Here is a 57,671-nt window from a genome sequence, read left to right as displayed (position 1 = left end):
GCTGCATCCGGACCTCACCGCCGAAGCCGGGGGTGTTGTCCGGGTCCGGCATCTGGTCGGACTTCATCGAGTACGTCATGCCCTTGCCCTTGCCGAGCCCGCCGACGTAACGGAGTTCGAGGGTGGTGAAGTCGACGCCGCCCGGACCGCCCCTGGGAAGGGTGCCGCGCGGGTCGAGACGGTTGGCGTCCCGCTGGAAGCGCTTCGCTTCTTCCAGGGTCTTGCCGGAGGACAGGGCTCGCTCGTTGGCGGGGCCCCGGGTGCCGCACGTGTTGGCGCCGGCCGCCATCGTGCGGGGGCCGGTCTGGCAGGCGGGGGCGAACCAGCGCTGGTGGTCGGAGTAGCCGCGGATCGGGGTGGTCCTGGGCACCGGGTTGTACATCCGCTGGTTTCCCCGGACCTGGCCGGTCTTACCGCCGCGCATGTTCCGTACGTCGCGCTCCAGGTCGGCGATGTGCTTGGCCTGGCCCGCGGTGAACTTCTTCGCGCCGGTGTAGCGGAAGGTGTGGTCCGGCATCGACCTGGCGACGACGCGGTCGTTCGCGAGCTGCTTCGCCGTCAGCTTCGAGTTCGACTTGAACTCGTTGAACTCCTTCTTCGCCTTGTTGTAGGCGTCGTACCGGCGTTCGCCGACCTTCTCACCGTTCTGGTCGAACAGTTCGACGGTGACCTCGCACAGCCAGTCCGGGCCGACCAGCTTGTAGTCGCGGACCAGTTGCCGCTCGAAGCCGGATCCCTTGTGGTTGTTGACCTGGTTGCGGATGTACCGCTTGTCGAACCAGTGCTTGAAGCTCAGGCCCTCTTTGTTCGCGAGATACCGGGCGTAGATCTCCATCGCACGGTCGGCGGGCTTCCCCGAGGCGTCGGCGATCTTCTTCCAGGCGGCGACGTTCTTCTCCGGGTTCCCGGGGACCTGGGACTGGGCCTTCTTCTTCTCGGCGGCCGTCGGGGCGTTCAGCCCGTCGTACGCCTGGCCGGGAAGGTCGAACTCGAAGTTCTTCGGGAGGGCGCGGTCCTTGTAGATCGGGCCGGTGAGGTTGTCGGGGAACCCGGAGTCCGCCGGAGTCTTCGCGGCGGGAGGCATTCCGTTCCTGGTGTCGCAGCGCTTCCCCGAGCCGGGCTTCAGCTTCGCCGTGACGGGCGGGCCGGCCGCCTGGGCGGTCTCGATGGCGGGCAGACCGGTCACGGTGACAGCGGCGGCGAGGCCGAAAGCAGCGGTGAAGCGGGCGGCGAACCGCCACCTGGACGGTATTCGGAGCGTGTGGTTCAAGGCTTCGTCTTCCCTCTCGTGGGGCCTTGAGGGGTTGAGGCGGCACGCCAGACCCCCGTGACATGTACGCGCCGCCCGACCACCATAGGGCCCCCGACACCCGCGAGAGGAGGAGTTTCAGGGCGTGTTGGAAGGCGTCAACCTCACTACGGCGCACGCCGGTTCACACAAAGTACAAGCCCTCCATATTCCGCACCGCATCCTCGGAATGCCTCACCCGAAATGCCGTCGCTTCCATCTCCTCCCACCCCCACGGGTCCGACGGCCCCAACGCCAATCCCGCGAGCCGCGCCCATTCGATCTCGTTCGCGGGCTCGCGCAGGTCGACGCCGACGTTGTCGAGCTGCCACCCCTTCAACTCCAGTGAGACGATCACCGCGTGCGGGTCGCCGCTGACGACGAACGGCTCGTCATCGGGCCAGCCGGAGGCGTGGAACATCGCGCCGTCCGGCAGCCACACGACGTCCTCCGTGTGCTCCATGCCGCCCCGGTAGGCGACCCGGCCCACGATCCGCGCATCGGGGAACCGCTCGCGCAGCTCCGTGGCCGCCGACCTCAACGGCTCGTCGTTGCCGTCCGTCGCGAACGCGGGACTGACGAGGCTCAGCATGCCGCCCCACGCGGCGGCGTGGACGACGTCCAGATCGGCGCGCACCGACGACGGCAACGGCGTCAGAACCGAGCGCGGCCCGAGGTCCTCCAGAACCTCCTCGATCCCCTCGGACGACCCGGCGAAAGCACGGGCCCGCGCCGGGTCCTGGGGCGGCAGACTGCGCGCGTCGACGGTGAACGGGGGCTGGAACACGGTCAGATGACACAGACCCATCGAGCCGCGCACGGTCCGGTCCGGTGCCGAGGTCCAGTATTCGGTGTTGGTCATGCGGGCCACCGTAGTGGCCCTCCACGAGACGCTGTGCTGCAGGGAAGGCACTCATCGGTGCCCGGACGAGCGGGTAGCCCGGCAGCTTTGCCCCTGCCAACTCAGAGATCGGTTACGGGACAGCTCCTGGGAGATGCTCGGCCTCGCATGGGGCGGCCGGGACATCAGTCCTCCTGGTCCGGGGTGGTGGAGCGCACCAGGGATACGGGCTCCGTCTGCTGGTCGGAGGCGGAGACGCGGGTGGTGTGACGGGTGAGGCGCAGCCCCATGGCGGTGAGGACGTCCGTGTCGTAGAGCGCGCACAGGAGCGCGGCAGCCGCCGGGAGCGGCAGCGGGCCCGCCGGGCTGAGCCCGAGCAGAGCGGCCGCGTCGGGGTCGTCGAGAACCGCCTGTCCGGCGTGGGCGAGCACCTGACGGGGGTCGTCGACGACGAGTTCGTCGATCTGGATCCGCTGGGCGCGGACACGCAGGTCGAGAGGGCGGGCCGGGGCCGGGGCGGTCCTCGGGGCGGTGACGACGGACCGGAGGTTCGGGCGGGTCAGGTGGGTCACGTGGTTCATGGGGTGGGCTCCAGAGAACGGGCCGCCGGAACGACGGTGCGTGGAACGGCAGTGCACGGAACGGCTGGGGCGGGGGGGCGGGGAAGGCGGCAGGGAGGGGAAGGGGCAAGATCGGTCCGGTCTGACCGAGTTGGCGTGCGATGGGGTCGGACATGCTTACCTTGGGAGCGCCGTGCGACCGTCGCAAGGTGCGCTGTGTGCACTGTGCGCAGACTGCGCGGAATGTCGGATAGATCGAGCCGGAACAGGGGCCGGGCACAGGGCCGGAAACGGGGGAGGGGGAGTCGTGGCGCGCGAGAGGTCGGGGCGGACGGCACAGCACCTGGTCCTGGTGGCCCGCCTGCGTAACCTGCGCGAGGGCGCCGGCCTGTCCGTCCCGCAGGCCGCCACCCGGCTCGGATGGCATCCCACGACGCTGCGGCGGCTGGAGCAGGCGCAGACCTCCCTCGACGTGGGGCAGGTGTCCGCCCTCCTCGACGTCTACGGGGCGGGCGCGACGGAGGCCGACGACATCATGGGCCGGCTGAACGCCGCGAACATGCCCGGCTGGTGGCATCCGTGGCGGGACGCGATGGCCCCCTGGCTGATGGACCTGATGAGCGTGGAGTCCGCGGCGAGCGTCGTACGCACCTGGCACCCGGCGCTGGTGCCGCTGCTGCTGCGTACCCCGGCGTACGCCATGGCCGTGGACGAGATCATGTGCCCCGACCGGGACGCGGCCTCGCGGCAGCGCCGGGCGGACCTCCTGGTCGAGCGTCAGAAGCGGCTCCAGGAGCAGCAGACCCGGCTCTGGGCGGTGCTGCCCGTCACCGCGCTGCGCTGCCGGGTGGGCGGCGACGAGGTGATGCGCGAGCAGGTCATGACGCTCCAACAGGTCGCGGAGCGAGGCGATGTGACGGTGCAGCTGCACCCGGAGTACGCGCCGCCCCACCCGCTGACCGGTGTCCCGGCGCTGACCCTGTACCGGGTGGAGATCCGGGAGATCGCGGACCATGTGGTGCGGGAGGGCGGGCTGCCCGGAACCGCGGAGGTGTGGGACAGCCCCCACCCCGTACAGACGTATCAGGGAATGCTGGACGTGTCGTGCGTGATGGCGATGCGGCCGGCCCGAACCGGAGAGGTGTTACAGGATGAGTACGACCGGAAATGGGCCTGAACTGCCCGCGCAGATCGACACGAGCGTCGCGCACTCCGCACGTGTCTGGAACTACTGGCTCGGCGGCAAGGACAACTTCCCCGCGGACCGTGCGGCGGGCGACGCCTACCGGGAGAAGTACCCGCTGATCGAGACGTTCGCGAAGGAGTCCCGGGACTTCCTGCGCCGTACGGTCACCCATCTCGCCCGGGACGCCGGAATACGGCAGTTCCTTGACGTCGGCGCGGGGCTGCCGACCGCGAACAACACGCACGAGGTCGCCCAGCGGATCGCCCCGGAGTCCCGGATCGTCTACGTCGACCACGACCCCCTGGTGCTCCTGCACGTCCACGCGCTGCTGACCAGCGCCCCCGAGGGCGCGACCGCCTACGTCGAGGCGGACATGCGCGACACCGAGACCGTGCTCACCGGGGCGGCCAGGACCCTGGACCTGACGCAGCCCGTCGCCCTCGTGATCAGTGACGTCCTGGGGCACATCGTGGACTGGGACGACGCGCTGTCCCTGGTGCGGCGGCTGGTGGAGCGCCTGCCCTCGGGCAGCTACCTCTCGCTCAGCCACTCCACCGCGTCCGACGACGCCCACCGCGCCGTCCAGGACGAGTACAACGCGAGCGGCGCGATTCCGTACATCTTCCGGGAGCCGGAGACCACGATCGCGTTCTTCGACGGGCTGGAGATGGTGGAGCCGGGCATGGTGTCCTGGCCGAACTGGCGGCCCGACGCGAACACCGGCACCACCACGGCCCGGGCCGGGTGGGGTGCGGTAGCCCGCATCCCCTGAGCCGTGTCCAGCCCCGATCCGCCGGACATGCCCTGACCACGTCCGCAACCGCCGCGCCGCGCAGGGGAGTTCCCCTGCGCGGCGCGCACGGCCCGCAGAGGCTTGCGCATGAGCACCACAGGCACGACCGCATGAGCACCACAGGCACGACCGACCGCGATGCCGCCGGCCCGTGCGGCGCCCGGGACGGGCAGGACCCGGCGGGCCGGCTGCTGCGGGCGGCGACCCGCTCCGGCGCGCATCTGATCGCCGAGGCCGCGTCCCTGGTCCAGGGGTGGGCGGTGCTCGCCGACCCGATCGCCGGGGCCGTCTACAGCACCCCCGCCGCCGCGGCCGCCGACGGCGTACACGCGGCCGCCGCCCCGCAGGACCACCCGCACAGCGTCCAGCTCCCGGCGGCCGGGGCCGTCCTCGTCCTGGCCCCGGCGCCCACCGTGCCCCCGGAGCACACCGGCCACGTCGCCACGACCACCGCGGCTCTCCTGGAGGTGCGCGGGCAGCGGGCGGTGGAGCTGCGGGGCGAGCAGATGCGGCTGCACACCACCCTCGTCCGGCTGCTGCTGGCCGGCCACACCACCACCGTCACCGAGACGCTGGGCGGAAGCAGGCTCACCCATGTCACCGTCTACCGGCTCACCGGCGACGACGTCCCCGCCGCCCACGAGGTCCTCTGGCGGGCGGCACGCCCCTCCCTCGCCCCGCACACCGACGCCTGCACCCTGATGGGCCGGCTGGACGACGAGCTCGTCGTCGCCGAGCTCCACCACGGCGGTGACGACGGGCGGATCCTGCGCCTGGTCTCCCGGGTGAGCGAACGGCACCGGCTGCTCGCGGGCATGGCCGGACCGCTGCCCCTGGCCGAGATGACCACCGCCCACAGCGACGCCGCCGCCGCACGGCACAGCGCCACCCCCGCCCGCCGCATCGTGCCCGCCGACGCCGTCGGCACCTCCCGGCTCGCGCCCCTCCTGCCGGCCGTCCCGTACACCCGGTGGGCGGGATCCGTGTTGCGTCCGCTGACCCCGGCGCACCAGCACCTGCTCCTGGTGTGGCTCCGTACCGGCAGCAAACCCCGCGCCGCCACCGCGCTCGGCCTGTCCGCCGGCACGGTACGGGCCCGGATACGCGACCTCTCCCGGCTGCTCGGCGCGGACCTGGAGGACGCCACCGTGCAGGCGCATCTGCTGCTCGCCCTCCGCGCCCCGGCCCCCGCCCCCGCCCCCGACGACGGCAGCGGCAGCACCCCCGCACCGTCCGGGCCGGCCCGGCTGGAGAGCCTGCCCGACGGCCTCCTGGACACCGAGGCGGCCCGGGCCTGGGCGAGCGGCCTGGTCGGCGGACTGGAGCCGCACCTGCGGATCGCCCTGACCTGCTGGCTGCGCCACCACGCCCGAACCGCCCCCGCGGCGGCCGAACTGCACGTCCACCGCACCACCCTGGCGATCTGGCTCAGCCAGTGCGCCGACCACCTCGGGCAGAACCTCGCCGACGCCACCGTGCGCGCCGAACTCCACCTCGCGCTGAAGGCCACACGAACCGGTCCGGACGACCCGGCGGCCCTCCCCCGGCGCGGCGGCCGCACCTACCGCCGCCTGTGACCGGAGCCGGAGGCCGGCGGGTGTGGCTCCCGATCATCCCGACCGCATCGCGACATGCGGCGTTCGTCGCGGTTTCCGCTGTCCACGCTGGGAGCGGCCCCCGCCACGGGGAGACACGAAGATCGCGTCAGCCCACCAGGAAGACGGGTCACCGCAGGTCAGCGCGGGCGCACGGGTGCCGTCCGCGTGACCGGAAAGGCCATTGACGTACGCGTACGGGTCACGAAGGATCACCGCGTGACGACCACCGGACAGCCTTCGCCCACCCCCGGCACGACCCGCCCCATCGCCCTGATCACCGGCGTCGGCCGCAGCATCGGCATCGGCGCGGGCATCGCGCGTCGGCTGGCGGCCTCCGGCTGGGACGTCGCCTTCACCTACTGGACGCCGTACGACCGCCGCATGGACTGGGGCGCCGAGCCGGGGGCCGCCGAGTCCATCGCGAAGGAGCTGGCGGAGGCCGGTGCCCGCACGGCGGCGATCGAGGCGGACCTGTCCGGCCCCGACGCGCCGACGCGCGTCTTCGACGAGGCGGAGCAGCGCCTCGGCGGACCGGTGACCGCGCTCGTCCTCTCGCACGCGGAGTCGGTGGACTCGGGGCTGCTGGACACCACCGTGGAGGCGTTCGACCGGCACTTCGCGGTGAACTCGCGGGCCAGCTGGCTGCTGATCCGCGAGTACGGGCTGCGCTTCCGCAGCGCACCCGGCACCGCGACGGGCCGGATCGTCGCGCTCACCAGTGACCACACCGTGGGCAACCTCCCCTACGGCGCGAGCAAGGGCGCCCTGGACCGCATCACGCTGGCCGCCGCGCACGAGCTGGCCCACCTCGGGGTGACGGCGAACGTCGTCAACCCCGGCCCGGTGGGCACCGGCTGGATGACCGAAGACCTGCGGGAGGCCCTGGTCGGGGGCACCCCGCTCGGCCGCCTCGGCACCCCGCAGGACACCGCCCACCTGGTGGACTTCCTGTGCTCGCCCGAAGGGCAGTGGGTCAACGGCCAGTTGCTGAAGAGCAACGGCGGCGCGGCTTCCTAGCCAGGGCCTGTCCGACGATGGACGGGAATCGTCGGACAGGCCCTGGCCCCCGCCCGCACCGCCGGTCGCCGGAGCGCGAGCCGGCACGTCACTCCAGGATGTCCGCGCATGACGGAGCGTCTAATCTGGCGTGGTCCATGTAGTGCACAGGGGGTCGTATGCACGACGAAGACAGGGTCGGCAGAGCGGGCGACGGGCATGACGGGCGTTCCGCCGACCGCCGGGCGGACGACGTCCCCCGCACCGTGATCGACGGCCGCTACGAGCTGCTGGAGCCGATCGGCAGCGGCGGGATGGGCGAGGTCTGGAGGGCCCACGACCGGCGGCTGCGCCGGTTCGTCGCCGTCAAGGGCCTGCTCGACCGGAACGCCATGACCGCGGCCACCCAGACGGCGGCGCTGCAGCGGGCCCGGCGCGAGGCGGAGGCCATCGCGAAGATCGAGCACCAGAACGTGGTGACGGTCCACGACCAGGTCGAGACCGACGACCAGGTCTGGATCGTGATGAAGCTGCTCGAAGCGAGGTCCCTGGGCGACCTGCTGAGCAGCGAACACGTCCTCGCCGTGCCGAGGGCCGCCACCATCGGCCTCCAGATCCTCCAGGGCCTGCGGGCGGTCCACACGGCCTCGGTCGTCCACCGCGACGTGAAACCGGGCAACGTCCTCGTCCGGGACGACGGCCTCGCGATCCTGGTGGACTTCGGCATCGCCACCTTCGAGGGCGCGGACCGGGTGACCCGGACCGGCAGCGTCATCGGCACCCCCTCCTACCTGGCGCCCGAGCTCTTCGCCCCCGCCTCCCCGGGCCCCACACCGGCCTCCGACCTGTGGGCGCTGGGGGTCACGCTGTACGAGATGGTCGAGGGCCACGTGCCCTTCGCCGGGCACGAGGTCTGGGAGGTCCAGGAGAACATCCGGCAGTCGCCCGATCCGGCCCTCCGGTACGCCGGGCCCCTCGCCCCGGTCATCCAGGGGCTGTTGATCACGGACCCCCGGGAGCGGCTGGACGCGGCCACGGCGGAGGCGATGCTCCGCGAGGTGCTCGGCGACCCCGCCGCACCGAACGCGGCCCGGGCCGCATCGGCGACGCACCCGCGGACGGCGGTGTCCACACCGAACCCCTCGACGGCCGCGCCCGGTCCGGTCGTGCCGCCTCCTCCGGCGCCTGTGGCGCCCGTGCCTCCGGCGGCGAGCGGACAGCGCTCCCGGCGCCGGGGCCGGAAGGTGGCCGCGGCGGTGGTGTGCCTGGCTCTGCTGGCCGGTGCGGGCTGGCTGGTCTCGCAGGGCGACGGCAAGGACGGCGACCGGGCGGGCTCGGTGCGGGGCCAGGGCGAGGGCCCGGCCGGCAGCGGCAGCAAGGAGCGGTGGAAGGACACGCACCCCACCCTGGAGATCGGTGTCAAGGACGACCAGCCCGGGCTGAGCAAGTTCGACGAGGAGACGCGTACGTACAAGGGCTACGACATCGACCTGGCCTACGCGATCGCCGAGAGCATGGGCTACGGCAAGGGCGAGGTCGCCTTCACCACGGTCGCCACGGACTACCGGAGCACCGCGCTGAAGACCAAGCAGGTGGACCTGGTCATCGCCTCGTACAGCATCACCGACGACCGCAAGACGGCCTCGCCCGGCGGCTACAGCGTCGACTTCGCGGGCCCGTACTACGAGGCGAGCCGCGTCTTCCTGGTCCGGGAGAAGTCGAGCAAGTACACGATCAACGACTCCAGCGACCTGGCGGACCTGGGCGTGGAGGTGTGCACGGCACGGGAGTCGACGTACGAGCAGGCGCTGCCGAAGCAGGGCTTCACCATGGCGAAGTCGCAGCCCAACACCTACCAGGACTGCCTGGACAAGCTGCTGGACCCGAAGTCCGACGTGTACGCGGTGGCCTCGGACGACATCATTCTCGCCGGGTACGTCGAGGCCAACCCGGGCAAGGTGCGGCGGCTGGAGAACATCCAGGGCGCGGAGGGCTACGGCGTGGCGATGCGGCCGGAGACCCCGATCCTGAAGGGCGAGGTGTGCGCGGCGCTCCGGACGATCCTGGACGGCAGGATCTGGGAGGACATGTACAAGGAGAACCTGTCGGGCCTCGTGGGCGACAAGAACCCGCCCGGCCGCCCGGACCTGACGGAGTGCAAGGGGTTGTGAGACCTGATCACCACTCCCCGACCCGGCTCAGCGCCACGGCTCACCGCTCGGGGAACCGCTCCCCGCACCGGCTGCAGAAGACCGGCGCGGGGTCCTGCGACAGTCGCCCGCACTCCGGGCAGACCCGGTCCAGCATGCAGGGCCCCTCGCCACCCTCGTACGCCCCGCCCGGCGGCTTGATCGCGAGGCCGGGGCGTCGGCGGTGGACGGTGAGGTACACGAGCCCGTCCGGCCCGGCGGCCAGCGCACGCCGTGACGTGCGGGGCAGCCAGAGGACGGCGCTGGGCCCCAGCTCCAGGACCGGTCCGCCCCCCGCCGTCCTGACGCTCCCCCCGCCCTCCAGCACGACGAGGAGCACATCGAGCACGTCCTCCTGATGCTCACCGACCTCGGCGCCCGGCGGCAGGCGCACCAGGTTGGCGTCCAGCTCCCGCCCCGGCTCGGCCAGATGCCAGAGCGCGCCGCGCTCGCCGGGCTCGGCGGAGGCGAGCAGTTCGTCGAGGACGGCGAGGATCCGGGGAGCGGCGTTCACGGCATCCAGGCTACGCGGCGTCCGGGGTGGGCGCGCCGGCCGCCGCCACGCAGAACTCGTTCCCCTCCGGGTCGGCCATCACCACATGGTGCCCGTCGACCTCCTCCAGCACGGATCCGCCGGCCGCCACGAGCCGCGCGGCCTCCGCCCGGACGCGGTCCCACCGCTCGGCGGGTGTGCCGTGGCCCGCGACCCGCACGTCGATGTGCAGCCGGTTCTTCGCGGTCTTCGGCTCGGGGACCTTGAGGATGGCGAGGTGCGGGCCGACGCCTTCGGGGTCGCAGAGCCAGGCCCCGTCGTCCACCGTCTCGCCCTCCGGCAGGTCGAACTGGGCGAGCCACTCCTCCCGGGTCGCATATGGCGGCGGCGGGGGCAGGTCCACATAGCCCAGGGCCGACTTCCAGAAGCCGGCCAGTAGTCGGGCGTCGGCGCAGTCCAGGGTCAGATCGATGCGTACGGGCATGGGCAGGACCGTACGGGACTCCTCCGACGATCGCATCGGCGTAACGTGGCCCACCGCCCACCCGTCTGCCGTGCCGAGGGGAACGAAACGCCGTGCACCGCGAACCGAACGACCTGTACCCGCCGATCGAACCGTACGACAGCGGCATGCTGGACGTCGGCGACGGCAACCTCGTGTACTGGGAGGTGTGCGGCAACCCGGACGGCAAGCCGGCCCTGGTCGTGCACGGCGGCCCCGGCGCCGGCCGCACGCCCCGCTCCCGCCAGTACTTCGACCCGGACCGCTACCGGGTGGTCCTCTTCGACCAGCGGGGCTGCGGCCGCTCGACACCGCACGCGAGCGACCCCGCCACGGACATGTCGCACAACACCACAGCCCACCTGATCGCCGACATGGAGCGCCTGCGGGAACACCTGAACATCGACAACTGGCTGCTGTACGGGGGTTCCTGGGGATCGACCCTGATCCTGGCGTACGCCCAGGAGCACCCGGAGCGGGTCACGGAGGCGGTCATCCCCTCGGTGACGACGACCCGCCGCAGCGAGATCGACTGGCTCTACCGGGGCGCCGGCCAGCTCTTCCCCGAGGCCTGGGACGCCTTCCGCGCGGGCGTTCCCGAGGTGAGCGACCCGAGCGAGCTGGTCGCGGCGTACGCCCGCCGCATGGAGAGCGAGGACGCCGCCGTGCGGGAGAGGGCGACGGCCGACTGGTGCGCCTGGGAGGACGCGGTCATCTCGATGGAGGCGATCGAGGGCCCGCCCCCGTACAGCAGCTCCCCGGACCACGCCCAGCAGGCGCTCGTCCGGATCTGCTCCCACTACTTCGCCCACGGAGCCTGGCTGGAGGAGGGGCAGCTCCTGGCCCGCGCCCACCGCCTGACCGGCATCCCGGCCGCCCTGATCCACGGCCGCTTCGACCTCGCCGGCCCCCTGACCACCGCCTGGGAACTGAACCGCGTCTGGCCGGACGCCGAGCTGACGATCATCGACAACGCGGGCCACATGGGCGGCACGGAGACCCGGCGGGCGGTGCTGGCGGCGCTGGACGGCTTCGCGGGGTGAGGGACACGCGCGGGCGGCCCGCCGGCTAACCGACGGGCCGCCAGAAGAAGCAGGTCAGAGCTTCATGAGTACGGGAGCGGCCAAGGGCGCCACGAGCAGGAACACATCGACGAGCCCGACGTGCACCCTCCCTCTCCTGCCTGCGACCGCACGCCCGGAAGAGCATTTCCGCTCTTCTTTCAGCCACGTACCGATAAACTTGCGCGCGTTTCGAGCCGACCTTCCACCCAAAAGGCTTTGCGAGAATGACCAAGCACCCTGCTCACCATCCGCACACACGATCACCAACCCGTTGCTTTCACACGTGACCGACAGGCCTTCATCTCTGGATGCAACCATCTCAAGGAATGGCCCTATGTTCCTGATGGACCCATCCGGTTCGAGAATGACCCGCGGTCTGATAGTTCCACGAATAATCATCGCAGAAACAAATCCAGTCACCCAGAGGACGCCTACACCACGGAACCCGTACTTCTCCACGTCCGCGAGGCCGAACAGGACGAGCACAGGACAGAGGGAGAGAATCGCAGCCCACCCGAATACCACCGTCCCCTTCCTTCGCAGGTGGATGGAGCCGTCTCCCCGACGCCTCACGAAGACTCCCGGGACTTTCGTCCACGAAGACCTCACGGGCAATAACCCGCATTAATGCTGCTCGCGGAGGGAGCGCCACAACCCATTCCAGCGAGAAACCCGTTCTGCATGTAGGCGTTTGCCGTGGGGCCCACGTCCGTCCGGGCGGCGTGGCGTGGACGTCCAGCCGCATGCCTCGGCCCTCTGGTGACGACCTTGGGAGACTTCAACCAGCCGCCCGAGGCCCACTTCCCTCCACCCGAAGCCCACCTGCCAGCGACTCCGCCTGCCAGTGTGATGCCTGCTGTAATTGCCGTGCCCTTCCAGTACGCGCCGTCCATCTCGGCACCCGACGCGCCGTCGACCGCGATTCCGGCAAGGATCACCACACCGCCCGCGGCCAGACAGACGCCGGCGGATGCCACAACGCAGACAGTCAGCGCGGCAGCCCCCACGACCGTCTTGATCGTGTCTGCGTTTTCGGCCACCCAACGCACTGGACCGGATTCCTTCAGGTTGGTGGCCGCGTTGTTCCAGTTGCCCTTCATGATGCTGCCGAAGATGCCGTCCTCCTTGCGCTGCTGCGCCGCCGCAGCCCTGGCCCGGGCCTCAGCAGCCTTCTTCGCCTGCGCCTTGGCGGCAGCCGCGTACTTGCGTGCGTGGCTGTCGTCGATCATGTAATGGGCAGGGTTCGCACGGTAGTTGCTGTACCGCCGTTGAGAAACGGTGTCCTTCTTGGGCGTCTGCTTCCACACCCACTTGCCGCTCTTCTTCGTGTAGCCGGCCGTCATGCCCCGCTCGTTGGCCCACCGCTCGTCGTTGTACGAGTTGCCGCCCACCGGGCCGTCCGGGCGCAGGCCCGTCGGATCGGACCTGGTGAGCGGGCTGTTGTGGGCGTAGCTGTAGGCGTTCATCTGCGCCGGGTCGTCGAAGTCGATGACCGGGTCGACGGAGAGGAAGCGTCCCAGGACCGGGTCGTACTCGCGGGCGCCGAGGTGTGTGAGGCCCGTGGGGTCGTTCGTCCCGCCGACGAAGCCGCGGTTGCCGAACGCCGCCGACTGCTCGGATCGCAGGCCGCCGAACGGCAGCTGCTTCCTGCGGGTCAGGGCGAGCGTGCCGACCGCGATGGCCGTCATCGCCGTGCCCTGATGGTCGTTGATCAGGTAAGCGATGGCGTTCCCGTTGCGCACCGCGACCGTGTCGCCGTTGTGCGTGTAGTAGCGGGTCGCGGTCTTCGTGCCGTTCGCCGCGAGGTTCAGCTGATCACCGTTCGGGAGCGTGAGGGTGCTGGACCCGTCGCCGTTCTTCGCGATGATGCGGTTGCCGTCGGCGTCGTAGGTGTAGCCGGTCTGCTTGCCGCCCTCGGTGAGGGTCGCCAGGTGTCCCTCGGCGTCCCAGGTCAGGGACTGGACCGTCGAGCCGATGGTGCGCTTGGTCGTGTTGCCGGTCTTGTCGTACTCGAAGGTGCTCGTACGCCCGTTGTGCGGGCCGCCGGTGACGGAGGCCTGCTGCACCGCGTGCGGCCGGTCGCCGCCGGGGGCCGGCTGGGTGTAGTCGGTGACGGCGTCCGTCGTCCCGGCCGAGGTGGCGTGCTCGGTCTGCTTCGTGCGGTTGCCGAGCTTGTCGTAGCCGTAGCTGAGCCAGTACGCGTCCGGGCCGCCGACCGTGGAGGCCGAGGGGGCCGCCGCGCAGTCGGTCTTGGCCGTCCACGCCTCGGTCAGCCGTCCCAGCGGGTCGTTGGTGAAGCACTGGGTGTCGGTGGATGCCTGTGCGTCCTGGCCGCTGACGCTGGTCACGCCGGTGACGTTGCCCGCCGGGTCGTAGGCGTACGTCGTGTCGTCGACGCGCTGGGGGGCGACGTCCCGGTCGGTCGTCTGCCGGATGACCTGTCCGGTGTGCTCGTCGTAGACCTTGGTCTGGTACGCCTTCTGGTCGAGAGTGGCGCTGTACTCCAGGCGTACCGGCCGGGAGAAGACGTCGTACTGCGTGTTGGCGACGAGAGCACCGCGCTGACCGCTGGTGCGGAACGGCTGGTCGTCGCTGTTGTAGTTGGTCACGACCCGCTCGGCCGGGATGTCGCCCACGGCCGGGTTGAGCGTCCAGAGCAGCGCCCCGGTCTCCGGCTTGTACCCGTACGTCCAGGTGAACGTGCCCGCCAGGCCGCCGGCCGCGGAAGGAACCGTGGTGGTCGTGGACGTCGGCTGGTAGCGGTCGTTGAAGCCGTCGGTCGCCGTGGTGTACGCGGCCCCTCCGGCGTAACGCGTGCTGCTGGTCAGCTGCCCCTTGGCGAGCGTGTCGTAGGTCCACTTCGACAGCGTCGTGCCGCCCTGCTTGACCTCGGTCCTGCGGCCCAGCACGTCGTACTCCGTGGTGAGCGTGACCCCGCGTTCGTCGGTCGTGGTGACCGGCTGTCCGAGGTTGTCGTACGTCGTGTCCGTGACGCCCTTGTCCGGGTCGTCGCTCCTGGTCTTCTGGCCCCGGCTGTCGAACGTTTGGCTCCAGACGTTGCCGTCGGGGTCCGTGACCGTGCTCGGCTCGCTGTACTTCCCGTACGTATACGTCGTCTTCTGGGACGCCGTGCGCTGGGCGTTCGTGTACCGCAGAAGCTCGGTCGTGCGCCCGCGCGCGTCGGTCACCGTGGTGGTGGCCGTTCCGCCCTTCGGGGGGATGACGGTCGTGCGGTCGCCCTCGTACACCGTCTTGCTGCGCCACTGCTCGTCGCCGAACTTCACCGACAGAGCGTCCGTGACCCGGCCGAGCCCGTCGAAGTGGTTCTGCACCGCCGCCGGCACGGTGTTCACCGCGGCGGAGGCCAGCTTCGCCGACGGCGCGCCCTTCGCGTAGTAGGGGGCGTACGTCTGCCAGGCCCAGCCACGGGTGTCGTAGTGGGTCTCGGTCATGATCCGGTCCTGCGTGCCGGTGGCCGGGGCCTGCGTCTGCCGCTCGCGCAGCAGGCCGTCGTAGAGCGCGTAGGTGGTGCGGTAGGCGCGGTTCTGCTTCAGCGTCTTGGTGATGACAGCGTTCGCCTCGGTCCTGGAGATGACGTAGCCGTACTCCGTCGAGGGCTTGTCCTCGTGGGCGGCCTTGGGCCAGCCCGGCTCCCATACCTTCAGGACGCGGCCGAGACCGTCGTGGACGGCGTCGGTGCGCTTGCCGTTCGCGTCCACCGTCGCGGTGACGGCTCCCCGGACCGGGTCGAGAGTGGTCGTGACCACGTGGTCCTTGGCGTTGGTCACGGCGACCGTCGTCGGCGCCTTGAGCGTGGCCGGGGTGTAGGCGGTCCGCGTGGTGGCCCCCAGCGCGTCCGTCGAGGTCTCCTCGCGGCCGTGCTGGTCGTAGGTGTGGGTGGCGGTCGTGAGGTGTCCCGTGCCCTTGGCGTCCTGCTCGTCCAGCCGGGTCACGTCACCCCTGACCGGCGGGGTGGACAGGCTCGTCGCACCGTCGTAGAAGTGCCGCGCGGACGAGATCAGGTCCGCGGGGAGGGACGGCGTGGTGCCGCAGGCCTTGGCCACCGTCTTCGTCTCGGAGACCGTGGTGAGGATGTTGAGCGACGCGTTGCGGGCGTACGTGGTGGTGGTGCACTGCTCGTCGCCCGTCTTCGCCGTGTCCCCGAGCGAGGACTCCGTCAGGGTCTGGCCCAGTGCGTCGAAGGTGCGCTCGGTGCGCGTGGTGCGCCAGCCCGTGCCGACGGCGGTGCGGGTCTGCTCGCTCTTGCCGGCCGTGGCGTACGCGTAGCGGGTGGGCAGCCCTTCGGCACGGGTTTCCGTGGCCGTCGCGGCCGACCGCCACGGTACGTGGCTGGTGGTGGTTTCGAGCTTGCCGCCGTCCCCGTTGTACGTGGCCTCTTCACGGGTCATCCCGGCGAAGGCTTCCCTGTCGGTGACGGAGACGCCTTCGTGGTCCTTGACCGCGGCCCCGTCGATGCCCCGGAAGTAGCGGTACTCCTTGAGAGTCCGCTGGTCGGGTGCGACGCCGCTGCGCACCTGGACGCGGCCGTACCCCTTGCGGTCGCCGTAGGTGAGGTGTTTGGCGTCGGTGAACTCGTCGTCCTTGGACTTGGTCCAGCCCATGCCGTCCAGGTACGTGTAGTCGGTCTGCTTGGCGGGGGCCCCGCCGGTCCGGTCGGTCTCCAGGACCTGGGTGACGACGTAGGTGTGGAACCAGTCGAGGTACGGCTCGTAGTTCGCCGCCGGCGCGTCCGGGGGCGACCACTTCACCGGGTAGCAGCGCCGGGTGTTCGAGGCCGGGGTGGGCACGCTGCCGGCCTTGCAGTCGGCCCCGGAGTAGGTGATGCCGATCGTTCCGCCGGTCTCGGTGTTGATGCCGTAGACGCGGTAGCGCCAGAGCGGCGGCACCGGGTCCGGATCGCCGCCCGTGGTGGCGCCCTCCACCCGGTTCGGCATGGTCTTGCCCATGAAGGTCACGGCGGGGAGCGTGACCGCGCCGGTTCCGCCGTGCCCGGTGCGCGTGATCGATGCCAGCCACAGTGCGGGGGAGCTGCCGTCGCCCGTCGCGGGGAACTGATGGGTGAAGGCCCAGGTGTCCACGGGCTTGAAGGCGGTGCCGACGAGGACCGACGTGTCGATCTTCGTCAGGCGCGTCCGGCTCCAGAAGGACGGCGAGTAGCGGTCCTTGCACTCCGTGCCCGAGGCGCAGTAGCGGTCGAAGGGGACGTCGGGCCAGTTCTTCGCGTGCGCCTTGTCGAAGGTGCCGCAGTCGCTCAGGCAGCGCTCGCTGTTCGTGAAGTCGATCTTGGCGGCAGGCTGGGCGTAGAAGTTGTTGCTCCGCAGGCCGTACTCGATGCGCTTCAGGGAGCCGCCGCGGATGTACGGGGTCGCGGTGGACGCACCCGTGCTGGGGTTGACGTTGCGGCCGTAGTAGTTGGTCTCCTCGTCCCAGTAGTACGTCATGGCGTCGCCGTGCGGGTCGATGACCGCGTCCAGGTTCCAGCGCCAGGCCTGCTGGCACCAGGCGTCCTTGAACGCCGCCGCGTAGCAGGGCTCGTCCGGCTGGTTGCCGTAGACCGGTACCGTCCAGGTGGAGTTGGTCTCGTCCTTGCCGGCGGCCCAGCCGGACGGGCGGTTGTAGCCGAAGTAGTAGCGCGTACCGTCCGGGGTCGTCACCCGCCAGTGCTCACCGTCGTTGTCGCCGTTGGCCCGTGCGGTGCTGGCCAGCTTCTCGGCCTTGGTGCCGTCGTCGTTCTCCAGGTGCCATTTCCCCGTGGTGGAGTCCTTGATCAGGGTGTTGGACCGGCCGCCCAGGTTGATGACGGCGTTGTCCTTCTTCCAGCAGAGGTCGCCGACCTTGGCCGTGGTGGTGCTGTTCTTGGTGTCGTCGGTGCAGGAGACGTACTGCCGCTCGATGTAGCCCGGCTCCATGGACCAGCCGTCGCCGATGGCGTTGGCCTGGTTGTTCGTCGAGGCGGTGCGGCCGTCGACCGACTGCGAGGAGTAGCCGAGCTTCAGGTCCGGGACCGCGCTGCCCGCGACGGCCGGTGCGGAGATCGGGTACGTCCAGGAGAACGCGCCGTTGGAGCCGCCCGCGGACCAGGACGCGGAGGGGGAGAGGGATGTGGCCTTGAAGCTGCCCGACGGGCCCCCCGCGGTGGCGGTCGCGGCCAGCAGCACGGTGCCGCCGGAGACGGCACGCGCGCCTGCCTTCGGCGCTACCGGGTCGGCGGTCGCGGCTCGGGAGGCGGTGGCCTCGGTGGCGGCGGGCAGATCGACGGCCGCCTCGATCGAGCCGGCCTTCACGTCGTTGGTGGTGGGAAGGGGCGTGCCGGTGGCGCAGCCCTTCTTGCCCGGGGTGTTCAGCGCACAGGCCGGAAGCGTCTTCAGCGTGAGCCGGGAGGCCCAGTCGCCGCCGTAGGCGTGCCGGAAGTCCGCGTAGTCGACCTTGACGTCCACCGTGCCTTCGGTGCCTTCCGCGGGACGGAGGGCCAGCACGATGCCTTCGACGCCCAACGACTCGGTGGTGGCGCGGTCGAGGACCTGGACCTGGACCTTCCGCGGACCGGGCTTCCCAGGCGCTTCGGAGGCGGATCTCCGCGAGGGGGCCTTGGACGACTTCTCCGCCCCGGGTGCGGAACGGCTCACGCTGACGGGCAGTGAGCCGGCTTTCACCCGCGCGCCGGTCTCGCGCAGGGAGGACGTCGCTGTGCCGGCCTCGGGCCAGGTGACGTCGGGCTTCTTCCATGGATGCCGCGCGGTCCGGTCGGGCTTCGCCGGCCCCCGCCTCTCGACCTCGCCGGTCTTGACCGGGTCAGGCTTCTGCAGCCTCAGCAGGTCGAGTTCGGCGGCTGCCGCGATCGGCGCCCCCAACAGTCCGGCGAACATGAGCGCGGCCAGCGTGGCCGCCACCGGTTGCGCCCGTCTTCTCAAACGTCCCCTGCTGACGCCCCCACCCGAAACCATGCGCAGAACTCCCCACCTATTACTCAAAGGCCATAGCTGAGCACGGAAGTTAGCAGGATTTTCGCAGCATCAGCACAGGGATGGGGTAACGACTTGACGCACCCTCACCCACACCGAAAGAAAACATGCGCAATTCATTGGCATATGAAACAAAGATGGCGAAATAAAGACCGCAGGCCGCAGGAGCTGCGACAACGTCACAGGGGAGCCACTTTCATCACGCTTCCCTCACGTTCTAGGGTGCGACTCGAACTGATCCGGGAGGGGACTTCTTCAATGGAACTATTGCGACGCAAGGCCAGATGGAGAACAAAGGGGGGAATCACGGGCGTTGCGGCCCTCGCCGCACTCATGACGCTCGGCGTGCCCCAGCAACTGCCCGACGCCTCCGCCGCGGAGCCCGACGGCGCCACGATCTCGGCGGGGCAGAAGCCGGACCCCGAGGCCGCGGCACAGGCCGAGGCCGCGGAAACCGGCCGGCCGGCGGAAGTCCTCAGTCAGCGCACCGAGACGACTCAGGTGTTCGCCAACGCGGACGGGACTTTCACCCAGGACACCTACGCGCTACCGCAGTTCGTACGCCAGGACGGCAGACTCGTCTCGATCGACACCACGCTGAAGTCACGCCCGGACGGCTCCCTGTCGCCGAAAGCCACCGAAGTGGACGTCCGCCTGTCCGGCGGCGGCGAAGGGCCCCTGGCGACGGTGATACGCGACGGCCGCAGCATGTCCTGGACCTGGCCCGACGCACTGCCCGAACCCGAGGTCGACGGCGACACCGTGACCTACGGCAACGTCCTCACCGACGTCGACCTCAAGGTCAAGGCGAACCCCGCGGGATTCACCAGTCTCCTGGTCGTCAAGACCCCCGAAGCCGCCGCGGATCCGGCACTCGGGCAGGTCCATTTCGGCCTGGAGACAGACGGCCTGAAGGCGAGCACGGACGCCCACGGCAACTTCACGGCGGTCAACCCGGCGGGCGAGACGGTCTTCACCGCGCCCTCCCCCATGATGTGGGACAGCAGCACCGCCGCGGCGCCGACCGCTGCCCTCTCGGCCCGCAGCGCTCCCACCGGACCGCCGCCGCCCGCCGATGAGTTCGAGCCCGGATACGGTGCGCAGCAGGCGAACATGGGGCTCGCGGTCACGGACGGGAAGCTGCGCCTCACCCCGGACCAAAACCTTCTGACGGGCAAGGACACGCGGTACCCGGTCCTACTGGACCCGGCCGTCTCCGGCTCCCGCCACTCCTGGACGATCGCCTACAAGCGGAACCCGAACAGCTCCTACTTCAACGGGGCCAACTGGAACGGCGCCAAGGGCACCACGACCGCCCGCGTCGGGTACGAGAACGAGACCAACGGCCTGGCCCGTTCCTACTTCCGCATGAACTCGTCCAACCTGTGGTCCACCAAGAAGATCGTTTCGTCCTCCACCTTCCGGATCAAGAACACCTGGTCCTGGTCGTGCACGAACAAGCCCGTCGAGCTCTGGGCGACCAGCGCGATCTCCGCGTCCACCACCTGGAACAACCGGCCCGAGCGGCGCAAGAAGCTGGACACGGTCAACGAGTCGCTCGGCTGGGGCTCGAACTGCCCCGCGGGTGATCTCGCCTTCGACGTGACAGCGGCGGCGAAGGACGGCATCGCCAACAAGTGGAACACCCTGACCTTCGGGATGCAGGCACCCGACAGCGATGAGAACAACGTCTTCGGGTGGAAGAAGTTCGACGCCAATTCGGCCAAGCTCTCCACGGTGTACAACACGGTGCCCAATGCGCCGAACAGCCTGGACACCATCCCCAGTTCGGGTGGATGCGACACGGTGGCCCCGTACACGACGATCGGGAACACCGACGTCACCCTGACCGCGAAGGTCTCCGACGCCGACGGCGGAACGGTCCGGGCCCAGTTCCGCCTCTGGCGGGCCAACCAACTGTCCGGCGGCACCGAGATTTTCAACCAGATCGTGTCCGCCACGTCCGGCACCGTCGCGAAGGTGAAGGTGCCCAAGACGACACTGCAGGCGCATCTGGCGGCGGCGGGCGGCAACTTCGGCTGGAAGGTCCAGACGCTCGACTCGACCGCGAAATCCGCCTGGGTACCGACCACCATCTGCGGCTTCACCTTCGACCCGACACGGCCCAGCACGCCGCCCAGCATCAGTTCCGCGGAGTTCCCCGACGGTTCCGACGGCTGGCCGGCGGCGACCGGGAAGGCCCGTACCGCCGGTACGTTCATCCTCGGCAACGGCGGCGTCAACGACGTGAAGTCCTACGAGTACTGGACCGACTGGGACCGCACCGTCCGCACGGTCGCCCCCAGCGCCGACCTCGACGGTGACGGCCGGATCGACGCCAAGCTCGTCCTGACACCGCCCTCGGCCGGGTCGCAGCGGCTCTACGTCCGCAGCCTCGACGCGGCCCAGAACCGCTCCGACCGAGCCGCCTACCTCTTCTACGCCAACGGTCTCTCCATCCCCGACAAGGCCGGCGACCTCAACGGGGACGGCAACGCCGACCTCTACGGCGTGCGCGGCAGCGGCGAGCTGTGGCTCTACCCCGGCCAGGGCAACGGCTACGTCGGAACCGGCGTCATGGCGAGCAACAGCGACTTCGCCGGAGCGAGCATCAGCCACCGCGGGGACTGGACCGGTGACGGGTACGAGGACCTCGTCGCGGCCATTCCCGGGGAGGAGGGCAGGACCCTCCAGCTCTACCCGAACAACGGGGCCGGCTGGGGCTGCTCGGCACGCGACGAGCAGGCCGACGGGCACTCCCGCGCCTGCCAGTACGACCGTCAGGAACTCGCCGTCTTCGACGACGCCAACAACCACTGGGCGAACGCCGACCAGATCCTCGCCGTCGGTGACGTGGACGGCCCCCTGGACACCGACGGCGACGGCACCGCGGACGTCCCCGGATACCCCGACCTCCTGGTGAAGGAGGGCAACTTCCTGTGGCTGTAATTCGGTTCCGCGTCGTTCTACCTCGACGACTCGCAGGCGCCCGTCCTGATCGGCGACGGCTCCTGGTCGTACTACGACCTGGCGGCGCCGGGTGACCGCACCGGCAACGGGCGGGTCGATCTCCTCGCACGGCACAAGACCGGCGGGGAGCTCCGCCTCTACGAAGGCACCGGCCCGGCGGGCCAGGGCCTGGGCAGCGGTCCCGCCTCAACCGTCATCGGAACCGGCTGGTCCCGCACCCACCGCCCGCTGATCACCGCTTTCCCCGACGCGGGCTCGGACGGCAAGGCCGATGTCTTCGCCACCGGCGGCGACGACAAGCTCTACGTCTACCCCAGCATCTCCGGCAAGGGCGTAGCCGTCGGAACCAGCGGCTGGCTGGACTTCCAGGCCCTCAGCTGACGGACGGGCCGAAAGCACCGGGGGCCTCCCGTCACCGCGACGGGAGGCCCCCCGTTCTCTCCGCGCTCACGTCCCTACCAGGCGAACGCCTCCGGCGAAGGCCCCGGGCCCGGGAAGATCTCGTCGAGGCCCGTGAGCACGGCCTCGGGGAGATCCAGTTCCAGGGCGCGCAGCGCGCTGTCCAGCTGGTCGGCGGTGCGCGGGCCGACGATCGGGCCCGTGACCCCGGGGCGGGTCAGCAGCCAGGCCAGGGCCGCCTCGCCGGGCTCCAGGCCGTGCTTGTCGAGCAGGTCCTCGTACGCCTGGAGCTGGGCGCGGGTGGCGGGGTCGGCCAGGGCGTCGGCCGCGCGGCCCGAGGCGCGGCGGCCGCCCTCGGTCGTCTTCCTGATCACGCCGCCCAGCAGGCCGCCGTGCAGCGGCGACCAGGGGATGACCCCGAGGCCGTACTCCTGCGCGGCCGGGATGACCTCCATCTCGGCGCGGCGCTCGGCGAGGTTGTAGATGCACTGCTCGCTGACCAGGCCGAGCGAACCGCGGCGGGCCGCCTGCTCATTGGCCTGGGCGATCTTGTAGCCGGGGAAGTTCGACGAACCGGCGTAGAGGATCTTGCCCTGCTGGACCAGCACGTCGATCGCCTGCCAGATCTCGTCGAAGGGCGTGTTCCGGTCGACGTGGTGGAACTGGTACAGATCGATGTGGTCGGTCTGGAGGCGCTTGAGCGAGGCGTCCACCGCCCGCCGGATGTTCACGGCGGAGAGCTTGTCGTGGTTCGGCCAGGCCTCACCGTCGGCGCCCATGTTCCCGTACATCTTGGTGGCCAGGACCACCTTGTCGCGCCGGCCGCCGCCCTGGGCGAACCAGGTGCCGAGGATCTCCTCGGTGCGCCCCTTGTTCTCGCCCCAGCCGTAGACGTTGGCCGTGTCGAAGAAGTTCAGACCCGCGCCGAGCGCGGAGTCCATGATCGCGTGACTGTCCGACTCGTTGGTCTGCGGGCCGAAGTTCATCGTCCCGAGAACGAGCCGGCTGACCTTGAGTCCCGTACGTCCGAGCTGTGTGTACTTCATGACCCCCAAGCCAACTCCTTCGAGTCCACTCCAGGCAAGCATGAGTCCGGGACGCGCCGGGGCCGCCGGCCGACACGTCTCGCCGACCGGCGGCCCGCCGGTCTCAGAGCCTGTCGGGTGGCCTTCGATCGAAAAAGCGGACGCGGCCCGGTGCGTGCGATTCCAAGGCGCCGAGAGGTCCTCGTAGCGGAGCTACCAGGACATCTCGGCAACGCCGGAAGCGTGCGTGCCAGGCGCGGCCGCCCGACAGGCTCTCAGCCGCCGAGGGCGGCCCCCACGGCGACGACGACGAACATCAGCACGAGCACGGCCGCCATGATGCGGTTTCTGGTCTTCGGGTCCACCCTTCGAGCGTAACGGCTCCGCTCACCGTCCCAGCGGCCAGGCCCGCACCGTCTCGTAGCGCGGCTGCTCCCCCGCCACCCCGGACACCGGCGGGTTGCTCCGTTGGAGACTCAGCTCCCCGGCCTCCCAGCGCTCCCCCTCGAACCCCGCCAGCGCCGCGGCGAACGGCCTCAGGTCCGCCTCGCCCCGGCTCCGGGCCAGCGTGAGGTGCGCGGTGAAGCGGTGGTGCTCCTCCATCGGCAGCCCGGCCCGCCGGGCGGCGGCGTCGGCGCGCTCGGCGAGCAGCCGCAGCGTGTCGAGCCCGCCCGCCGCCCCGGCCCACAGCGCCCGCCCGCCGAAGTGCCCCGCGCCGTGAACCCGGAGCGCGAAGGGGTCGGTGCGGTGCGCGGCCCGCTCCAGGCGCGCCTCCAGCTCCGGCCGTACGTCCTCCGGCACCTCGCCGTAGAACGCCAGCGTGTAGTGCCAGCCCTCGGGGCCCGTCCAGCGCAGGTCCCGCGCGCCGGGCAGGCTGTGGAGCGGTGCGACAGCCGTACGGAGTCCGGCTACCGCCCCGGCCGGCGGGAGGACGGCGGCGAAGAGGCGCTGGGTGGGCGGACGACCGGGATCGCGGCTGTTCATGCGCACGAGTCTGGCAGGTCCGGGCGTGTCCGGGAGGCCGGGCCTATCGTTGGACTACGCGGCTGCCCGCACGCCCGTGCGGCAGCGGGGAGGAGCGGCACGATGACCGTCGTAGACACCGACAGGATCGACATGGCCGACACCAGCGATGAGTTCACTCTGGACGAGATGTTCGAGTGGCTTGAGCCCACCCCCGAGGGATTCAAGATCGAGATCGTCGAGGGGACCGTCCACATGTCGCCGCAGCGGGACACGCACTGGAAGATCATCCGCCGGATCGTGCGTGCCCTGGAGGACAGGTTCGGGATGGACGTGGGCGCGCTCTCGGACGTACGCATCGACTTCGGCGAGGGCAACGGATTCGCCCCGGACGTGGTGAAGCTCTTCGACCAGGCTCGCAAGGACAGCCGTGGCCGCTGGCTGCCCGAGCACGTCGAGTTCGTGGGCGAGGTCATTTCCAAGGGGACGGCCGCAGCCGACTACGGGCCCAAGAAGGACGCCTACGCAGCGGCCGGTGTACCCGTCTATCTCATCGTCGACCCGTACACCGGCCGCTGCTACCTCCACTCGGAGCCGAAGGACGGCGGCTACCACAAGAAGCTCGTCGTCGACTTCGGCATCGACGTCGACCTGACCGGGACCTCCGTGGACCTGGTCCTGAAGACCGACGCCTTCCCCCGCGACTGACCCCGCCCGGGGCACACGAAGAACGCCCTCCTCCCGGTCCGGGAGGAGGGCGTTCTTCGTGCGGGTCAGGCCGCCGTCGCCAGCCGCTCGCGCGGGACGAAGCGGACGTGCGGGCGGCCCGGGCGGAGGTCGACCTTCAGGCGGAGGCCGCCGACGCGGGCGAGGGCGAAGCCGACGCCCAGGGCGGCGACCACCGAGATCGCGCCGCCGGCCGCGAAGCCGGTGCGGGCGCCGTACGTGTCGCTGATCCAGCCGACGATCGGGGCTCCCACCGGCGTACCCCCGGCGAAGACCATCATGTACAGGCTCATCACCCGGCCCCGCATCTCCGGGTCGGCGGCCATCTGGACGCTCGTGTTCGCGGTGATGTTCGTCGTCAGGCCGAGCATGCCGATCGGGACCAGCAGGATCGAGAACAGCCAGACCCACGGGGACAGCGAGGCGGCGATCTCCAGCAGTCCGAACGCCGTGCCCGCCGCCACCAGCATCCGCAGCCGGGTGGAGCGGCGGCGGGCCGAGAGCAGTGCGCCGGCCAGCGAACCGGCCGCCATCAGGATGTTGAAGAACGAGTACATGCCCGCGCCGCCGTCGAAGATCTCGTCGGCGTAGACGGTCAGCCAGATCGGGAAGTTGAAGCCGAACGTGCCGACGAAGCCGACCAGGACGATCGGCCAGATCAGCTCGGGGCGCCCCCGTACGTAACGCAGGCCCTCGCGGAGCTGCCCCTTGGCGCGGGGCACGGTCACCGAGGCGTGCATCTCGTCCCCGCGCATCATCAGCAGACCGATGAGCGGGGCCAGGAAGGACAGGCCGTTGAGCAGGAACGCCCAGCCGCTGCCGACCGTGGTGATCAGGACGCCCGCGACGGCCGGTCCGATGAGCCGGGCGGACTGGAAGTTCGCCGAGTTCAGGCTGACCGCGTTGCGGAGCTGCGCGGGGCCGACCATCTCGGAGACGAACGACTGGCGGGCCGGGTTGTCGACGACGGTCACCATGCCGAGGAGGAAGGCGACGAGGTAGACGTGCCAGACCTCCACGACACCGGCCAGGGTCAGGGCGGCCAGCGCGATGCCGCACAGGCCGAGCATGGCCTGGCTGACGAGCAGGATCTGCCGCTTCGGGAGGCGGTCGGCGATGACGCCGCCGTACAGGCCGAAGAGCAGCATCGGAAGGAACTGCAGGGCCGTGGTGATGCCCACGGCGGTGGCGGAACCCGTCAGGCTCAGCACGAGCCAGTCCTGCGTGATGCGGGACATCCAGGTACCGGTGTTGGAGATCACGGCGCCCGTGGCGAACAGGCGGTAGTTACGGATCTTCAGCGACGAGAAGGTCCCGCCGGTCTTGCTCTCGTGGGTGGAAGTCGGTGCGGGGGCGGAGTCTGCTCCGGATCCCGTACTCAAAAGGGTTCGCCTCCTCGGCGTCTGCGGCGTGCGGTCCGACGAGGACGTGACGACGGGCGCTCCGGCGGTGATCCCGGCCGGTCCGGATGACGTGCTTCCGGTCCGGCGGCGGGTCACCGTCGACGCGCCCGTGGGGTCACAGGTGGGCGAGCTTCTCCAACACGGGCGCGGCGGCCCGGAGCGTCTCCCACTCGTCCTCGTCCAGGCCCTCGGCGAGGTGGGACAGCCAGGCGTTCCGCTTGGTGCGGCTCTCCGCGAGCATGGCCTCGGCCCGCTCGGTCTGGCTGACCCTCTTCTGCCGACGGTCATCGGGGTGCGGTTCCAGCCTGACCAGCCCCTTCGCCTCCAGCAGCGCGATGATGCGGGTCATCGACGGGGGCTGCACATGCTCCTTGCGGGCCAGCTCACCGGGGGTGGCCGAGCCGCAACGGGCAAGGGTGCCGAGCACCGACATCTCGGTGGGGCTCAGCGACTCGTCGACACGCTGGTGCTTCAGACGTCGGCCCAGCAGCATCACGGCGGAGCGGAGGGAGCTCACGGCGGCGGCACTGTCGCCGTCGTGGATCAGGTCAGGCATGTTTGTTAGCGTAACTCATTACCCAAACTAAATACCACCCGGGTGGTACACGCGCGAGAAACTGATCACCCGAACGAGTGAGTTGGAAGCGGAAAGTGACGCACGGAGCGCTCCGGGGCGGCGACCCTGCTGGACATGGGATCGACAGTGCTCAGCCTGCGGATAGACGGTGAGCTGCTCGACCGGCTCCGGCAGCACGCCGCGAAACGCGGAATGAGCGTCCAGGACTACGTGGTCCGGACGCTCGTTCGCGACGACTTCGACGAGCGCTTCAAGGCGGCCGTCGAGGAGACGGAGAAGTTCTACGGCGACTCCAGGAGGAGCGTGACGCCACCGATCACGTGAGACCGAGCGCCGGCATCGCGTAGTAGAAGACGAACACCGCCGAGACGACGTACATGGGCACCGGCACCTCACGGCCGCGGCCGGCCGCCAGGCGCAGCACGGAGAAGGCGACGAAGCCGATGCCGATGCCGTTGGTGATCGAGTACGTGAACGGCATCATCACCATCGCGAGGAACGCCGGGACCGCGAGCGTGTAGTCGCTCCAGTCGATGTCCCGCACCGAGCCCGCGATGATCAGGAAGCCGACCGCCAGCAGCGCGGGAGTGGCCGCCTGCGAGGGGACCATGGTCGCCAGCGGCGTGAGGAACAGCGCCACCGAGAAGAGCAGACCGGTCACCACGCTCGCCAGTCCGGTGCGGGCCCCCTCGCCGACGCCCGCGGTGGACTCCACGAAGCACGTGGTGGCGGAGGAGGAGCTCGCACCGCCCGCGGCGACCGCGATGCCGTCCACGAACAGCACCTTGTTGATGCCGGGGAAGTTGCCGTCCTGGTCCATCAGCTTCGCCTCGTCGCCGACGCCCAGAATGGTGCCCATCGCGTCGAAGAAGCAGGACAGCAGCACGGTGAAGACGAAGAGGACGCCGGTCAGCAGCCCGACCTTCCCGAACCCGCCGAACAGGCTGACCTCGCCGAGCAGACCGAAGTCCGGCGCGGAGACCGGGTTGCCCGGCCACGACGGCGCCGTCAGACCCCACGCCCCGTCGGGCAGACCGGCCACCGCGTCGATGACCAGGGCGAGGGCCGTCATGGCGACGATCGAGATCAGGATCGCGCCGGGCACCTTGCGCACGATCAGCGCGAGCGTGAGCAGTGCGCCCAGGACGAAGACGAGGATCGGCCAGCCGGTGAGGTGGCCGTCACCGCCCAGCTGGAGCGGCACGGTGGTGTGGGCGGCGTCCGGGATGCGCGAGACGAAACCCGAGTCGACGAGGCCGATCAGCAGGATGAAGAGGCCGATACCGATCGCGATGCCCTTGCGGAGCGACTTGGGCACGGCGTTCATCACCCGTTCCCGCAGCCCGGTGGCGACCAGCAGCATCACCACGATGCCCGCGAGGACGACCATGCCCATCGCGTCCGGCCAGCTCATGCGGGGGGCGAGCTGGAGCGCGACGACGGTGTTGACGCCGAGGCCGGCGGCGAGCGCGATCGGCACATTGCCGATGACGCCCATCAGCAGCGTGGAGAACGCGGCGGACAGCACGGTGGCGGTGACGAGCTGCCCGTTGTCGAGCTGGTTGCCGTACATGTCCTTCGCGCTGCCCAGGATGATCGGGTTGAGCACGATGATGTACGCCATCGCGAAGAACGTGGCGAACCCGCCACGGAACTCGCGGGCGACGGTCGACCCCCGCTCGGAGATCCTGAAGAACCGGTCCAGGCTGCCCTGGGGCCGCGGAGCCGAGGGGGGCGGGGAGTCGACCGGAGCGGTGGCCGAGGGGGGCATGGGTGACCTCAGTCGTACGTAGGGAGGTAAGGCGCGGGGTGGAGCAGAGGGACCAAGGTGATCGAAATTGGATGTTCAGACGAACAATTCGAGCCATCCCAAAGCAGATTCAGTATGAATACATCAGGCGAAGATCGCTATCTCCGCGCGTAGACCCCTGCCCCACCGGACCGCCACCCGCCGATCGAGCGGCCCGCCACCGCCGATCGAACAGCCCGCACGGGGCCCCATACACTGAGTCCATGGAGAAGTGGACACCGAAGCACGAGGCGCCGGAACCCCTGGAGGGCCCCGTCGTCTCCACCGTCGTCGGCGGCACGATCCTCTGGCTCGTCCTCTTCCTCGCCCAGCTCCCCTTCTACGACTGGTTCGCCGACCGCGGCCACACCTGGTGGGTCTGGACGCCGCTGGCCGGCGCCGGACTGGGCCTGATCGGGATCTGGTACGTCCGCGGGCGCGACGCCGCCCTCAAGCGGCACGCGGCCCGGGCCGAGGCCAAGGACGCCGTCGGGGCCGAGGCGGCGGACGACGCCCTCGGCCGCTGAGCCGCCGGCCCGAAACGTTTCGGCCGCTGAGCCGCCGGCCCGTTTCCGTACGACCACAGGACCGACTTCGTCCTCCCCTGGTCGGATCTTCGACCCTCCGGTGGCTGCTTCGGCGCGCACGCCCGTAACGTCGGACGCATGACGCAGCGGGCACTCGATTCCTCCGGGGAGCAGACCCCCGGACCCTCCCGGCCGGCCATGATCGACGCGGGGGCGGAACTCGATCCCGTGCACCCCATGGAGCCACCGCCACCGGCCCACCGACCGGACGGCCTGAGCACCGCCGAGGTCGCCGAACGGGTCGCGCGCGGCGAGGTCAACGACGTACCCGTACGGTCCTCGCGCTCGGTCACCGAGATCGTGCGGGCCAACGTCTTCACCCGGTTCAACCTGATCATCGGCGTGCTCTGGGTGATCATGCTGGTCGTCGCGCCGATCCAGGACAGTCTCTTCGGCTTCGTGATCGTCGCCAACACCGGCATCGGCATCATCCAGGAGTGGCGGGCCAAGAAGACCCTGGACAGCCTCGCGGTGATCGGCGAGGCCAAACCGACCGTGCGGCGCGACGGGGTCGCCGCCGAGATCTCCACCTCCGAGATCGTCCTCGGCGACCTGGTCGAACTGGGCCCCGGGGACAAGGTGGTCGTGGACGGCACGGTCGCCGAGGCCGACAGCCTGGAGATCGACGAGTCGCTGCTCACCGGGGAGGCCGACCCGGTGATCAAGCGGGCGGGCGACCCGGTGATGTCCGGCAGCTTCGTCGTCGCGGGCGGCGGCGCGTTCACCACGACCAAGGTGGGCCGCGAGGCGTACGCCGCGCAGCTCGCCGAGGAGGCGTTGCGCTTCACGCTCGTCCACTCGGAGCTGCGCAGCGGCATCAGCACGATCCTGAAGTACGTCACGTGGATGATGGTGCCGACGGCGATCGGGCTGATCATCAGCCAGCTCGTCGTGAAGGACAACAACTTCAAGGACTCCGTCGCCCGGACCGTGGGCGGCATCGTCCCGATGATCCCCGAGGGCCTGGTCCTGCTGACCTCCGTCGCCTTCGCCATCGGCGTCGTGCGCCTGGGCCGCAAGCAGTGCCTGGTGCAGGAGCTGCCCGCCATCGAGGGCCTCGCCCGGGTCGACGTGGTCTGCCTGGACAAGACGGGCACCCTCACCGAGGGCGGCATGGACGTCACGGAGGTCCGGCCGCTGAACGGGAGCGACGAGGCGCACGTCCAGCAGGTGCTGCGGACGCTGGGCGCCTCGGACCCCCGGCCCAACGCCAGCCTCCAGGCCATCATCGACGCGTATCCGGCGGGTGACGGGGCAGCCGCCTGGACGGTCACCGACGCGATGCCGTTCTCGTCGGCGCGCAAGTACAGCGGGGCGGCGTTCGAGGAGGCCGACGGGACGGCCTCCGCCTGGCTGCTCGGGGCCCCCGACGTCCTGCTGTCCGAGGACGACGCGACTCTCACCGAGATCGAGCACCTCAACGAACAGGGTCTGCGGGTGCTGCTGCTGGCCCGTGCGCAGGGTGAGCTGGACGCGCCCGGCGCGGCCGCCGGAGCCGCCCCCACCGCGCTGGTGGTCCTGGAGCAGCGGCTGCGTCCTGACGCGGGCGACACGCTCGCCTACTTCGCCGACCAGAACGTGGCCACCAAGGTCATCTCCGGCGACAACGCGGTCTCGGTCGGCGCGGTCGCCGGAAAGCTGGGCCTCGCGGGCGCGGAGAACACGCTGGACGCCCGCCGGCTGCCCGCCGACCCGGACGAGATGGCCACGGCCATGGAGCGCAACGCGGTCTTCGGGCGGGTCACCCCGCAGCAGAAGCGGGACATGGTGGCCGCCCTCCAGTCACGCGGCCACACGGTCGCGATGACCGGCGACGGCGTGAACGACGTCCTCGCCCTCAAGGACGCGGACATCGGCGTCTCGATGGGCTCGGGCTCGGAGGCGACGCGCGCGGTGGCGCAGATCGTGCTGCTGAACAACAGCTTCGCGACGCTGCCGTCGGTGGTCGCCGAGGGCCGCCGGGTGATCGGCAACATCACCCGGGTCGCCACGCTCTTCCTGACCAAGACGGTCTACTCGGTGCTGCTGGCGATCCTGGTGGTGTGCTTCCAGGTGGAGTACCCGTTCCTGCCGAGGCATCTGACCCTGCTGTCGACACTGACCATCGGCGTCCCCGCGTTCTTCCTGGCGCTCGCGCCCAACAAGGAGCGGGCCCAGCCCCACTTCGTACGCCGGGTGATGCGGTACGCGATCCCCTCGGGCGCCATCGCGGCGGCGGCCACCTTCGCGACGTACCTGGTGGCGCGGCACTACTACAGCGGCGAGGGCGCGCTGGAGGCCGAGACGAGCGCGGCGACGCTGACGCTGTTCCTGGTCTCCATGTGGGTCCTGGCGATCATCGCCCGCCCGTACACCTGGTGGCGCATCGGCCTGGTGGCGGCGATGGGGCTCGGTTTCCTGATCGTGCTCGTGGTGCCGTGGCTCCAGGACTTCTTCGCGCTGAGGCTGGTGGGCGCGCCGATGCCGTGGACGGCGGTCGGCATCGCGGTGGCGGCGGCCGCCCTGCTGGAGTTCACCTGGCGCTGGGTGGGGCGGCGCTTCGGGGCGTAGGACCCGGGAAACGGGGAAGCCCCCGGGAGGATGGTCATCCTCCCGGGGGCTTCCGGCTGTCCGGCTGCTGCTACTTCACGTCGACGAAGTCGCCGGCGGCCGAGACGGCCGGGGTGGTGGACGTACCGGCGAAGCTGTAACGCCAGTAGCCGTCGACCGAGGCCTTGACGGTGGTCTTCAGGGTGCCGGTGGAGCTCGTCGTGACGGTCTTGACCGTCGTGTAGCTCGTGGCGCCCTTCTTCCTGAACTGGAGCTTCACCGGCTGGTTGGTGTAGCCCTTGTACGTGCCGGTGTCCCAGTTGGCGCGCGTGAGCTTGCCGGTCACGGTGAGGGTGCCGCCCTTCTTCACCGGCTCCGGGGCGGCGTTCACGGTCAGCTTGGAGAAGCGCTGGAGCGATGTCTTGCCGGCCGTGTGGTTCTCGACGACCTCGCCGTCGTTGGCGAGGGCGGCCGCGCCGATCTTCCAGGAGCCGGCGTCCGAGTTGTACAGCATCGCCGGGTCGAAGGTGACGGTCATCTTGCAGGTGAGGGTGGTCGCGTTGACCGCCTTGCAGTCGTTCACGTCCTCGTTCTGGCTGATGCCGATGCTGTCCGGGTCGTCGACGGACGTGCCCTTCCAGACGTAGGCGTAGACGTCCGTGATACCGGAGTCGTCGGTGGCGGTGATCGACACGCTGTAGGTCTGCGGCGTCTTGGTACCCGCCACGGCGGGCTTGCCGCCGTTGAGGACGGCGTGGGTGATCAGCGCCGAGCCGCCCTGCGCGGTGGCACCGAACGAGCTTTTCGCCTTGCCGGACTCCGCCTTCGAGGGCTGGGAGGCCGAGAACGGGCGGGGCACCGACCACGAACGGTCGTCTTCGGCCTGCGCGGCCGGTACTGCGAGAGCGGAAAGGGCCAGGGCGCCGGAAACGGCGGCCACGGTGGCACGGATACGCATGTGTCCCCAAGTGGAGAAGGGGTCCCGGGGCGCGTTGGTGTCGTCAGCCCGGCGGGACCCGTCTGGTCCATGAGCCTCTTGGCTCACTGGAACAGACAGCCGAGCCCGGTGAACGGTTGTGCGACTCTGTGACTTTTATGTGAAGCCCCTGACTCACGGCGTGCCCCAGCCCCCACCGGCCCTCAGTCGAACCAGCGGTCCCGCGCCAGCTCCTCCGTACGCGACGGGTCCTCCAGCAGGGCCGCGACCTCGAAGCGCCGGGGCCACTGGCCCGCCGCCCAGGCGAGACCCGCCGCCACGCCCTCCAGGGTGGCGGCGTGGACGACCCCGTCCGGAGTGCGGCGCCAGTCCAGTTCGACGCCGCCCGCGCGGAGTTCGGGGTGCTCGACGTACGTGTCCGGGGCGCCGGGGCCGAGCAGGACGCGGACCGACTCCGGTACGCGGTGCTCCTCGCCCTCACTCGTCACGCCCGCCTCGATCGTCTCGCCGAGCCGCCGCACCTGGAGCAGGTCGGCCAACTCGGCGGCCCGGGAAGGCGCTACGGGCAGCAGGGGCAGGCCCTCCGTCAGCGGCAGCACATCGGGGGCGTCCGCGATCACGGCGTCCGCCGCGTCGACCACCGCCACCTCCCCGTCCACCACCGCGCGCAGTTCGTCCGGCAACGTCACCTGGTCCGGTTCCAGATCGGCGAGGGCCGTGTAGAGCGCGTGCAGCTGCACGGGGGTGACGGGGCGGTCCTCGTCGGCGAGCCGGCCCAGCAGCTCGGCCGCACCGCCCGGCTCGTCCAGGAGCGCGGCCACCGAGGTGCGCACCCCGAGGGCCCGCAGCACCTGGGTGTCGTCGAAGCCGGTCGCGTCCACCGCGTCGTACAGCCCGGCCAGCCGGGGGTCGCCGCCCGCCGCGCGCAGTCCGGCCGGGCGGCGGCCGTCCAGCACGGGGTGGTCGCGCAGCCACCATGCGGTGTACGGGCGCACGGACTGCGTCGTCCCGTCCGGCAGCAGCACCCGCACCGGCTGTGTCAGCGCGTCGCGCAGCGGCGGCCGGGCCAGCATGGCGAGCGCCTGCGGCCAGGCGTCGTCGTCGACCAGGTCGAGGTCCCGTACGGCGACGATCTCGGTGGCGACGGGCGGCACGGGGGTCTCGGGCAGCTGGTCGAGGAGGTCCTCGCACCAGACGTCGACGGCGTCCAGCAGTCCGGCGTCGTCGGGTTCGGCGAAGTCGCTGTCGCGGGGCTCCAGTTCGTCCGGGTCCAGGACGACGTCGGTGGCCCGTACGAGGGCGAAGGTGGCGAGCACCCCGCAGGCGGTGAGCGGCGCCTCGCCCCAGCGGTCGGCCAACTCCTGGTCGGCGAACGCGAGTTCCCCTTCCCGCATGACCTGTGCGAACGGGCTTCCGGGGAGGACCAGTTCACCGGCGGGGGCCGGTTCGCCGTCCTCGTCGGGGAGGGCGAGCGCCCCGAGCCACGGCTCGTCGCCGGGGGTCAGCTCGGCGTCGCGGACGAGGGTGAGCACGGTCTCGGCCAGCTCGTCGCCGTCGAGCGCGTCCTCGTCCCAGATCTCCCCCGCGTCCAGCGAACCGGCGACGGCCGCCCGCACCTGAGGAGTCGTCAGCACGGCCCGCGGCGTGGCGGGCAGGGCCCCGAGCTTCTCCAGCAGCGGGTGCGCGGCGTCCGGGTGGGCGACCTTCAGCCCGAGCCGGGAGAGCCGGGCGAGGACGGGGCCGGTGAGCCCGTCCGGAAGCGGCAGCAGGATCTGGCGGGGGCCGATCGCGGTGCGCGGCGGGCGGCCCGCCCGCTCGTCGTCCGGGTCGCCCGCGAGCGGGACCGGGAGGCCGGTGAGCCGGTCGGGATCGGTGCCCGCGAGGCTGTCGTAGAGCCGGTGCCACCAGGCGGGGTCGCGCTCCAGACCGGCCAGCCGGTCGATGGCCTCGGTCAGCGGGACGCGGGCGACCCCGAGGGTGCGCAGTTCGGTGCGGCGCTCCAGACCGGCGGGCAGCAGACAGGGCAGCACCTCGGCGAGCACCCGTACGGTCTCGGCCCCGACACCCTCGACGACCTCGGCCTCCACGGGCCGCAGGGCGGCGGTGTCCGGGGCGGGGTCTTCGGAGGCGTCGTCACGGTCCCAGTCGTCCGCCCAGCTCTGCTCGGCCTCGGGATCCCGGGGCGCGGCGGGCTCCAGGAACGCGACGCGCGGCAGCCGGGCGAGGATCGCGCCGCGCAGCGAACCGTCCAGCGCGCCCTTGCCGAGCTGGCCCGGCACCAGGTCGATGGTCCCGGTCGACACCGGCCGCCAGGCGCCCAGCAGCTCCGCGTACGCGTCGGCCGCCCGCTCCACCAGGAAGTCGGTCAGCGGCCCCGGCGCGGGGTGCCTGCGGGCGGTGTCCAGCGGGAGGGAGGCGATGAGCAGGGCGGGGATGCCGAGCGGTTCGTCGGTGGGCGTCGGCGCGTGCACGACCGGTGCCGTACGGGGGTGGAGCGGGGCGCCCGACTCGTCGACCGGGACCGCCCAGGTCACCGACCAGTGCGGACGCAGCCGCTCCTCGACCGGCCGGTCGGCGAGCAGGGCGGGCTCGACGGGGCCGTGGTGGAAGACGGTGCGCCAGCGGCCCCGTCCCCGCGCGGAGTCGTCGATGTGCGTGTACGGGCCGTGCACCGAACGGCTCAGGGTCCGCGTCCCGTCCGGGGTCTCGATGACGACCTCGTCCAGGCCGGGCAGCGTGAGCAGCAGCGCGTCGTCCACGGCGGCCAGCAGCCGGGCCACCAGGTCCTCGGCCGTGCCGTCGCGCAGCGGCAGCACGACGACGGTGTCGTACCCCTGGGGCGCGGAGCCCTCGGCGGGGAGCGGCAGCCGCAGCAGCGGTACGTGTCCGTCGCGGCGGCGCAGCTCGTCCCCGAGGCCGGGGGAGCCGACGGCCGCCGCCCGGGCCAGCTCGCGCGCCTCGGCCAGGGACCAGCGCACACCGCCGTGGCGGCCGAGCACCGCCGGCTCGTCGCTGACCGCGAGGACGGCGGCGAACCCGACGCCGAAGCGGCCCACCGCGGACTCGTGGCCCTCGCGCTTGGCGGAGGCCCGCAGGGTGCTCAGGGACTCCACGCCGGTGGCGTCGAGCGGCGCGCCGGTGTTCGCGGCGGCCAGCACGCAGCGGCCGTCCGGGTCGCCGGGGGCGGCGGGGTGCAGGGTGAGGCGGAGCCGGCCGGGGGTGCCGGCGCGGGCGGCGGCGTCGGCGGCGTTCTGGGCCAGCTCGACGACGAGGCGGTCGCGGTAGCCGCCGAGCGCGAGGTCCTCCTCGGCGTTGGCGTCCTCCCGGAACCGGGCGGGCCCGGACCCCCAGGCGTCGAGCACGCCGCGCCGCAGCCGTGCCGTCCCGAACGGATCGGCCCCCTCGGTCGCTTTCATGCTCACGCTCTCGACTCCGTCCGCTGGGTGGGAGACCGCGTATGCCTGTGCGGCCCAGTGTGCGCCCGAAGGTACCGTGCGAGCAGCCTCGGCCGTACCGGCGAGCCCGGCCGTCCCAGCCCGCCCGCACCCACGGCGACCGGCCGTCCCAGCGGTCGCCCTACGAGTGGCCCAGGTCCTCCGAAGCCCCGTCCGCCTCGTCCGGCACGGAGCCCCCGTCCCGCTCGGGCCGCAGCGAATACGCGTCCACCCGCATCGTGTCCATCGCATGCGGCGCAGGCTTCGGCGGCACCGGCATCACCGCGGCCTCCGAGTGCCCGCCGCAGCCGTACGCCAGCGACACCACATGGCCGTCCGCCGGACCGAACTCGTTCGCGCACACCCCGAAGGCCTGCTTCAGCGAGCCCGCCATCGGGATCAGGAACGCGCAGCTGACGCACGTCGCCGGGGCCGCCTGGGCCATCGGCGTCTTCGGGCCGAACGCCTCGTCCCAGCGGTCGGCCGCCGTGTACAGCCCGTACCGCGACAGCACCCGCGCCCGGCGCGTACCGAGCTCCTCCGCGACCGCGGCGATGGACCCACGGCTGGTCGCGGCCACCGGCCGGTCGGTCAGCTCGGCGTCCTCCGAGTCGACCAGCTCCGCCAGCTCATCGGAGACCACGGAGTTCGGCGGCGGCTCGTCCTCGCCGGTCCAGCCGGGCTCCAGGCGCAGGTCCTCCGCCTCGGTGGGCAGCAGGTCGCCGGGGCCCATGTCGCCGGGGCGCAGCCGCTCGCTCCACGGCACCCACTCCGGCGCCAGGAGTGCGTCGGCGCCCGGCAGCAGCACCGTCTCGTCCAGGGTGACGTTCTTCGCGCGGGAGGCCCGCGCCACCGTCACCGCCCAGCGCCAGCCCCGGTAGCCCGGCTCCTTGGCCTCGAAGTAGTGGGTGACGACCCGGTCCCCCTCGGAGACCACGCCGATGTGCTCACCGACCACACCGGGCGCGGCGGCCTCCTCGGCGGCCGCGCGGGCGAGGTCCACCGCCTGGGCACACAGGCGGTCGGGAACGGGGGTACGGGCCGTACGGCTTCGCGTCGTCGTCGCAGCACTCACAGGTCTTCGCTTCTCTCCATACGCCAGTCTCACGAGCGCGCCAGCTGCTGCACGATTGCCGTTTCGGCCAGACAAGTGCGGGCGGAGCGGACCTGAGGGCCGCGTCGACGTCCACACCCGTTGTGCCTGCCTCGGGCGCGCCTTCTGCCACCCATTCTGCGGGATCGCCGAGAGGCGCGCGGCCAAGAACAACCGCCGGTGGCGCGTTACGCACGCTACCCTCTCCGCCGCTCTGCGCCCACCTGCCCGTCCCAAACGTGCCGTATCCGTTCCCGCGGGTTTACCGCGCCGATGCCGATCGGACGGCGGTGGCGGCAGGCCCCGGACGGTTCCGGCGCGCTCGTCCGACAGGGCGTCACACGCGCGTCCGCGGCCGATCCCCGTTCATACCGGCCAGGGTTGGGGCACTATGACGGGGTGACTGCCGCCAGGTCGCACGACGGTCCCGGCCCGCTCCGCAGGGTGGGACGGGCGACGGGCCATGCCCTGCGCGCCCCGTTCACCGGCGCGGCGCGCGGTATCCGCAAGGCGACGCACGCCCACGGCGCGGGGGAATCCGGCCTCGGCAAACTCATCGAGCTGCACGCGGTGAACGGCGCGGGCGACGTCATGATCACGGTCGCGCTCGCCTCCACGGTCTTCTTCTCGGTGCCGACGGACGAGGCACGGGGCCGGGTGGCCCTCTACCTCGCCATCACCATGGCCCCCTTCACCCTGCTCGCCCCGGTGATCGGCCCGCTCCTGGACCGCCTGCCGCACGGCCGCCGCGCCGCGATGGCGGGCGCGATGCTGGCCCGTGCGCTGCTGGCGATCACCATGTCGGGCGCTGTCGCCACGGGGGGTCTGGAGCTGTATCCGGCCGCACTGGGCGTCCTGGTCTCCTCGAAGGCGTACGGCGTGGTGCGCAGCGCCGTCGTGCCACGCCTGCTGCCACCGAACTTCTCCCTGGTGAAGGCCAATTCCCGGGTCACCCTGGCCGGGCTGCTGGCCACCGGCGTGGCGGCCCCGATCGGGGCCGGCCTCCAGACCGTCGGCTCCGCCTGGCCGCTCTACGGCGCCTGCGCGATCTTCGTCGCGGGCACCTTCCTGGCCTTCACCCTGCCGCACAAGGTCGACTCCGCGAAGGGGGAGCGCCGGGCGCGGCTGATCGTCCCGCACCACGAGGAGGACGTCCCGCGCCCCGCCGCCGGCAACGGCAGCACCCGGGCCGACCTCCGCAGGCGCGGCAACGGGGGGAAACCGGCCAAGGAGCGGCCACCGGGCCTGCGGTCCGTCGGCCCGTCCGTCCTGCACGGGCTCCAGGCCAACGCCGCGCACCGGGCCCTCTCCGGCTTCCTCATCTTCTTCCTGGCGTTCCTGCTGCGCGAGCACCCGCTGGCCGGGCAGAGCGCGGCGGTCTCGCTCGGCATCGTCGGCGTGGCGGCGGGCGTCGGCAACGCCTGCGGTACGGCAGTGGGGTCCTGGCTCCGGGCGCGCGGGCCCGAGGTGATCATCGCGACGGTGCTCGGGCTCGCGCTGAGCATGGCGGTGCTCGCCGCGGTGTTCTTCTCCACCGTGCTGGTCGCCGCGCTGGGCGCGGTCGCCGGCTTCACCCAGGCCCTCTCCAAGCTGTCGCTCGACGCGATGATCCAGCGGGACGTGCCCGAGGAGGTCCGCACCTCCGCGTTCGCCCGGTCCGAGACGTTGCTCCAGATGGCGTGGGTGGTCGGCGGCGGCATCGGCATCGCCCTGCCGCTCAACGCGGCGCTCGGCATGTCGGTCGCCGCGGGCATTCTCGCGCTCGGCGCGGCCACGTCCGTACGGGGCCTCCTGGGGGCCGCGCGGCGCGGCACGCCGCACCCCCGCGTGGCATGAGCGGAGGCGACCGATAGCCTTCGGCCCATGACCGTTGCGTTCTTCTCCGGTAAGGGCCGTCGATTCGGCGTCGCTCTTGGTGCCGTGTCCGCGGGACTCCTTGTCCTGTCCGCCTGCGACAAGCCGACGCCGCTCGCCACCGTGACGGTCGGCAGTGACTCGGTGAACACCGAGGCCGCCTGCTACAACGACGGCGATGCGATCAAGGAGTCCCTGATCCAGGGCTGCCTCAACAAGAAGGCCGACAAGACCATCAAGGTCTCCATGGACGAGCAGGTCCGCTTCGGCGTCGACCCCGAGATCGCCGAGAACGGCTGGACGCTCTTCATCAACGGCCAGCAGGCCGAGCAGGAGCCGTTCGAGAAGACCTACCGGACGATCCCCGGCAACGCCTTCTTCGCCAGCCAGACGGGCAAGCCGGCCGAGAAGACGAACGTCTCCATCGTGGAGACCAAGGGCAAGAAGCTCACGGGCATCTGGCAGTTCGAGTTCAAGAAGGACTGACCCGCCGCCCGAAGAGCGCCCCTCGCTCCCTCCCCCGTCCTCGACCCTGAGGCTGTACCCGTGCGTGTGCTGGTCGTGACCGCTGTCCCGGTGGAACGGGACGCGGTCACGCGTGCGTTCGGGGGCGCCCCGGAGTCCGTGGCGCTGCCGGGGGCCGAGGTGCACCGCTGCGGGGCGTTCGACGTCCTGGCGGGCGGCGCGGGCCCGGCCGCCGCCGCCGCGGCCACCGCCTTCGCCCTCGCGTCCGAATCACGCCCGCCGGGCGCACCGGCCTCCGGCCCGTACGGTCTCGTCGTCTCGGCCGGCATCGGCGGCGCGTTCACCCCGCTGACCCCGCTCGGCTCGCTGGTCGTGGCGAGCGGCATCGTCGCCGCCGACCTGGGCGCCGAGACCCGCGACGGTTTCCTGCCCGTCACCGCGCTCGGCTTCGGCCGGGACCGCTTCACCCCGCCGCCCGCGCTCGTCCGGGACGTGGCGGCCGCCGCGGGCGCCGCCGCCGGCCCCGTCCTCACCGTCTCCACCGTGACCGGGACCGCCGAACGCGCCGCCGGCCTGCTCGCCGCGCACCCGGGGGCGCTGGCCGAGGCGATGGAGGGTTTCGGGGTCGCGGAGGCCGCCGCCCGGGCCGGTGTGCCCGTGCTGGAACTGCGGGCCGTCTCCAACGCCGTCGGCCCCCGCGACCGGGACGCCTGGCGCATCGGCGACGCGCTGGCGGCGCTCACCGACGCGTTCGGGAAGACGGCCCCCGTACTGGAAGGCTGGAACCGGCATGACCACTGAAGCGAACCCGGGCCCGATCGAGATCGCCTTCTCGCCCTGCCCCAACGACACCTTCGTCTTCGACGCCTGGGCGCACGGCAGGGTCCCCGGCGCGCCCGCGTTGGACGTGACCTTCGCCGACATCGACATCACCAACGGCATGGCCGAGCGGGGTGAACTGGACGTCCTGAAGGTGTCCTACGCCGTTCTGCCGTGGGTCCTCGACGACTACGCGCTGCTGCCGTGCGGCGGGGCGCTGGGCCGGGGCTGCGGGCCGCTGGTCCTCACCAGGGAACCAGGCCTCGACCTGACCGGCCGCACCGTCGCCGTGCCGAGCGAGCGCTCGACGGCGTACCTGCTGTTCCGGCTCTGGGCGGCGGAGCTGGTCCCGGGCGGCGTCGGCGAGGTCGTCGTGATGCCGTTCGACGAGATCATGCCCGCCGTACGGGACGGCAAGGTCGACGCCGGCCTGGTCATCCACGAGGCCCGCTTCACGTACCGGAACTTCGGCCTGCACAACCTCGCCGACATGGGCCGCCACTGGGAGGACACCACGGGCCTCCCGATCCCCCTCGGCGCGATCATCGCCAAGCGCTCCCTCGGCGAGGAGACCCTGCGACGCCTGGCCGACACGATCCGCAGCTCGGTCCGGCTGGCCTGGGACCACCCGGAGGTCTCCCGGCCGTACGTCCAGGAGCACGCCCAGGAGATGGACCCGGCCGTCGCGGACCAGCACATCGGCCTGTACGTGAACGAGTTCACCGCCGACCTCGGCGAGGACGGCTGCGATCGCAAGGCGGAGGGTCGCCCCGATACCGGATGTATCGGGGTGATCCCGACAACGCGGCGAGCGTGCGTGCCAGGCGTCGCCGAGCAGGCGGGACTTTCGAAACACGCCCTAGCCTCCCCGAACGGCCGGGTCAGACGTCGAGCTGGTCGGCGACCGCCCTCAGCAGGCCCGCGATCTTCGCGCCGGCGGCCTTGTCGGGGTAGCGGCCCCGCTCCAGCTGCGGCGTGATGTTCTCCAGGACCGTCGTCAGGTCCTGCACGATCGACGCCAGCTCGTCCGGCTTGCGGCGCTGGGCGGCCGCGACGGACGGGGTGGGGTCGAGGACCACCACGGAAAGGGCCTGGTCGCCGCGCTGGCCCGCGACCACGCCGAATTCCACGCGCTGGCCGGGCTTGAGTGCGTCGACTCCGGCAGGCAGTACCGACGAGTGGACGAAGACGTCGCCGCCGTCGTCGCGGGAGAGAAAGCCGAAGCCCTTCTCGCTGTTGAACCACTTGACTTTGCCGGTGGGCACGTCTGTCCTCGTCCTCGTACTCGTCGGTGTGCGGAAGAGCCGGGATACGGCTCCGGATAGCAGTACAGCGGGTCACCGTGACCCGCCCGGTCCCAGGCTAGTGGCCCTACGGCCGGTGACAAGACGTCGCCGGAGAGTTCCTCCGGGCTGGGAACTACCCTGGTCGCGTGAGTACTACTCCTTCAGGCGCAGGCGACCGGCTCGTTCAGGTCGGCGCGATCGTCTTTTTCGTCGGCGCGCTGGCCACACTGGTCACGGTCGCCCCACTGTTCCTGGGTACGGACCCGTTCCCTCCGGTCGCGTACGCCGTCTGCATGCTGATGGGCGTCGGGTTCCTGATCGCCGGGGCGGGCGTCGTCCGTTCGGCCTGGGTGAACTCGCCGAAACGGGCCGCGAACCGCGCCTGACGGCCGCTCCCGCCTACGCCGTACCCGTCGCCCGGTCCGCCTCGAAGGCCGCCAGCCAGACCGGGAAGCCCGTCAGGTCCTCCAGCACCACGCCCGCGCCCGCCGTCCGCAGCTCCGTCGCGTCGCACGGGCCTGTCGTCACCGCGACCGACAGCGCACCGGCCACCCGCGCCCCGCGCACGTCGCCGGTGTGGTCGCCGACGTACACCTGCGCACCGTGCTCGCGCAGGGCCTCGCCCTTGGCCTCCGCCCACAGCCCGCCGACCACCGTGTCCGGCTCGATCCCGAGGCGGGTCAGGTGCAGCTTCGCGTGCGCCGCGTACTTCGCCGTGACGACGATCGCCCGGCCGCCGAGCGCCCGCACCGCGGCCACCGACTCCCGTGCCCCGGCGAGGGCCGTGCTCGGGGCTATCGCGTGGCCGGGGTAGAGCTCCCGGTAGCGGGCGGCGGCGGCGGGCACCTCGTCGGCCGGGAACCAGTGCGCCAGCTCCGTCTCCAGCGGCGGGCCGAGGCGGCTGACCACCAGGTCCACGTCGATCGGCACGCCCTTCTCGGCGGACAGGACCCGGAAGGCCGCGGCGATGCCGGGGCGGGAGTCGACGAGCGTCATGTCGAGGTCGAAGCCGACCGTCAGGGGGTGGCGGCGCGGGTGCTGAACGGGGTGCTGGGCCGTGGTCGTCATGCCCGCCATTGTGCCGACCGGCCGGAGGAGGCCCCGGTGGCGGCCCCGAAGCCGCCGTCGGGTCCGAAATGCCGCCGCCTGGACTGAGGCGCGCACTTAGCCAAGCCTTATCGGGCCCGGCCCGGTGCCCGGCCTTCCCTCATGTTCCGTGTCCGTCCCGATGGGTTCACATGTCAGCGTCAGCGCCCGTGCGGGCCGCCGCGCCAATCCTGGCCGACGTGGGCCTGGGCCGCCCGGCCATCACGGACAAGGCCAAGGACGGCTTCTCCTACGACGTCAGCCCGGAGAAGATCGACCTCGCGGACGCGGACGTGGTCTTCCACTCGACGTACGGCGACCCGAAGAAGTCCAAGGAGACGGAGACCACCGGCAGCGGCCTGTGGAAGAACATGGACGCGGTGAGGAACGGCAAGGTCTTCGCGGTCGACGACCAGCTGTGGATCCAGGGCATCGGCTACACGGCGGCCGACAAGATCCTCGGCGAACTCCACAGGACCCTGCTGAAGTAGGACCCGGGAAAGCAGGCCCGGGGAGACAGGGCCCGGGGAAGCAGGGCCCGGGGAAGCAGGCCCGGGGAAGCAGGCCCGGGGAAGCAGGGCCCTGCCCTCACCCCGTACGCCTCCGCGCCCGCCACACCAGGTAGAGCGCGGAGGCGACGGCGGCGACGCGGACGACCACCGGCCAGGCCTCCAGCAGGACGTCCCGCATCGCACCCTCGCGGATCGGCTCGCCCCAGCGCCCCTCCATCCGCCCCCACACCCACACGAGGGCCCCGGCCGCCACCACGCCCGGCAGGCCGAGCGCCGCCCACTTCGCCTCCGTACGGGAGAGGGTGCGCGAGCTGTACGCGATCAGCCAGCCGCCCGCCAGCGGCAGCCAGGAGCCGGTGACCACGCCCGCGACGAGCAGGACGGCGGCCAGGAGCAGCAGCGGGTGCGCGAAGCCGCCGCGGGGGCCGGGGCCGGGGGCGACGGCTTCGGGCTCGGCGACCACTGCGGCCTTGCGGCGGCGGAGCTTCACGAGGCGCAGGGCTCGGCGGCGGCGGGCGGTCCCGGCGGCGTCCCCGGTGGCGGCCTCGCCCTCCTCGCCCTCCCCGTGCTCCCCTTCCTTCTCGTCCTTCTCGATGGGCCTGGGCCGCCTCCCGAGCAGTTCCGGGGCCTCGATGCCGCCGAAGAACCCGGGAATGGCGGTCCCCTCGTCGAAGGGGCCCGGCTCCAGGCGCCACCAGTCGGTCGCGTCGCCCGCGTCGCCCTGCTGGTCCTGGCCGAGCATGTGCGGGGCGGAGGGGTCGGGCCAGGCGTGGACCGGAACATCGTCGTCGGGGGCGGGTCCGGGGCGGGGTACGGCGGCAGGGTCGGCGGCGTCGGCGGTGTCCGTACGGCTCTGAGGTGCGTCCTCGGGACCGCGGCGCGACGCGCCCCGCCCGAAACCGGCTTTCGGCTTCCCGAGGGCCGTGCCCTCCCGGTCCCCGCCCGGCCGGGCCTCGGGCTCCTTCGGCTCCCTGGGCTCTTTGCGGAGGAGTCCGCTCCGGGGCCGGGGCAGGGATCGCCGCTGCTGCTCGCCGGTCCCCGCCCCGGTCCGGGCGGACGGCGGCGGGACCGTGCCGTCGGCCGACTCCGCGGCTGCGGCGACCAGTTCGTCCGGGCTGCCCAGCCTGCCGATGATGCGCCGCACGGTCGCCGGGGAGTCCGCGCCCGCCGTGCCGCGCTGCCGGTCGATCTCGCCCCGGAGCGTCGAAACCAGGCGCATCCGGGCGCCCGACGACAGCTGTTGCTGCTGGGCCAGGTCGCCGACCCGGCTCAGGTAGTCGTAGACGAGCTGGTCGCTCTCGATCCCCACGCGGTGCATCCCCTCTACCGGCCCTGCCCCGACGGTAGCGCTCCAGCGGCTACCGTGGGACGGATGGGGACGACCACACCACCGCGCACGCTCGCCGAAGCCCTGCGCGCCCGGGGCGACGAATCGCTGGCCGGGCTGCTGCGTGCCCGCCCCGACCTCCTCACCCCGGTGCCGAACGACATCACCCAGCTCGCCACCCGGGCCGGCACCCGGGCGTCCGTCGTCCGCGCGCTGGAGCACCTGGACCGGTTCGCGCTGCAGACCGCCGAGGCGCTGGCGGTGGCCCCGGACCCGGCCCCGTACGACACCCTGCTCTCCCTGCTCACCGGCGACGGGCTCGACGACGGCGAACAGCGCGACGACGCGGACGCGGCGATCACCGCCGCCCTGCCGGGTGCTCTGGCGACGCTGCGCGAACAGGCCATCGTCTGGGGCGGGGACGACCGGCTGCGGCTGGTGCGCACCGCCCGCGAACTGCTCGCCCCGTCCCCGCAGCACCCCTCCCCCACGGGCCTGGGCCCCACGGTCGCCGAGGCGACTGCGGGCATGTCGCCGGGCCGGATCCAGGAGATCCTGGCGGCGACCGGGCTGCCCGCCACGCACGACCCGGTCTCGGCCGTGGCGGCGCTCTCGGCCCTCTTCACGGACCGCACGCGGATGGCGGAGCTGCTGGACACCGCCCCCGTGGAGGCCCTGTCGGTCCTGGACCGCCTGGTGTGGGGCCCGCCGTACGGGGAGGTCACACCCAACCCCACTCCCCCCGTGAAGTGGCTGCGCGACCGGGGCCTGCTGCTGCCGGTCTCCACCCGCACGGTGGTCCTGCCGCGCGAGGCGGCCCTCCACCTGCGCGCCGGGCGCGCGCACCGCGTACCGGAACCGGTCCCCCCGGCCGTCGCGGCGGCCGCCGCACGCGATCCACAGGCTGTGGACGGAGCGGCGGCGGGCCAGGCGTTCACCGCGCTGTCCACGGTCGAGGAGCTGCTGAAGCTCTGGAACGGCGGCGGCCCCGCGATCCTGCGCGCGGGCGGGCTGAGCGTACGAGAGCTGAAACGCGCCGCGAACGCCCTGGACGTGTCGGAGACCGTCGCCGCCTTCTGGATCGAACTGGCCTACGGTGCGGGCCTGCTGGCCACCGACGGCGAGAGCGACGAACGGTACGCGCCGACGCCCGCGTCCGACGAGTGGCTCGACCTGTCCGCCGAGGACCGCTGGACGCACCTCGCCACCGCCTGGCTCGCCGCCACCCGGACCCCGGGCCTGATCGGCGGCCAGGACGCCAAGGGCCGGGCCCTGTCCGCGCTCGGCCCGGAGCTGGACCGCTCGGCCGCCCCCGACGTACGCCGCCGGGTCCTGGCCCTTTTCGCCGAACTCCCGCCGGGCACCGCCCCGGACGCCGAGACGCTGCTGCGACGGCTGCGCTGGGAGCGCCCGCTGCGCGGCGGAACGACCCCTGCGGCCACCGGTCCGGGCTCGGCCTCGACGGAGGGGACGGACCTCCGCTCCCGCCTCGCCCTGTGGACGCTCAACGAGGCGGAGCTGCTGGGCATCACGGGCCGGGGCGCGCTCTCCTCACAGGCCCGCGCCCTATTGGACGAGGGCCCGGCCGCGGCGGCAGCCCGCCTCGCACCGCTCATTCCCGAACCACTGGACCACGTCCTGCTCCAGGCCGACCTGACGGCGGTGGCGCCCGGCCCGCTGGAACGCCCGCTCGCGGAAACCCTCTCGGTCCTGGCCGACGTGGAGTCCAAGGGCGGGGCGACGGTGTACCGCTTCACGCCCGGTTCGGTGCGCCGCGCCCTGGACGCCGGGCAGGCGGCGGCCGACCTGCACGCGTTCCTGGCCGCGCACAGCCGTACGCCGGTGCCGCAGCCGCTGAGCTATCTGATCGACGACGTGGCCCGCCGCCACGGTCACCTGCGGATCGGTTCGGCGTCCGCGTACGTACGCTGCGACGACGAGGCGGTCCTCAACGAGATCCTGGCCGACCGCCGCTCGACGGGCCTCCGCCTCCGCCGCCTGGCCCCCACGGTCCTGGCCTCCCAGTCCGACCCCGGCTCCCTCCTCGAGGCCCTGCGCGACATGGGCTACGCACCCGCCGCCGAATCCGCCGAGGGCGACGTCCTGATCACCCGCGCCGGCGCCCGCCGCACCCCGCCCCGCACCCCTCCCGCCCCGGTCCCCGAGGGCCCGCCGGTCCCGGACGCCACGCTGCTCGGAGCCGCGGTACGGGCCATCCGCGCGGGCGACACGGCCGCCACGGTGGTCCGCAAGGAAACGTCCGAGGACGCGTCGTCCACCACCACTCCTTCCGGCTCCCTCCCCCGCACCACTCCCGCCGAGACCCTGGCCACGGTCCAGGCGGCCGCGATGACGGGCTCGGCCGTCTGGATCGGCTACGTCAACGCGGACGGCGCGGCCAGCCAGCGGGTGATCGCCCCGGTCCGCGTGGAGGGCGGCTTCGTCACGGCGTACGACCACACGGCCGACGAGGTCCGTACGTACCCGCTGCACCGGATCACGGGGGTGGCGGAGCTGGCGGACGAGGGGAAGGGGTAGGCGCGGGGCGCCCCGGCCTCACCTGTGTCGAGCTGCGTTCAGCAGAGCCACCGGCCGCTCCACATCCGTCCAGGGGCCCCGCCCGGCCCAGGGCCTCACCGTTGAGCTGCCGTCGTGCCGTGTTCGGTGTGCGGTCGTGTGTGGTGGAGCCCTCCAGTAGGAGGGCGTTTCCCGGCCTGTGAGTGACGTGGGAACGGCCTCGGGCGGCCATGGGGACCGGTCAGTCGGACGGGAGCTTCACGGAGGGGCAGCCGTGTTGCTTTCCGGTGGCGTCGAGGAAGGCCTGGAAAACGTCTCGGGGGGCCGAGTCCGACGGATCCGAGCGGTTCAACGGTTTCAGGTAGCGATGGTCCCAGCGCACGCCGAGGTAGAGCTCCTTGCCTCCGCACTTCAGGATGGCCCGGCTGTTTCCGTCCACCACACCCGTGCCGTCCGGCAGGTCCTCGAAACCGACGCTTTTCTTGAGACGTTCGTTGACGATGTTCGGGTCGAAGCTGGAACCGAACGACAACTGGGGTTCGTCCTGACCGCCGGACTGGTAGAGGTCGCAGGCCCAGGAGTCCGAGGGTGCTCCGCTGGTGCGCTGCACTTCGAGCTTGGCATCGCCCTTGGCCACGGCGCTGCCCGGCAGATGGAGTCCGGGGATCCCGCACATCGAATCGGCCGTGATCGCCTCCGGGCTCGTGGGCGGCTGCACCTTGGGGGTCTGCAACGGGGTGTCGTTGGTGCACCCGGCAGCGGCGGCGACCTTCTGCGCGGCGTCCACGAGCATGCTCGTGAGCTTCTGGGGATCCACGACTCCCCTTTTCAGTTCCACCTCGACGACCTGAGCGTTGTCGGGTACCGGGGCCAACTTCACGCCGCCGTCCAGAACCCCGCGGACCTTGTACCTGCACTTTTCGGGCAGCATGACCCAGCCGCGGCTCCCGGAGACGGCCCCGGTGACTTCCCCCGACAGGAAGGACCTGCTTGAGGAGTTGTCCCAGGTGTACGTGCTGAACGGGAAATCCGGTGGGTGGACGGCGGTGTTCATCACCATCTCCAGCTCCTCGGCCGCCGTGATCCTGCTGGTGCGGCTCACCGTGCAGCGGAACGACACGTCGTCGCTGATGCCTTCCGTCACGTCCGAGATACGGCCCCGGGTGTCGAGGAGCGACTCGGCCTGCTCGCCGGTCAGCTTTCCCGCGCACAGTTCCGTGGCGGCGAACACGTTCGTGTCCCACCACAGGAACAGCCCGGCGAGGACCGACAGGCCCGTGCCGCTCGCGACGGCGGCGATCGCCTTCTTGTTCTTCATGCCTTGATCCTGCTTCCAGGCCGGATTCCTGTTCTAGACCTTCGGCTTGAGCGCGTCGATGGTGATGCCGCGGCCAGCGGCATAGCTCTGCTGGGCCTCGCTCTTGGCGACCTCCGTCACGGCATTGGACGCTGCGCCCGGCTGCTCCTGGTGCCAGTTGTCGAAGAAGGCATCGAGTGCGTCCATGGCTACGGCGTTTCGTGTCGACCGGTCTTCCCGCGCCACCATTCCGTTCTCACTCGTGACCGCGGTGAGCCACTGGTTGGCACCGATGTCGACCGAGCGCTGCGCGATATCGCCGATGATGGGGATCCCGGTGATCAGACCGCCTCCGACGTGGTAGCCGTGGCGGCCGCGTAGGCCGACTCCGCCTTCTTGAATTCGGCGGCCATGTCGTCCCAGGCCTTGGCAGCAGCGGTGAGCTTGCCGTAGCTGGTCGTCATGATCTTCTTGTACGTGAGCCCCATGTCCTACTGCCCCTGCCCGAAGGCGGTGATCGCGACGGCCGTCTCCTCGTCGCTCTTCTTTCCCGCGTTCTCGGTCTGGGTCCTGACCTCGCCGGCCAGCTTGCCGGAAGCCGCCCTCTTCTGCGTCGAGTCCGTACCGAAGTCAGACCCGCCGCCCCCGCCGCCTGCCGGGGACAGTTGGTTCAGGCGCATGCGGTCGTCTTGACGTGCGGCCGCCTCGCCGCGCAGTTGGGCCCATTCCTCATCGAATCCCATCGTTGCTGCCCCCGTGGTATGCATCGAGACGGTGTCACCTTGGACACCAGTTCTATCAGGGCATCGAGGTGCGGTTCACAGCCCCTGCGGCCAGTGCCTGAGAGCACAACGGCTCCCGAGACGTGGCGAGCGAGAACGGTGCCAGGCCGGCCGCCGGTCCAGGTGAGAGCGCGCGGAGCAGGTGGATGTCATCGGTTGTCATCGGTCCCCGTTCGACCACTGAGGACGGCCTCGCCACGCATGTGGATGGTGGACAGGCGCGGCCGGCCGTCTCCGGGGAGAGCACAGAGGTGCGGTTCGTCGCGCCGGCCGAACTGGAGGCGCTGCCCTCGCACCACACCCAGCCCTCCGCCTGCGCCACCTCACCGAGGGCCGTGACCGGCCTTTGAGGGCTGAGGCTCGAACTCGCGAGCACTTCATCGTTCCGGCCCAGCCCTCGTACCCGTCTGCGATGCTGCGGACATGTCCATCGCCCGTCGCGCCCCCGAACCCGTGTCGCCCGCGCCGCCCCCCGCGCCGATGCCTCCGCTGCTCACGCAGTCCTGGCTGGATCTGGCGTTCCTGCACTGGGCCGTCGATCCGGCGGACGTGGCACCGCTGTTGCCGCGCGGCACCGTGCCGGACACCTTCGACGGGGCGACCTACGTGGGGCTCGTGGCGTTCCGGATGCAGCGGGTGAGCGGGCTCGGGCTGCCGGGGATTCCTTACCTGGGTACGTTCCCCGAGACCAACGTCCGGCTGTACTCGGTGGACGAACGCGGTCGGCGCGGCGTCGTCTTCCGGTCCCTCGACGCCTCGCGCCTGATTCCGGTCGTCGTGGCGCGGGCCGCGTTCCGGCTGCCGTACGTGTGGTCCCGGATGGACATCGGGCGCTCCGGCGACACCCTCACGTACACGAGCACCCGACGGTGGCCCGGTCCACGCGGTGCGCGGAGCAGGATCGTGCTGCGCACGGGGGACGTGATCGACGAACCCACACCCCTGGAGCACTTCCTGACCGCCCGCTGGGCCCTGCACAGCTCGTTCTTCGGGCGGACCGCCTATCTGCCCAACGTCCATCCCCGGTGGCCCCTGCACCGGGCGGAGCTGGTCGAGTGCGACGAGGACCTGGTGGCCTCCGGTGGGCTGCCCGCGCCGGTCGGGGATCCGGTGAGCGTGCTCTACTCGCCGGGCGTACCGGTGCGCTTCGGGCCGCAGCGGCGCGGGACCTGAGGGTTGGGCGGCCCCAGGTCCCGGATCTGGACCCGGACCCGGACCCGGACCCGGCGCGATCGTCAGGCGGGATCCATGTCCGAGAACCGCTCGAAGGTGTCCGTCCCCGTGGCGCCCTTCTTCCAGGTGACGGTCAACGTGTCGCCGTTCTGCCGCAGGTTGCCGACCCGGTCCTTGCTCTTGACCCGGACGCCGTCCTCCTCGCACAGCAGAGCCATCTCCAGGAAGTCGCCGCTCTCGTCCTCCTGCCAGCGGCCCTTGCACTCCAACCCGTCGCGGATGCTGAAGATCGCGTTGATCCTCGTGGGCTCGTCGGTGTATGCCTCGCCGAGCCCGAGCATCGTGGAGTCCGGCATCTTCCACACCGCCTGGAGACCGGTACCGGTGGGCTGGGGTACGAACGGGTTGTCCGAGCGTGCGGGCGGCGAGGCGGACGGTTCACCGGCCGGGTCCGTCGTCGGATCCGTCACCTCCGGGCTCTCCCCGGTGCTCCCGTCGGCCCCGGAGGCGCTCGGGGTCCCCACGTTCGTCGGTGACTTGGCGTCGTCGCTGCCGCTGTCGCTCCCCCGGCCCACGGCGAACCAGACCCCGCCGCCGATCACCGCCACGGCCAGCACAGCGGCGACCGCGACGAGCGCCGTCCTCTTCCGCGGCGCGGGCGGACCCGGCTGCGGCGGCGGAAAACCCCCGGCCCCGGGGGTCCCGTACGGGCCGTGGGGCGGTTGACCGCTCCCGTACGCCTGTCCGCTCCCGTACGGATCGTGTTGCGCCTGGCCGCTCCCGTACGGATCGTGTTGCGCCTGGCCGCTCCCGTACGGGTCGTGGGGCGCCTGGCCGCTCCCGTACGGCGTGGGCTGCGCGCCGTATCCGTACCCTTGCGGGGGCGCGTCCTGGACCGGCTGCGCGTACGGGTTCCCGGCGACCGGCTGCTGTCCGCTTCCGGGACCCGGCTGCTGTCCGCTTCCGGGGCCGGGCTGCGGCTGTCCGGGCTGCGGCGGGCCGTACCCCGGCTGCGGGGGCAGCGGCGGAGGCGGTGGTGCGTCGAAGGGCTGCGGCGGCTGGGCCCCCGATGGCGTCGGCGGCTGCTCGTCGTACGGCTGGGACACGCGTGACCTCCCCCGTACCGGCACCCTGCCGGCACGCCACCTCTTTGTACCAGCCACCGGTCCACCGCCCCTGGCCACATCCGGCCTCCCTGCCACCCTCCGGTTCCGGCCTCCATACACGCCCACCCCGCCCCGCCCCCCGATGCGGCACACTGGACGTTTGGCCGCATCCGTGGCCGCACCCCGCAGAAAGGGCCGAAGCGCGTGACCGGACCCCTCATCGTCCAGAGCGACAAGACGCTGCTCCTCGAAGTCGACCACGACCTGGCGGACGCCTGCCGTCGTGCCATCGCACCGTTCGCGGAGCTGGAGCGTGCGCCCGAGCACATCCACACGTACCGGGTCACCCCGCTCGGGCTGTGGAACGCCCGCGCCGCCGGGCACGACGCCGAGCAGGTCGTCGACGCCCTGGTCGAGTACTCCCGCTACCCCGTGCCGCACGCGCTCCTGGTCGACATCGCCGAGACGATGGCGCGGTACGGGCGGCTCACCCTGTCCAAGCACCCCGTGCACGGGCTCGTGCTCACCAGCACCGACCGGCCCGTGCTGGAGGAGATCCTCCGGTCGAAGAAGGTGCAGCCGCTGGTCGGGGCGCGGATCGACCCGGACACCGTGGCCGTGCACCCCTCCGAGCGCGGGCAGGTCAAGCAGACCCTGCTCAAGCTGGGGTGGCCCGCCGAAGACCTCGCGGGGTACGTCGACGGCGAGGCCCACCCGATCGAGCTGGCCGAGGACGGCTGGGCGCTGCGGCCGTACCAGAAGCAGGCCGTCGAGGGGTTCTGGCACGGCGGGTCCGGCGTCGTCGTACTGCCTTGCGGGGCGGGGAAGACCCTCGTCGGGGCCGGTGCCATGGCCGAGGCCAAGGCGACCACCCTGATCCTCGTCACCAACACCGTCTCCGCCCGGCAGTGGAAGCACGAGCTGGTGAAGCGGACCTCGCTGACCGAGGAGGAGATCGGCGAGTACAGCGGGACGAAGAAGGAGATCCGGCCGGTCACCATCGCCACCTACCAGGTGCTGACCACCCGGCGGAAGGGCGTGTACCCGCACCTGGAGCTCTTCGACTCCCGTGACTGGGGGCTCGTCGTCTACGACGAGGTCCACCTGCTGCCCGCGCCCGTCTTCAAGTTCACCGCCGACCTCCAGGCCCGGCGGCGGCTCGGTCTCACCGCGACGCTGGTGCGGGAGGACGGGCGGGAGTCCGACGTCTTCTCGCTCATCGGGCCCAAGCGGTTCGACGCCCCGTGGAAGGAGATCGAGGCGCAGGGCTACATCGCGCCCGCCGACTGCGTCGAGGTCCGGGTCAACCTCACCGACGCCGAGCGGCTCGCGTACGCGACCGCCGAGGCGGAGGAGAAGTACCGGTTCTGCGCCACCACCGCGACCAAGCGGAAGGTGACCGAGGCGCTGGTGCGCAAGCACCAGGGCGAGCAGACCCTCGTCATCGGCCAGTACATCGACCAGCTCGACGAGCTCGGTGAGCACCTGGACGCCCCCGTGATCAAGGGCGAGACCAGCAACGCCCAGCGCGAGAAGCTCTTCGAGGCGTTCCGCCAGGGCGAGATCAGCGTCCTGGTCGTCTCCAAGGTCGCCAACTTCTCCATCGACCTGCCCGAGGCGACCGTCGCCATCCAGGTCTCCGGGACCTTCGGGTCACGTCAGGAGGAGGCCCAGCGGCTGGGCCGCGTCCTGCGGCCGAAGGCCGACGGGCACGAGGCCCGGTTCTACTCGGTCGTCGCCCGCGACACCATCGACCAGGACTTCGCGGCGCACCGCCAGCGGTTCCTGGCCGAGCAGGGGTACGCGTACCGCATCGTCGACGCGGACGAGCTGCTCGCCGGCAACTGACGTCTCCGGAAGGGGCGGGCGTTCAGCTGCGCCGGCCGACGACGCCCGCCTCTTCCGCGTACTCCCCCAGGACGACGACGCCGAACGCCGTGGTCACGAACACCTTCACGGCGCGTACCGCGTCGCCGACGCGGTGGGGTCGGTGGTGACCGGTGGCCGCGGTCGCGCCGTGCGCGGGGCCGGTCCTGCGTGGGTTCAGGGTGGCTGTGCTCATGTGTCCATGGTGCTCCCGTCACCCGTTCGGGCGCGTCGGTCCGCAGACGGAACCCGGTGAGCGGGCGAGTAACCCTGCGGTGCCATGCCCGGTTCCCGCATCCCCTACGGGTACCCCTTGCATCACCGGCTCCGGCGGAGCCCGTATTCCGTTTCGACCGTGCCGCCCGCTGTGGCTACAATCGCCGGTCTGCCCGCCTCCCGCACCGTGGTACCGGCCTTTCGCTGCCGGCAGCCGGGGGAGCGCCGCCGACCGGACGGAAACCGGTCGACACCCACGCGAACCAACCTTCCGAGCGGACCGCCCCGCCCCGGCTCCGGCCGGCATCGGCGTGCGGTCCGCCGTCCTGCGTTGAAGAGCCGGAGGCAACACCGTGCCCGCGCACGTAGCAGAGAGCGATTCCACCCTCGACCCCCTGGCGCGCGAGCGTGCCCATCTCGCCGCGTCCCGCGCCGCCCTCCGCGGCATGCGTGAGGACGTCCAGGCCCTCGACATCCGCGATGTCACCGCGAACTGGGTCAACGCCGCCGTGCTCCAGGCCCAGATCGACGACCGCATCAAGGCGCTCGCCGACCTCTCCCACACCCCGCTGTTCTTCGGCCGCCTCGACTATCTGCACGCCGTCGGCGGCGAGCTGGCCGAGGGCGCGGCGGGCGAGCGGTTCTACATCGGGCGCCGGCACGTCCACGACGCCGCCGGGGACCCCATGGTCATCGACTGGCGTGCGCCGGTCTCCCAGCCGTACTACCAGGCGTCCCGGAAGAACCCCCAGGACGTCGGGCTCCGCCGCCGCTTCGGCTACACGAGCGGCGAACTGACCGCGTACGAGGACGAGCACCTCACCGACCCGGGCGCGGACGGCCCCGAGGCCGAGCAGACCAGCCGGCTGCTCCAGGCGGAGATCGAGCGGCCGCGCGTCGGCCCGATGCGCGACATCGTCGCCACCATCCAGCCGGAGCAGGACGAGATCGTACGGAGCGGCCTCGGCGGGACCGTCTGCGTGCAGGGCGGGCCCGGCACCGGAAAGACCGCCGTCGGCCTGCACCGCGTCGCGTATCTCCTGTACGCGCACCGCGAGCGGCTCGCCCGCACCGGAACCCTCGTCATCGGGCCGAACCGTTCCTTCCTGCAGTACATCGAGCAGGTCCTCCCCGCCCTCGGCGAGCTGGAGGTGAAGCAGGCCACCGTCGACGACCTGGTGCGCAGCGGCGTCGAGGTCCGGGGCGAGGACGAGGCGGCCACCGCCGTCGTCAAGGGCGACGCCCGCATGGCCGAGGTGCTGCGGCGGGCCATCCGCTCCCATGTGACCGCCCCCACCGAGTCCGTCGTCGTGGTGCGCGGGTCCCGGCGCTGGCGGGTGCCCGCGTACGAGATCCAGGAGATGGTCGACGAGCTGCTGGCCCGCGACATGCGGTACGGGGCCGCGCACGAGGCGCTGCCGCGGCGGATCGCGCACGCCGTCCTCGTACGGATGGAGGAGGCCGGGGAGGCGCCCGACGACCGGGTGCAGAACGCGGTCGCCCGCAACCCTGCCGTGAAGGCCGCCGTCAAGGCGATCTGGCCCGCCGTGGACCCGGCGAAGCTGGTGCTGCGGCTGCTCTCCGACGCGGAGTTCCTGGCCGCGCACGCGGAGGGCCTGCTGAGCGAGGACGAGCGGAAGCGGCTCCTGTGGGCGAAGCCCGCCCGCAGTGTGAGGTCCGCGAAGTGGTCGGCGGCGGACGCCGTGCTGATCGACGAGGCGAGTGACCTGATCGCCCGTACGCACTCGCTCGGCCATGTCGTGCTCGACGAGGCGCAGGACCTCTCCCCCATGCAGTACCGGGCGGTGGGGCGGCGGTGCTCGACCGGTTCGGCCACCGTCCTCGGGGACCTCGCGCAGGGGACGACCCCGTGGTCCACGGAGAGCTGGAGCGAGGCCCTGTTCCACCTGGGCAAGGCGGACGCGGTGGTGGAGGAGCTGACGGCCGGCTTCCGTGTGCCGCGCGAGGTCATCGCGTACGCCTCCCGGCTGCTGCCCGCGATCTCGCCGGGGCTCGCGGCGGTGGAGTCGGTGCGTGAGTCGCCCGGCTCGCTGGTCGTACGGGAGGTGCCCGCCACGGAGGTGCTGGATTCCGCCGTCGTCTCCGCCTGCGAGGAGTCGTTGCGCCACGAGGGGTCGATCGGGCTGATCGCCGCCGACGCCCGGATCCCGGCGCTGGGCGCGGCACTGACGGCGGCGGGCCACGCGTACCTCTCCCCCGGTGAGGAGACGACCGCCGCGTCCCGGCTGACGCTGGTGCCGGCGTCGCTCGCCAAGGGCCTGGAGTACGACTACGTGGTGCTCGACGAACCGGCGGCCGTGGTCGACGGCGAGCCGGACGAGCGGACCGGGCTGCGGCGGCTGTACGTGGCGCTGACCCGTGCGGTGTCGGGGCTGACCGTGGTGCACGCGGCGCCGTTGCCGGAGGCGCTGGAGCGGTAAGGGCGTGCGGTGGGGCGGGAACCTCGGTGGCTCCCGCCCCTCCCTCGGCTCCGGCTCCCGGAGCCCGCCCGCCGTCGGTGTCAGGCGTCCAGCGCCTCGCGCCACTCCCGTACGGCTGCCGCGTCCACCGGGGCCGACCAGCCCCGGGGCCGGGCCGCACCGCCGATGTGGAACGCGTCGATCCCCGCGGCCAGCAGCCGGGGCAGGTGGTGCAGGTGGAGGCCGCCGCCGACCAGGACCTGCGCCACGTATCCCGGCTCGCCGGTGCGCGCCGCCTCGGCCAGGAGCGTCGGGATGCCGGCGTCCACCCCGTCCGGCGAACCCGCCGTGAGGAACGTGTCGAGACCGGGCAGGTCGGCGAGCTGCTTGCGCACGGCGTCGCGGTCGGCGGCCCGGTCGATCGCCCGGTGGAACGTCCACCGGCAGCCGTCCAGCTCGGCGACGAGCCGCTCGACGGCGACGAGGTCGGCGTGGCCCTCCTCGTCGAGGAAACCGAGCACGAACTCCTCGGCCCCCGCCTCCCGCATCTCGTGGGCCTTGCCGACGAGTACATCGACGTCACCGACGGCGAAGCCGTCCGCCACCCTGAGCATCACGCGCAGCGGGATGTCCACGGCGGACCTGATCGCCGCGAAGGTCTCCCGCGACGGGGTCAGACCGTCGGCGGCCATGTCGGTGACCAGTTCGAGGCGGTCTGCACCACCGGCCTGGGCGGCGACCGCGTCCTCCGCGTCGAGAGCGATCACCTCCAGGACTGCACGGTTGCTCATGGGTCCCCATTCCTCCGATACACAGCTATAGGTCTAGTCCAATGGTCAGCCTACGGGTCGGTAGACGGACAGCGCAGCCCTCCATCTCAACCCACAGACGCGGCGACGCGCGACCCGGCCCCGCAGACGAGTGGCGCGCCCCTTCGGCCACACCTTGCACTTCATAGGGGAGGGGGGTATACATGGGGAGAGAAACAGATACCCCCTAGGGGTATCCGGACGGCTTCAGGGAGGACCCCGTGTCCGTGCATTCCGCCACCACCGCCACCACCGCCGCCGGCTCCGACGCCGGCACCGCCGCGGTCGAGCTCGCGATCGGCGGGATGACCTGCGCCTCGTGCGCGGCCCGGATCGAGAAGAAGCTCAACCGGATGGACGGCGTCGAGGCCACCGTGAACTACGCCACCGAGAAGGCGAAGGTCACCTACCAGGGCGCCGACGTGTCCGTCGACGACCTGATCGCGACCGTCGAGGCCACCGGGTACACCGCCCGGCCGCCCGCTCCACCCGCCTCCACCGCATCCCCCGGGGGCAACGGTACGGGCACGGCGGGCGCGGCCGGCCCCGAGGCGGGGAGCGTGGAGAGCGCGGACGACGGGCTCACCACCCTGCGCCAGCGCCTGGTCACCGCCGTCCTCCTCGCCGTCCCGGTGATCGCGATGGCGATGGTGCCGGCGCTCCAGTTCGACTACTGGCAGTGGCTCTCCCTGACGCTGGCCGCACCGGTCGTCACCTACGCCGCCTGGCCGTTCCACCGTGCCGCCTGGACCAACGCGAAGCACGGCGCGGCGACGATGGACACGCTGATCTCCGTCGGCACGTCGGCGGCGTTCCTGTGGTCGTTGTGGGCGCTGTTCTTCGGGACCGCGGGCATGGTCGGGATGACGCACCCCTTCGAGCTGACCATCGCCCGCAGCGACGGCGCCGCGAACATCTACCTGGAGGCAGCGGCCGGGGTGACGGCGTTCATCCTCGCCGGGCGCTACTTCGAGGCCCGTTCGAAGCGGAAGGCCGGGGCGGCGCTGAAGGCGCTGATGGAGCTGGGGGCGAAGGAGGTCACGGTCCTGCGCGACGGCGTCGAGACGACGATCCCGACCGCGGCGTTGCAGGTCGGGGACCGTTTCCTGGTCCGTCCCGGGGAGAAGATCGCGACGGACGGGACGGTGGTCGAGGGCTCGTCCGCCGTGGACGCCTCGATGCTGACGGGCGAGTCCGTCCCCGTCGAGGTC

47 protein-coding genes and 2 pseudogenes (1 of these 49 running past the window's edge) are annotated in these 57,671 nt (G+C 71.7%); 24 read left to right on the top strand and 25 right to left on the bottom strand.

What is annotated here, in order from left to right; all coding sequences use genetic code 11:
• From IG90_RS0116845 to IG90_RS0116835, 3 genes are all read right to left on the bottom strand, one after another.
• A protein-coding gene (locus tag IG90_RS0116845; protein ID WP_051860103.1) for a hypothetical protein crosses the window boundary here: on the bottom strand, nt 1–1,270 show its 5' portion. Its footprint begins 1,184 nt before the window's first position; 1,270 of the gene's 2,454 nt are visible here — the first part of the coding sequence; it begins with the start codon at nt 1,268–1,270; its stop codon lies off the left edge, out of view.
• Nucleotides 1,271–1,433: 163 nt separating this feature from the next.
• Nucleotides 1,434–2,150, bottom strand: a complete 717-nt coding sequence (locus IG90_RS0116840) for a DUF6333 family protein (protein WP_233435995.1) — start codon at nt 2,148–2,150, stop codon at nt 1,434–1,436.
• A gap of 164 nt (nt 2,151–2,314) precedes the next feature.
• The gene (locus IG90_RS0116835) at nt 2,315–2,710 is read right to left on the bottom strand and encodes a hypothetical protein (RefSeq protein WP_030584467.1); all 396 of its coding nucleotides are present in this window, start codon (nt 2,708–2,710) and stop codon (nt 2,315–2,317) included.
• Nucleotides 2,711–2,996: 286 nt separating this feature from the next.
• On the opposite strand from IG90_RS0116835, the gene IG90_RS0116830 reads away from it, so the two are divergent.
• The 5 genes from IG90_RS0116830 (at nt 2,997) to IG90_RS0116810 (ending at nt 9,433) form a co-directional block, all read left to right on the top strand.
• Complete coding sequence (locus tag IG90_RS0116830) at nt 2,997–3,866, top strand: helix-turn-helix domain-containing protein (RefSeq protein ID WP_030584464.1); 870 nt, start codon at nt 2,997–2,999, stop codon at nt 3,864–3,866.
• Entirely contained in the window at nt 3,841–4,647 is an 807-nt protein-coding gene (locus IG90_RS0116825) for an SAM-dependent methyltransferase (protein WP_030584461.1), read from the top strand. The genes IG90_RS0116830 and IG90_RS0116825 overlap by 26 nt, the downstream gene beginning before the upstream one ends.
• Nucleotides 4,648–4,778: 131 nt before the next feature.
• Complete coding sequence (locus IG90_RS0116820; RefSeq protein ID WP_030584458.1) at nt 4,779–6,245, top strand: helix-turn-helix domain-containing protein; 1,467 nt, start codon at nt 4,779–4,781, stop codon at nt 6,243–6,245.
• A gap of 237 nt (nt 6,246–6,482) precedes the next feature.
• On the top strand, nt 6,483–7,283 hold the full coding sequence (locus IG90_RS0116815) for an SDR family oxidoreductase (RefSeq protein ID WP_030584455.1): 801 nt from the start codon (nt 6,483–6,485) through the stop codon (nt 7,281–7,283).
• A 158-nt stretch (nt 7,284–7,441) separates the two neighbouring features.
• Nucleotides 7,442–9,433 (top strand): serine/threonine-protein kinase, encoded by a 1,992-nt coding sequence (locus IG90_RS0116810; protein WP_030584453.1) that lies wholly within the window; start codon nt 7,442–7,444, stop codon nt 9,431–9,433.
• A gap of 40 nt (nt 9,434–9,473) precedes the next feature.
• Here IG90_RS0116810 and IG90_RS0116805 read toward each other — a convergent pair whose 3' ends face one another.
• Both IG90_RS0116805 and IG90_RS0116800 read right to left on the bottom strand, forming a co-directional pair.
• Complete coding sequence (locus IG90_RS0116805; protein WP_030584450.1) at nt 9,474–9,965, bottom strand: hypothetical protein; 492 nt, start codon at nt 9,963–9,965, stop codon at nt 9,474–9,476.
• 10 nt (nt 9,966–9,975) lie between these two features.
• The gene (locus IG90_RS0116800; protein WP_030584448.1) at nt 9,976–10,428 is read right to left on the bottom strand and encodes a VOC family protein; all 453 of its coding nucleotides are present in this window, start codon (nt 10,426–10,428) and stop codon (nt 9,976–9,978) included.
• Between the two features lie 92 nt (nt 10,429–10,520).
• On the opposite strand from IG90_RS0116800, the gene pip reads away from it, so the two are divergent.
• A complete protein-coding gene (pip, locus tag IG90_RS0116795) occupies nt 10,521–11,489 on the top strand; it encodes a prolyl aminopeptidase (RefSeq protein ID WP_030584445.1) in 969 nt (322 codons plus the stop codon).
• Nucleotides 11,490–11,543: 54 nt separating this feature from the next.
• Here the strand turns inward: pip and IG90_RS44320 are convergent, their stop codons facing one another.
• Both IG90_RS44320 and IG90_RS0116790 read right to left on the bottom strand, forming a co-directional pair.
• Nucleotides 11,544–12,035 (bottom strand): hypothetical protein, encoded by a 492-nt coding sequence (locus tag IG90_RS44320; protein WP_124264505.1) that lies wholly within the window; start codon nt 12,033–12,035, stop codon nt 11,544–11,546.
• Between the two features lie 80 nt (nt 12,036–12,115).
• Entirely contained in the window at nt 12,116–18,421 is a 6,306-nt protein-coding gene (locus IG90_RS0116790; RefSeq protein ID WP_233435991.1) for an RHS repeat-associated core domain-containing protein, read from the bottom strand.
• 417 nt (nt 18,422–18,838) lie between these two features.
• Here IG90_RS0116790 and IG90_RS39485 point away from each other — a divergent pair, with 417 nt between their 5' ends.
• Nucleotides 18,839–21,442, top strand: coding sequence for a VCBS repeat-containing protein (locus IG90_RS39485; RefSeq protein WP_233435990.1), 2,604 nt, complete (start codon nt 18,839–18,841; stop codon nt 21,440–21,442).
• A 476-nt stretch (nt 21,443–21,918) separates the two neighbouring features.
• Here IG90_RS39485 and IG90_RS0116780 read toward each other — a convergent pair whose 3' ends face one another.
• Both IG90_RS0116780 and thpR read right to left on the bottom strand, forming a co-directional pair.
• Complete coding sequence (locus IG90_RS0116780) at nt 21,919–22,908, bottom strand: aldo/keto reductase (RefSeq protein WP_030584440.1); 990 nt, start codon at nt 22,906–22,908, stop codon at nt 21,919–21,921.
• 366 nt (nt 22,909–23,274) lie between these two features.
• Nucleotides 23,275–23,871 carry an RNA 2',3'-cyclic phosphodiesterase gene (thpR, locus tag IG90_RS0116770; RefSeq protein ID WP_030584438.1) on the bottom strand — a complete coding sequence of 199 codons (597 nt, stop codon included), beginning with the start codon at nt 23,869–23,871 and terminating at the stop codon, nt 23,275–23,277.
• Nucleotides 23,872–23,973: 102 nt separating this feature from the next.
• Between thpR and IG90_RS0116765 the strand changes: the two genes are divergently transcribed.
• Nucleotides 23,974–24,558: a Uma2 family endonuclease gene (locus tag IG90_RS0116765; protein ID WP_030584435.1), complete on the top strand. Its 585-nt coding sequence runs from the start codon at nt 23,974–23,976 to the stop codon at nt 24,556–24,558.
• Nucleotides 24,559–24,623: 65 nt separating this feature from the next.
• On the opposite strand, the gene IG90_RS0116760 is transcribed toward IG90_RS0116765, so the two are convergent.
• Complete coding sequence (locus IG90_RS0116760; protein WP_030584432.1) at nt 24,624–25,958, bottom strand: MFS transporter; 1,335 nt, start codon at nt 25,956–25,958, stop codon at nt 24,624–24,626.
• A gap of 136 nt (nt 25,959–26,094) precedes the next feature.
• On the bottom strand, nt 26,095–26,535 hold the full coding sequence (locus tag IG90_RS0116755) for a MarR family winged helix-turn-helix transcriptional regulator (protein ID WP_030584430.1): 441 nt from the start codon (nt 26,533–26,535) through the stop codon (nt 26,095–26,097).
• A gap of 135 nt (nt 26,536–26,670) precedes the next feature.
• Here IG90_RS0116755 and IG90_RS0116750 point away from each other — a divergent pair, with 135 nt between their 5' ends.
• The gene (locus IG90_RS0116750; RefSeq protein ID WP_030584426.1) at nt 26,671–26,880 is read left to right on the top strand and encodes a hypothetical protein; all 210 of its coding nucleotides are present in this window, start codon (nt 26,671–26,673) and stop codon (nt 26,878–26,880) included.
• Here IG90_RS0116750 and IG90_RS0116745 read toward each other — a convergent pair.
• Nucleotides 26,873–28,327, bottom strand: coding sequence for an NCS2 family permease (locus IG90_RS0116745; protein WP_030584422.1), 1,455 nt, complete (start codon nt 28,325–28,327; stop codon nt 26,873–26,875). The two genes, IG90_RS0116750 and IG90_RS0116745, sit on opposite strands and share 8 nt — an antisense overlap.
• A 242-nt stretch (nt 28,328–28,569) precedes the next feature.
• On the opposite strand from IG90_RS0116745, the gene IG90_RS0116740 reads away from it, so the two are divergent.
• Together IG90_RS0116740 and IG90_RS0116735 are read left to right on the top strand one after the other, a co-directional pair.
• Nucleotides 28,570–28,872: a DUF2530 domain-containing protein gene (locus IG90_RS0116740; RefSeq protein WP_030584420.1), complete on the top strand. Its 303-nt coding sequence runs from the start codon at nt 28,570–28,572 to the stop codon at nt 28,870–28,872.
• Nucleotides 28,873–29,010: 138 nt separating this feature from the next.
• Complete coding sequence (locus IG90_RS0116735) at nt 29,011–31,482, top strand: HAD-IC family P-type ATPase (protein WP_030584417.1); 2,472 nt, start codon at nt 29,011–29,013, stop codon at nt 31,480–31,482.
• 70 nt (nt 31,483–31,552) lie between these two features.
• Here IG90_RS0116735 and IG90_RS0116730 read toward each other — a convergent pair whose 3' ends face one another.
• From IG90_RS0116730 to IG90_RS0116720, 3 genes are all read right to left on the bottom strand, one after another.
• Nucleotides 31,553–32,419, bottom strand: a complete 867-nt coding sequence (locus IG90_RS0116730) for a DUF5707 domain-containing protein (protein ID WP_030584414.1) — start codon at nt 32,417–32,419, stop codon at nt 31,553–31,555.
• A 182-nt stretch (nt 32,420–32,601) separates the two neighbouring features.
• A complete protein-coding gene (locus IG90_RS0116725; protein WP_030584411.1) occupies nt 32,602–35,814 on the bottom strand; it encodes a sacsin N-terminal ATP-binding-like domain-containing protein in 3,213 nt (1,070 codons plus the stop codon).
• Between the two features lie 160 nt (nt 35,815–35,974).
• A complete protein-coding gene (locus IG90_RS0116720) occupies nt 35,975–36,907 on the bottom strand; it encodes a DUF3027 domain-containing protein (RefSeq protein ID WP_030584409.1) in 933 nt (310 codons plus the stop codon).
• A gap of 417 nt (nt 36,908–37,324) precedes the next feature.
• Between IG90_RS0116720 and IG90_RS0116715 the strand changes: the two genes are divergently transcribed.
• The 4 genes and pseudogenes from IG90_RS0116715 to IG90_RS0116700 form a co-directional block, all read left to right on the top strand.
• Entirely contained in the window at nt 37,325–38,761 is a 1,437-nt protein-coding gene (locus IG90_RS0116715) for an MFS transporter (protein ID WP_030584406.1), read from the top strand.
• 27 nt (nt 38,762–38,788) lie between these two features.
• The gene (locus IG90_RS0116710) at nt 38,789–39,265 is read left to right on the top strand and encodes a hypothetical protein (protein ID WP_030584403.1); all 477 of its coding nucleotides are present in this window, start codon (nt 38,789–38,791) and stop codon (nt 39,263–39,265) included.
• A gap of 60 nt (nt 39,266–39,325) precedes the next feature.
• Nucleotides 39,326–40,045 carry a futalosine hydrolase gene (locus tag IG90_RS0116705; protein WP_030584400.1) on the top strand — a complete coding sequence of 240 codons (720 nt, stop codon included), beginning with the start codon at nt 39,326–39,328 and terminating at the stop codon, nt 40,043–40,045.
• Nucleotides 40,035–40,808, top strand: a pseudogene (locus IG90_RS0116700) (1,4-dihydroxy-6-naphtoate synthase); the annotation flags it as partial. The gene IG90_RS0116705 and the pseudogene IG90_RS0116700, both read left to right, overlap by 11 nt.
• A gap of 136 nt (nt 40,809–40,944) precedes the next feature.
• Here IG90_RS0116700 and IG90_RS46675 read toward each other — a convergent pair.
• Nucleotides 40,945–41,328 carry a cold-shock protein gene (locus IG90_RS46675; protein WP_006126557.1) on the bottom strand — a complete coding sequence of 128 codons (384 nt, stop codon included), beginning with the start codon at nt 41,326–41,328 and terminating at the stop codon, nt 40,945–40,947.
• A gap of 167 nt (nt 41,329–41,495) precedes the next feature.
• Here IG90_RS46675 and IG90_RS0116690 point away from each other — a divergent pair, with 167 nt between their 5' ends.
• Nucleotides 41,496–41,735, top strand: coding sequence for a hypothetical protein (locus IG90_RS0116690; protein WP_030584392.1), 240 nt, complete (start codon nt 41,496–41,498; stop codon nt 41,733–41,735).
• A 13-nt stretch (nt 41,736–41,748) separates the two neighbouring features.
• Here IG90_RS0116690 and IG90_RS0116685 read toward each other — a convergent pair whose 3' ends face one another.
• Nucleotides 41,749–42,417, bottom strand: a complete 669-nt coding sequence (locus IG90_RS0116685; RefSeq protein ID WP_030584390.1) for an HAD family hydrolase — start codon at nt 42,415–42,417, stop codon at nt 41,749–41,751.
• A 206-nt stretch (nt 42,418–42,623) separates the two neighbouring features.
• Between IG90_RS0116685 and IG90_RS0116680 the strand changes: the two are divergent.
• Nucleotides 42,624–42,926 (top strand): annotated as a pseudogene (locus IG90_RS0116680) (iron-siderophore ABC transporter substrate-binding protein); the annotation flags it as partial.
• A gap of 97 nt (nt 42,927–43,023) precedes the next feature.
• On the opposite strand, the gene IG90_RS0116675 reads toward IG90_RS0116680, so the two are convergent.
• Nucleotides 43,024–44,265 carry a hypothetical protein gene (locus IG90_RS0116675; protein ID WP_030584384.1) on the bottom strand — a complete coding sequence of 414 codons (1,242 nt, stop codon included), beginning with the start codon at nt 44,263–44,265 and terminating at the stop codon, nt 43,024–43,026.
• Nucleotides 44,266–44,319: 54 nt separating this feature from the next.
• Here IG90_RS0116675 and IG90_RS0116670 point away from each other — a divergent pair, with 54 nt between their 5' ends.
• Complete coding sequence (locus IG90_RS0116670) at nt 44,320–46,812, top strand: helicase C-terminal domain-containing protein (protein ID WP_030584380.1); 2,493 nt, start codon at nt 44,320–44,322, stop codon at nt 46,810–46,812.
• 220 nt (nt 46,813–47,032) lie between these two features.
• Here IG90_RS0116670 and IG90_RS0116665 read toward each other — a convergent pair whose 3' ends face one another.
• From IG90_RS0116665 to IG90_RS0116650, 4 genes are all read right to left on the bottom strand, one after another.
• Entirely contained in the window at nt 47,033–48,109 is a 1,077-nt protein-coding gene (locus IG90_RS0116665; RefSeq protein ID WP_030584377.1) for a hypothetical protein, read from the bottom strand.
• Between the two features lie 33 nt (nt 48,110–48,142).
• Entirely contained in the window at nt 48,143–48,295 is a 153-nt protein-coding gene (locus IG90_RS44315; protein ID WP_157846315.1) for a hypothetical protein, read from the bottom strand.
• Nucleotides 48,296–48,429: 134 nt separating this feature from the next.
• Nucleotides 48,430–48,576 carry a hypothetical protein gene (locus IG90_RS44310; protein WP_157846314.1) on the bottom strand — a complete coding sequence of 49 codons (147 nt, stop codon included), beginning with the start codon at nt 48,574–48,576 and terminating at the stop codon, nt 48,430–48,432.
• 3 nt (nt 48,577–48,579) lie between these two features.
• Nucleotides 48,580–48,831, bottom strand: a complete 252-nt coding sequence (locus IG90_RS0116650; RefSeq protein WP_033894290.1) for a hypothetical protein — start codon at nt 48,829–48,831, stop codon at nt 48,580–48,582.
• 185 nt (nt 48,832–49,016) lie between these two features.
• Here IG90_RS0116650 and IG90_RS47095 point away from each other — a divergent pair, with 185 nt between their 5' ends.
• Nucleotides 49,017–49,220, top strand: coding sequence for a hypothetical protein (locus IG90_RS47095; protein WP_030584372.1), 204 nt, complete (start codon nt 49,017–49,019; stop codon nt 49,218–49,220).
• Nucleotides 49,221–49,293: 73 nt separating this feature from the next.
• Entirely contained in the window at nt 49,294–50,043 is a 750-nt protein-coding gene (locus IG90_RS0116640) for a YqjF family protein (protein WP_030584369.1), read from the top strand.
• A gap of 62 nt (nt 50,044–50,105) precedes the next feature.
• Here the strand turns inward: IG90_RS0116640 and IG90_RS45885 are convergent, their stop codons facing one another.
• Nucleotides 50,106–50,660 (bottom strand): hypothetical protein, encoded by a 555-nt coding sequence (locus tag IG90_RS45885; RefSeq protein WP_078585278.1) that lies wholly within the window; start codon nt 50,658–50,660, stop codon nt 50,106–50,108.
• Between the two features lie 96 nt (nt 50,661–50,756).
• On the opposite strand from IG90_RS45885, the gene IG90_RS45880 reads away from it, so the two are divergent.
• Together IG90_RS45880 and IG90_RS0116630 are read left to right on the top strand one after the other, a co-directional pair.
• Nucleotides 50,757–51,155: a hypothetical protein gene (locus IG90_RS45880; RefSeq protein ID WP_233435988.1), complete on the top strand. Its 399-nt coding sequence runs from the start codon at nt 50,757–50,759 to the stop codon at nt 51,153–51,155.
• A gap of 198 nt (nt 51,156–51,353) precedes the next feature.
• Nucleotides 51,354–52,997, top strand: coding sequence for a DNA repair helicase XPB (locus IG90_RS0116630; protein WP_030584363.1), 1,644 nt, complete (start codon nt 51,354–51,356; stop codon nt 52,995–52,997).
• 22 nt (nt 52,998–53,019) lie between these two features.
• Here the strand turns inward: IG90_RS0116630 and IG90_RS0116625 are convergent, their stop codons facing one another.
• Entirely contained in the window at nt 53,020–53,211 is a 192-nt protein-coding gene (locus tag IG90_RS0116625) for a hypothetical protein (RefSeq protein ID WP_030584359.1), read from the bottom strand.
• A 373-nt stretch (nt 53,212–53,584) separates the two neighbouring features.
• On the opposite strand from IG90_RS0116625, the gene IG90_RS0116620 reads away from it, so the two are divergent.
• A complete protein-coding gene (locus IG90_RS0116620; protein ID WP_030584356.1) occupies nt 53,585–55,672 on the top strand; it encodes a HelD family protein in 2,088 nt (695 codons plus the stop codon).
• 80 nt (nt 55,673–55,752) lie between these two features.
• Here the strand turns inward: IG90_RS0116620 and IG90_RS0116615 are convergent, their stop codons facing one another.
• Nucleotides 55,753–56,442, bottom strand: coding sequence for a copper homeostasis protein CutC (locus IG90_RS0116615; RefSeq protein WP_030584353.1), 690 nt, complete (start codon nt 56,440–56,442; stop codon nt 55,753–55,755).
• Between the two features lie 239 nt (nt 56,443–56,681).
• On the opposite strand from IG90_RS0116615, the gene IG90_RS0116610 reads away from it, so the two are divergent.
• A partial coding sequence (locus tag IG90_RS0116610) for a heavy metal translocating P-type ATPase (RefSeq protein ID WP_030584350.1) occupies nt 56,682–57,671 on the top strand: 990 nt, incomplete at its 3' end.

Origin of the sequence: Streptomyces anulatus (genome assembly GCF_000721175.1) — a bacterium.
Taxonomy (GTDB): Bacteria; Actinomycetota; Actinomycetes; order Streptomycetales; family Streptomycetaceae; genus Streptomyces; species Streptomyces anulatus_C.
Note: the sequence above shows the minus strand (reverse complement) of the source record. Positions and strands in the feature narration are given on the sequence as shown.

Excerpts from the sequence above, each read along its gene's own strand:
- IG90_RS0116840 (WP_233435995.1), bottom strand. The coding sequence starts at position 2,150 with ATGACCAACACCGAATACTGGACCTCGGCACCGGACCGGACCGTGCGC.
- IG90_RS0116835 (WP_030584467.1), bottom strand. The coding sequence starts at position 2,710 with ATGAACCACGTGACCCACCTGACCCGCCCGAACCTCCGGTCCGTCGTC.
- IG90_RS0116825 (WP_030584461.1), top strand. The coding sequence starts at position 3,841 with ATGAGTACGACCGGAAATGGGCCTGAACTGCCCGCGCAGATCGACACG.
- IG90_RS0116820 (WP_030584458.1), top strand. The coding sequence starts at position 4,779 with ATGAGCACCACAGGCACGACCGACCGCGATGCCGCCGGCCCGTGCGGC.
- IG90_RS0116810 (WP_030584453.1), top strand. The coding sequence starts at position 7,442 with ATGCACGACGAAGACAGGGTCGGCAGAGCGGGCGACGGGCATGACGGG.
- IG90_RS0116800 (WP_030584448.1), bottom strand. The coding sequence starts at position 10,428 with ATGCCCGTACGCATCGATCTGACCCTGGACTGCGCCGACGCCCGACTA.
- IG90_RS0116780 (WP_030584440.1), bottom strand. The coding sequence starts at position 22,908 with ATGAAGTACACACAGCTCGGACGTACGGGACTCAAGGTCAGCCGGCTC.
- thpR (WP_030584438.1), bottom strand. The coding sequence starts at position 23,871 with ATGAACAGCCGCGATCCCGGTCGTCCGCCCACCCAGCGCCTCTTCGCC.
- IG90_RS0116765 (WP_030584435.1), top strand. The coding sequence starts at position 23,974 with ATGACCGTCGTAGACACCGACAGGATCGACATGGCCGACACCAGCGAT.
- IG90_RS0116755 (WP_030584430.1), bottom strand. The coding sequence starts at position 26,535 with ATGCCTGACCTGATCCACGACGGCGACAGTGCCGCCGCCGTGAGCTCC.
- IG90_RS0116750 (WP_030584426.1), top strand. The coding sequence starts at position 26,671 with ATGGGATCGACAGTGCTCAGCCTGCGGATAGACGGTGAGCTGCTCGAC.
- IG90_RS0116745 (WP_030584422.1), bottom strand. The coding sequence starts at position 28,327 with ATGCCCCCCTCGGCCACCGCTCCGGTCGACTCCCCGCCCCCCTCGGCT.
- IG90_RS0116740 (WP_030584420.1), top strand. The coding sequence starts at position 28,570 with ATGGAGAAGTGGACACCGAAGCACGAGGCGCCGGAACCCCTGGAGGGC.
- IG90_RS0116735 (WP_030584417.1), top strand. The coding sequence starts at position 29,011 with ATGACGCAGCGGGCACTCGATTCCTCCGGGGAGCAGACCCCCGGACCC.
- IG90_RS0116730 (WP_030584414.1), bottom strand. The coding sequence starts at position 32,419 with ATGCGTATCCGTGCCACCGTGGCCGCCGTTTCCGGCGCCCTGGCCCTT.
- IG90_RS0116725 (WP_030584411.1), bottom strand. The coding sequence starts at position 35,814 with ATGAAAGCGACCGAGGGGGCCGATCCGTTCGGGACGGCACGGCTGCGG.
- IG90_RS0116710 (WP_030584403.1), top strand. The coding sequence starts at position 38,789 with ATGACCGTTGCGTTCTTCTCCGGTAAGGGCCGTCGATTCGGCGTCGCT.
- IG90_RS0116685 (WP_030584390.1), bottom strand. The coding sequence starts at position 42,417 with ATGACGACCACGGCCCAGCACCCCGTTCAGCACCCGCGCCGCCACCCC.
- IG90_RS0116675 (WP_030584384.1), bottom strand. The coding sequence starts at position 44,265 with ATGCACCGCGTGGGGATCGAGAGCGACCAGCTCGTCTACGACTACCTG.
- IG90_RS0116670 (WP_030584380.1), top strand. The coding sequence starts at position 44,320 with ATGGGGACGACCACACCACCGCGCACGCTCGCCGAAGCCCTGCGCGCC.
- IG90_RS0116665 (WP_030584377.1), bottom strand. The coding sequence starts at position 48,109 with ATGAAGAACAAGAAGGCGATCGCCGCCGTCGCGAGCGGCACGGGCCTG.
- IG90_RS44315 (WP_157846315.1), bottom strand. The coding sequence starts at position 48,295 with ATGGACGCACTCGATGCCTTCTTCGACAACTGGCACCAGGAGCAGCCG.
- IG90_RS44310 (WP_157846314.1), bottom strand. The coding sequence starts at position 48,576 with ATGGGGCTCACGTACAAGAAGATCATGACGACCAGCTACGGCAAGCTC.
- IG90_RS0116650 (WP_033894290.1), bottom strand. The coding sequence starts at position 48,831 with ATGGGATTCGATGAGGAATGGGCCCAACTGCGCGGCGAGGCGGCCGCA.
- IG90_RS47095 (WP_030584372.1), top strand. The coding sequence starts at position 49,017 with ATGTCATCGGTTGTCATCGGTCCCCGTTCGACCACTGAGGACGGCCTC.
- IG90_RS0116640 (WP_030584369.1), top strand. The coding sequence starts at position 49,294 with ATGTCCATCGCCCGTCGCGCCCCCGAACCCGTGTCGCCCGCGCCGCCC.
- IG90_RS0116625 (WP_030584359.1), bottom strand. The coding sequence starts at position 53,211 with ATGAGCACAGCCACCCTGAACCCACGCAGGACCGGCCCCGCGCACGGC.
- IG90_RS0116615 (WP_030584353.1), bottom strand. The coding sequence starts at position 56,442 with ATGAGCAACCGTGCAGTCCTGGAGGTGATCGCTCTCGACGCGGAGGAC.